At 66.2% G+C, this 53,839-nt stretch carries 60 protein-coding genes (1 of these 60 cut by a window edge); 27 read left to right on the forward strand and 33 right to left on the reverse strand.

Annotated elements, in window-relative coordinates:
• The 5 genes from DI606_RS07185 to DI606_RS07205 all read left to right on the forward strand — a co-directional run.
• Positions 1-607: energy transducer TonB (locus tag DI606_RS07185; RefSeq protein WP_293980954.1), on the forward strand; the 607-nt coding region annotated here is incomplete at its 5' end.
• A gap of 72 nt (positions 608-679) precedes the next feature.
• Positions 680-1,435, forward strand: a complete 756-nt coding sequence (locus DI606_RS07190; protein ID WP_293980956.1) for a MotA/TolQ/ExbB proton channel family protein — start codon at positions 680-682, stop codon at positions 1,433-1,435.
• Between the two features lie 128 nt (positions 1,436-1,563).
• A complete protein-coding gene (locus tag DI606_RS07195) occupies positions 1,564-2,052 on the forward strand; it encodes a biopolymer transporter ExbD (RefSeq protein ID WP_293980957.1) in 489 nt (162 codons plus the stop codon).
• 26 nt (positions 2,053-2,078) lie between these two features.
• Complete coding sequence (locus tag DI606_RS07200; protein WP_293980958.1) at positions 2,079-2,501, forward strand: biopolymer transporter ExbD; 423 nt, start codon at positions 2,079-2,081, stop codon at positions 2,499-2,501.
• A 247-nt stretch (positions 2,502-2,748) separates the two neighbouring features.
• A complete protein-coding gene (locus DI606_RS07205) occupies positions 2,749-3,078 on the forward strand; it encodes a PilZ domain-containing protein (RefSeq protein WP_293980959.1) in 330 nt (109 codons plus the stop codon).
• Between the two features lie 226 nt (positions 3,079-3,304).
• Here DI606_RS07205 and DI606_RS07210 read toward each other — a convergent pair whose 3' ends face one another.
• Positions 3,305-5,092: an ABC transporter transmembrane domain-containing protein gene (locus tag DI606_RS07210; RefSeq protein ID WP_293980961.1), complete on the reverse strand. Its 1,788-nt coding sequence runs from the start codon at positions 5,090-5,092 to the stop codon at positions 3,305-3,307.
• Between the two features lie 57 nt (positions 5,093-5,149).
• A complete protein-coding gene (locus tag DI606_RS07215; RefSeq protein WP_293980962.1) occupies positions 5,150-6,442 on the reverse strand; it encodes a class I SAM-dependent methyltransferase in 1,293 nt (430 codons plus the stop codon).
• Between the two features lie 89 nt (positions 6,443-6,531).
• On the opposite strand from DI606_RS07215, the gene dgcA reads away from it, so the two are divergent.
• A complete protein-coding gene (gene dgcA / locus DI606_RS07220; RefSeq protein WP_293980963.1) occupies positions 6,532-7,509 on the forward strand; it encodes an N-acetyl-D-Glu racemase DgcA in 978 nt (325 codons plus the stop codon).
• Between the two features lie 6 nt (positions 7,510-7,515).
• Here the strand turns inward: dgcA and DI606_RS07225 are convergent, their stop codons facing one another.
• From DI606_RS07225 to DI606_RS07235, 3 genes are all read right to left on the reverse strand, one after another.
• Positions 7,516-7,908 (reverse strand): hypothetical protein, encoded by a 393-nt coding sequence (locus DI606_RS07225; RefSeq protein WP_293980965.1) that lies wholly within the window; start codon positions 7,906-7,908, stop codon positions 7,516-7,518.
• 75 nt (positions 7,909-7,983) lie between these two features.
• Positions 7,984-9,153 (reverse strand): mechanosensitive ion channel domain-containing protein, encoded by a 1,170-nt coding sequence (locus tag DI606_RS07230; protein WP_293980967.1) that lies wholly within the window; start codon positions 9,151-9,153, stop codon positions 7,984-7,986.
• A gap of 22 nt (positions 9,154-9,175) precedes the next feature.
• Complete coding sequence (locus DI606_RS07235; protein ID WP_293980969.1) at positions 9,176-10,183, reverse strand: DNA topoisomerase IB; 1,008 nt, start codon at positions 10,181-10,183, stop codon at positions 9,176-9,178.
• Positions 10,184-10,287: 104 nt separating this feature from the next.
• On the opposite strand from DI606_RS07235, the gene DI606_RS07240 reads away from it, so the two are divergent.
• Entirely contained in the window at positions 10,288-10,842 is a 555-nt protein-coding gene (locus DI606_RS07240; RefSeq protein ID WP_293980971.1) for a type 1 glutamine amidotransferase domain-containing protein, read from the forward strand.
• Here DI606_RS07240 and DI606_RS07245 read toward each other — a convergent pair.
• The 3 genes from DI606_RS07245 to DI606_RS07255 are packed head-to-tail and all read right to left on the reverse strand — an operon-like array spanning position 10,802 to position 13,012.
• Entirely contained in the window at positions 10,802-11,518 is a 717-nt protein-coding gene (locus DI606_RS07245) for a hypothetical protein (protein WP_293980973.1), read from the reverse strand. The genes DI606_RS07240 and DI606_RS07245 overlap by 41 nt on opposite strands.
• Complete coding sequence (locus tag DI606_RS07250) at positions 11,515-12,879, reverse strand: DUF5935 domain-containing protein (RefSeq protein WP_293980975.1); 1,365 nt, start codon at positions 12,877-12,879, stop codon at positions 11,515-11,517. The genes DI606_RS07245 and DI606_RS07250 overlap by 4 nt, the downstream gene beginning before the upstream one ends.
• Positions 12,872-13,012: a hypothetical protein gene (locus tag DI606_RS07255; protein WP_293980977.1), complete on the reverse strand. Its 141-nt coding sequence runs from the start codon at positions 13,010-13,012 to the stop codon at positions 12,872-12,874. Before DI606_RS07255 ends, DI606_RS07250 begins: the two co-directional genes overlap by 8 nt.
• 91 nt (positions 13,013-13,103) lie before the next feature.
• Here DI606_RS07255 and DI606_RS07260 point away from each other — a divergent pair, with 91 nt between their 5' ends.
• Both DI606_RS07260 and DI606_RS07265 read left to right on the forward strand, forming a co-directional pair.
• Positions 13,104-14,330 (forward strand): TIGR04063 family PEP-CTERM/XrtA system glycosyltransferase, encoded by a 1,227-nt coding sequence (locus DI606_RS07260; RefSeq protein WP_293980978.1) that lies wholly within the window; start codon positions 13,104-13,106, stop codon positions 14,328-14,330.
• Positions 14,331-14,348: 18 nt separating this feature from the next.
• A complete protein-coding gene (locus DI606_RS07265) occupies positions 14,349-15,254 on the forward strand; it encodes a hypothetical protein (protein WP_293980980.1) in 906 nt (301 codons plus the stop codon).
• A gap of 8 nt (positions 15,255-15,262) precedes the next feature.
• On the opposite strand, the gene DI606_RS07270 is transcribed toward DI606_RS07265, so the two are convergent.
• Positions 15,263-15,634: a hypothetical protein gene (locus DI606_RS07270; protein WP_293980982.1), complete on the reverse strand. Its 372-nt coding sequence runs from the start codon at positions 15,632-15,634 to the stop codon at positions 15,263-15,265.
• Positions 15,631-15,816, reverse strand: coding sequence for a hypothetical protein (locus DI606_RS07275; RefSeq protein ID WP_293980984.1), 186 nt, complete (start codon positions 15,814-15,816; stop codon positions 15,631-15,633). Before DI606_RS07275 ends, DI606_RS07270 begins: the two co-directional genes overlap by 4 nt.
• 114 nt (positions 15,817-15,930) lie before the next feature.
• Here DI606_RS07275 and DI606_RS07280 point away from each other — a divergent pair, with 114 nt between their 5' ends.
• Together DI606_RS07280 and DI606_RS07285 are read left to right on the forward strand one after the other, a co-directional pair.
• Positions 15,931-16,602, forward strand: a complete 672-nt coding sequence (locus tag DI606_RS07280; protein ID WP_293980985.1) for a S24 family peptidase — start codon at positions 15,931-15,933, stop codon at positions 16,600-16,602.
• A gap of 46 nt (positions 16,603-16,648) precedes the next feature.
• Positions 16,649-17,566, forward strand: a complete 918-nt coding sequence (locus tag DI606_RS07285) for an XdhC family protein (protein WP_293980987.1) — start codon at positions 16,649-16,651, stop codon at positions 17,564-17,566.
• A 178-nt stretch (positions 17,567-17,744) separates the two neighbouring features.
• Here the strand turns inward: DI606_RS07285 and DI606_RS07290 are convergent, their stop codons facing one another.
• Both DI606_RS07290 and DI606_RS07295 read right to left on the reverse strand, forming a co-directional pair.
• A complete protein-coding gene (locus DI606_RS07290) occupies positions 17,745-17,930 on the reverse strand; it encodes a YbdD/YjiX family protein (protein ID WP_293980989.1) in 186 nt (61 codons plus the stop codon).
• Positions 17,927-19,978 carry a carbon starvation CstA family protein gene (locus DI606_RS07295; protein WP_293980991.1) on the reverse strand — a complete coding sequence of 684 codons (2,052 nt, stop codon included), beginning with the start codon at positions 19,976-19,978 and terminating at the stop codon, positions 17,927-17,929. Before DI606_RS07295 ends, DI606_RS07290 begins: the two co-directional genes overlap by 4 nt.
• 318 nt (positions 19,979-20,296) lie before the next feature.
• On the opposite strand from DI606_RS07295, the gene DI606_RS07300 reads away from it, so the two are divergent.
• Positions 20,297-20,848 carry a hypothetical protein gene (locus DI606_RS07300; RefSeq protein ID WP_293980992.1) on the forward strand — a complete coding sequence of 184 codons (552 nt, stop codon included), beginning with the start codon at positions 20,297-20,299 and terminating at the stop codon, positions 20,846-20,848.
• Between the two features lie 420 nt (positions 20,849-21,268).
• Here the strand turns inward: DI606_RS07300 and DI606_RS07305 are convergent, their stop codons facing one another.
• Positions 21,269-21,538 (reverse strand): 3TM-type holin, encoded by a 270-nt coding sequence (locus DI606_RS07305; RefSeq protein WP_293980994.1) that lies wholly within the window; start codon positions 21,536-21,538, stop codon positions 21,269-21,271.
• Position 21,539: 1 nt separating this feature from the next.
• Complete coding sequence (locus DI606_RS07310; protein WP_293980996.1) at positions 21,540-22,079, reverse strand: glycosyl hydrolase 108 family protein; 540 nt, start codon at positions 22,077-22,079, stop codon at positions 21,540-21,542.
• Between the two features lie 143 nt (positions 22,080-22,222).
• Between DI606_RS07310 and DI606_RS07315 the strand changes: the two genes are divergently transcribed.
• Both DI606_RS07315 and DI606_RS07320 read left to right on the forward strand, forming a co-directional pair.
• Entirely contained in the window at positions 22,223-22,528 is a 306-nt protein-coding gene (locus DI606_RS07315; RefSeq protein WP_293980998.1) for a polyhydroxyalkanoic acid system family protein, read from the forward strand.
• Positions 22,529-22,567: 39 nt separating this feature from the next.
• Positions 22,568-23,308 (forward strand): DUF72 domain-containing protein, encoded by a 741-nt coding sequence (locus tag DI606_RS07320; RefSeq protein ID WP_293981001.1) that lies wholly within the window; start codon positions 22,568-22,570, stop codon positions 23,306-23,308.
• 330 nt (positions 23,309-23,638) lie between these two features.
• On the opposite strand, the gene DI606_RS07325 is transcribed toward DI606_RS07320, so the two are convergent.
• A complete protein-coding gene (locus tag DI606_RS07325; protein ID WP_293981004.1) occupies positions 23,639-23,824 on the reverse strand; it encodes a PspC domain-containing protein in 186 nt (61 codons plus the stop codon).
• 37 nt (positions 23,825-23,861) lie between these two features.
• Positions 23,862-24,149, reverse strand: a complete 288-nt coding sequence (locus DI606_RS07330; protein WP_293981007.1) for a hypothetical protein — start codon at positions 24,147-24,149, stop codon at positions 23,862-23,864.
• Here DI606_RS07330 and DI606_RS07335 point away from each other — a divergent pair.
• Both DI606_RS07335 and DI606_RS07340 read left to right on the forward strand, forming a co-directional pair.
• A complete protein-coding gene (locus DI606_RS07335; RefSeq protein ID WP_293981010.1) occupies positions 24,148-24,549 on the forward strand; it encodes a gamma-glutamylcyclotransferase in 402 nt (133 codons plus the stop codon). The genes DI606_RS07330 and DI606_RS07335 overlap by 2 nt on opposite strands.
• 38 nt (positions 24,550-24,587) lie before the next feature.
• Positions 24,588-25,499, forward strand: a complete 912-nt coding sequence (locus tag DI606_RS07340) for a dienelactone hydrolase family protein (protein WP_293981013.1) — start codon at positions 24,588-24,590, stop codon at positions 25,497-25,499.
• A 45-nt stretch (positions 25,500-25,544) separates the two neighbouring features.
• Here the strand turns inward: DI606_RS07340 and DI606_RS07345 are convergent, their stop codons facing one another.
• Positions 25,545-26,084, reverse strand: coding sequence for a peroxiredoxin (locus DI606_RS07345; protein WP_293981016.1), 540 nt, complete (start codon positions 26,082-26,084; stop codon positions 25,545-25,547).
• A 35-nt stretch (positions 26,085-26,119) separates the two neighbouring features.
• On the opposite strand from DI606_RS07345, the gene DI606_RS07350 reads away from it, so the two are divergent.
• From DI606_RS07350 to DI606_RS07365, 4 genes are all read left to right on the forward strand, one after another.
• The gene (locus DI606_RS07350; RefSeq protein ID WP_293981019.1) at positions 26,120-26,701 is read left to right on the forward strand and encodes a hypothetical protein; all 582 of its coding nucleotides are present in this window, start codon (positions 26,120-26,122) and stop codon (positions 26,699-26,701) included.
• Between the two features lie 52 nt (positions 26,702-26,753).
• Positions 26,754-27,824: a DNA replication/repair protein RecF gene (gene recF / locus DI606_RS07355; RefSeq protein ID WP_293981020.1), complete on the forward strand. Its 1,071-nt coding sequence runs from the start codon at positions 26,754-26,756 to the stop codon at positions 27,822-27,824.
• Between the two features lie 110 nt (positions 27,825-27,934).
• Entirely contained in the window at positions 27,935-28,465 is a 531-nt protein-coding gene (locus DI606_RS07360; RefSeq protein ID WP_293981023.1) for a CHAP domain-containing protein, read from the forward strand.
• Between the two features lie 80 nt (positions 28,466-28,545).
• Entirely contained in the window at positions 28,546-29,259 is a 714-nt protein-coding gene (locus tag DI606_RS07365; protein WP_293981025.1) for a CHAP domain-containing protein, read from the forward strand.
• A gap of 35 nt (positions 29,260-29,294) precedes the next feature.
• Here DI606_RS07365 and DI606_RS07370 read toward each other — a convergent pair whose 3' ends face one another.
• The 7 genes from DI606_RS07370 to DI606_RS07400 all read right to left on the reverse strand — a co-directional run bounded on the left by DI606_RS07370 (position 29,295) and on the right by DI606_RS07400 (position 34,090).
• Complete coding sequence (locus DI606_RS07370) at positions 29,295-29,570, reverse strand: DUF3297 family protein (protein WP_293981027.1); 276 nt, start codon at positions 29,568-29,570, stop codon at positions 29,295-29,297.
• A gap of 56 nt (positions 29,571-29,626) precedes the next feature.
• Positions 29,627-30,457 carry a serine protease gene (locus DI606_RS07375; protein WP_293981029.1) on the reverse strand — a complete coding sequence of 277 codons (831 nt, stop codon included), beginning with the start codon at positions 30,455-30,457 and terminating at the stop codon, positions 29,627-29,629.
• A gap of 4 nt (positions 30,458-30,461) precedes the next feature.
• Entirely contained in the window at positions 30,462-30,884 is a 423-nt protein-coding gene (locus tag DI606_RS07380) for a DUF350 domain-containing protein (protein WP_293981032.1), read from the reverse strand.
• A gap of 65 nt (positions 30,885-30,949) precedes the next feature.
• Complete coding sequence (locus DI606_RS07385; protein ID WP_293981035.1) at positions 30,950-31,234, reverse strand: hypothetical protein; 285 nt, start codon at positions 31,232-31,234, stop codon at positions 30,950-30,952.
• A gap of 107 nt (positions 31,235-31,341) precedes the next feature.
• The gene (locus tag DI606_RS07390; protein WP_293981037.1) at positions 31,342-32,583 is read right to left on the reverse strand and encodes a cyclopropane-fatty-acyl-phospholipid synthase family protein; all 1,242 of its coding nucleotides are present in this window, start codon (positions 32,581-32,583) and stop codon (positions 31,342-31,344) included.
• 44 nt (positions 32,584-32,627) lie between these two features.
• Positions 32,628-33,374 (reverse strand): molybdopterin-binding protein, encoded by a 747-nt coding sequence (locus DI606_RS07395; protein WP_293981039.1) that lies wholly within the window; start codon positions 33,372-33,374, stop codon positions 32,628-32,630.
• Positions 33,371-34,090, reverse strand: a complete 720-nt coding sequence (locus DI606_RS07400) for a cytochrome b/b6 domain-containing protein (RefSeq protein ID WP_293981041.1) — start codon at positions 34,088-34,090, stop codon at positions 33,371-33,373. The genes DI606_RS07395 and DI606_RS07400 overlap by 4 nt, the downstream gene beginning before the upstream one ends.
• A gap of 303 nt (positions 34,091-34,393) precedes the next feature.
• Here DI606_RS07400 and DI606_RS07405 point away from each other — a divergent pair, with 303 nt between their 5' ends.
• A complete protein-coding gene (locus DI606_RS07405) occupies positions 34,394-34,906 on the forward strand; it encodes a porin family protein (protein WP_293981042.1) in 513 nt (170 codons plus the stop codon).
• A gap of 99 nt (positions 34,907-35,005) precedes the next feature.
• Here DI606_RS07405 and rlmN read toward each other — a convergent pair whose 3' ends face one another.
• Complete coding sequence (gene rlmN / locus DI606_RS07410) at positions 35,006-36,265, reverse strand: 23S rRNA (adenine(2503)-C(2))-methyltransferase RlmN (RefSeq protein ID WP_293981044.1); 1,260 nt, start codon at positions 36,263-36,265, stop codon at positions 35,006-35,008.
• A 49-nt stretch (positions 36,266-36,314) separates the two neighbouring features.
• A complete protein-coding gene (locus DI606_RS07415) occupies positions 36,315-36,803 on the reverse strand; it encodes a hypothetical protein (RefSeq protein ID WP_293981092.1) in 489 nt (162 codons plus the stop codon).
• Between the two features lie 183 nt (positions 36,804-36,986).
• Between DI606_RS07415 and dnaN the strand changes: the two genes are divergently transcribed.
• Positions 36,987-38,099, forward strand: a complete 1,113-nt coding sequence (gene dnaN, locus DI606_RS07420) for a DNA polymerase III subunit beta (protein ID WP_293981046.1) — start codon at positions 36,987-36,989, stop codon at positions 38,097-38,099.
• 61 nt (positions 38,100-38,160) lie between these two features.
• On the forward strand, positions 38,161-40,776 hold the full coding sequence (locus DI606_RS07425) for an EAL domain-containing protein (RefSeq protein ID WP_293981049.1): 2,616 nt from the start codon (positions 38,161-38,163) through the stop codon (positions 40,774-40,776).
• A gap of 20 nt (positions 40,777-40,796) precedes the next feature.
• Here DI606_RS07425 and DI606_RS07430 read toward each other — a convergent pair whose 3' ends face one another.
• Positions 40,797-43,610, reverse strand: a complete 2,814-nt coding sequence (locus DI606_RS07430) for a TonB-dependent receptor (protein ID WP_293981052.1) — start codon at positions 43,608-43,610, stop codon at positions 40,797-40,799.
• A gap of 162 nt (positions 43,611-43,772) precedes the next feature.
• Here DI606_RS07430 and pip point away from each other — a divergent pair, with 162 nt between their 5' ends.
• Positions 43,773-44,714, forward strand: a complete 942-nt coding sequence (gene pip / locus DI606_RS07435; RefSeq protein WP_293981094.1) for a prolyl aminopeptidase — start codon at positions 43,773-43,775, stop codon at positions 44,712-44,714.
• Here the strand turns inward: pip and DI606_RS07440 are convergent.
• The 3 genes from DI606_RS07440 to DI606_RS07450 are packed head-to-tail and all read right to left on the reverse strand — an operon-like array spanning position 44,711 to position 48,430.
• Positions 44,711-45,268 (reverse strand): histidine phosphatase family protein, encoded by a 558-nt coding sequence (locus tag DI606_RS07440; RefSeq protein ID WP_293981055.1) that lies wholly within the window; start codon positions 45,266-45,268, stop codon positions 44,711-44,713. The genes pip and DI606_RS07440 overlap by 4 nt on opposite strands.
• Before the next feature lie 11 nt (positions 45,269-45,279).
• Entirely contained in the window at positions 45,280-48,018 is a 2,739-nt protein-coding gene (locus DI606_RS07445; protein ID WP_293981058.1) for an ATP-dependent DNA helicase, read from the reverse strand.
• A 52-nt stretch (positions 48,019-48,070) separates the two neighbouring features.
• Entirely contained in the window at positions 48,071-48,430 is a 360-nt protein-coding gene (locus tag DI606_RS07450; protein ID WP_293981061.1) for a PilZ domain-containing protein, read from the reverse strand.
• 132 nt (positions 48,431-48,562) lie between these two features.
• Between DI606_RS07450 and DI606_RS07455 the strand changes: the two genes are divergently transcribed.
• The gene (locus DI606_RS07455) at positions 48,563-50,143 is read left to right on the forward strand and encodes a lysine--tRNA ligase (protein WP_293981064.1); all 1,581 of its coding nucleotides are present in this window, start codon (positions 48,563-48,565) and stop codon (positions 50,141-50,143) included.
• A 189-nt stretch (positions 50,144-50,332) separates the two neighbouring features.
• Here the strand turns inward: DI606_RS07455 and DI606_RS07460 are convergent, their stop codons facing one another.
• The 3 genes from DI606_RS07460 to DI606_RS07470 form a co-directional block, all read right to left on the reverse strand.
• Positions 50,333-50,803 carry an RcnB family protein gene (locus DI606_RS07460; RefSeq protein WP_293981067.1) on the reverse strand — a complete coding sequence of 157 codons (471 nt, stop codon included), beginning with the start codon at positions 50,801-50,803 and terminating at the stop codon, positions 50,333-50,335.
• 151 nt (positions 50,804-50,954) lie between these two features.
• Positions 50,955-51,629 (reverse strand): 2OG-Fe(II) oxygenase, encoded by a 675-nt coding sequence (locus DI606_RS07465; RefSeq protein WP_293981070.1) that lies wholly within the window; start codon positions 51,627-51,629, stop codon positions 50,955-50,957.
• A 99-nt stretch (positions 51,630-51,728) separates the two neighbouring features.
• Entirely contained in the window at positions 51,729-52,583 is an 855-nt protein-coding gene (locus DI606_RS07470; protein WP_293981073.1) for an RcnB family protein, read from the reverse strand.
• 296 nt (positions 52,584-52,879) lie between these two features.
• On the opposite strand from DI606_RS07470, the gene DI606_RS07475 reads away from it, so the two are divergent.
• Together DI606_RS07475 and DI606_RS07480 are read left to right on the forward strand one after the other, a co-directional pair.
• Positions 52,880-53,365, forward strand: coding sequence for a biliverdin-producing heme oxygenase (locus DI606_RS07475; protein WP_293981096.1), 486 nt, complete (start codon positions 52,880-52,882; stop codon positions 53,363-53,365).
• A protein-coding gene (locus tag DI606_RS07480) for an HWE histidine kinase domain-containing protein (protein WP_293981076.1) crosses the window boundary here: on the forward strand, positions 53,358-53,839 show its 5' portion. Its footprint extends 2,080 nt past the window's final position; only the first 482 of its 2,562 coding nucleotides appear in the window; the start codon lies at positions 53,358-53,360; the stop codon falls past the right edge of the window. Before DI606_RS07475 ends, DI606_RS07480 begins: the two co-directional genes overlap by 8 nt.

The following is a 53,839-nucleotide window of genomic DNA, read 5'->3' on the forward strand; positions in this document are numbered from 1 at the left end:
CGCCCTGATTCACGCTGTTCTCGGCTATGCCTTCGTCACCGGTCTTGGCATGAAATATGTCAAAAAGGCGGCGGAACAGCTGAACGTGATCGACGTGAAAGAGGAGCCGCCGCCACCCGACGAGGAGCCGCCGCCGCCGCCGCCAGACCAGCCGGTCGAGCCGCCGCCGGTCGTCGCGCCCCCGCCGATCGTCCAGACCCCGGCCCCAGCGCCGCCGATCCAGACGGTTCGGACCCCGCCGCCGGTATTCAACCCGGTTCCGGTCGCGGCACCGCCGCCCCCGCCGCCCGCTCCGCCGCCGCCGCCTCAGGCAGCGACGCGCGCCGCTCCGCGCGGTTCGCCGGGCAGCTGGGTCAGCGATGCCGACTATCCGAGCCGCGCGCAGCGCGAAGAACGCTCGGGCACGGCAGGGTTCCGCCTGGAAATCGGTGCCGACGGGCGTGTCACCAACTGCACCATCACCTCGTCGACCGGTCATCCCGACCTCGACGAAGCGACCTGCCGTCTCCTGCCGAAGCGTGCGCGCTTCAAGCCGGCGGTCGGGAGCGATGGGCAGCCGATGGCGGACACCTATAATGGCCGCATCACCTGGCGCCTGCCGGAATAATCAAAATCGGGAGGGCGCGCCGGACGGCCGGCCCCTCCCTCGCTGGATCTCATTGAGAGGGAAGTCTTGAACATGTTGATGTATCTCGCAGCTGCGGCTCCGAAGCCGGAAAACCCCTATGGTCTGATGGAAGCCCTGGAACAGGGCGGCGCCATCGCCTGGACCGTGTTCATCATCCTGTGCGCCATGTCGGTCGGCACCTTCTACATCCTGTTCACCAAGCTGATCGAACAGCAGAAGGTCATCAGCCAGGGCAAGAAGGTCCGCGCGACTTTCTGGCGCGCCGGTTCGCTGCGCGAAGCGTCGGCCAAGCTCGAAAAGAACTCGGCCTACAAGCAGATCGTCGACGACGGCATCAAGGCTCAGGAAGAGCATGGCAAGCTGAAGGATCCGGTCGAAGCGCATGACTGGCTGCACGGTTCGCTCGCCCGTTCGGAAGCCGCGATCAACTCGTCGCTCAACGGCGGCCTCGCGTTCCTCGCGACCGTGGGTTCGACCTCGCCGTTCATCGGTCTGTTCGGTACGGTTATCGGCATCTATCGCGCGCTCATCAAGATCGGCGCTGCCGGTCAGGCGTCGATCGACGCGGTTGCCGGCCCGGTCGGTGAAGCTCTCATCATGACCGCTCTGGGTCTGGCCGTCGCCGTTCCCGCGGTGCTCGCCTACAACTTCCTGCAGCGCCGCAACAAGTCGATCTCGGAACAGCTCAACGGTTTCACCGTCGATCTCCTGGCCTATCTGGTTTCGGACGGCGCCGTGAAGCCAACCGTCGCAGCCGCCCCGGTCACTTCGACCGCCAAGCCTGCCGCTGCACCGACCAAGGCCTGATCGGTCTTTTGAAGACGCCGGCGTAGGGCCGGGCGGCGGCTGCGACCGCCCGGCCCCTCCGCCGACCATGGCTCTCCGCCGCTCCTGTGTGACGGGGCGCCATCGACACCAAGGTTAGGATAGTATCAATGGCAATGAGTGTTGGCTCCGACGGCGGTGAAGACAAGCCGTTGTCCGACATCAACACGACGCCGCTCGTCGACGTCATGCTGGTGTTGCTCATCATCTTTCTCATCGCGGTCCCGGTCGTCGTCCAGACGGTCGACCTGCAGCTTCCCAAGGTAGCGTTCGAGCCGACCACGACGAAGCCGGAAAATGTGTCCCTTTCGGTCACCACCGGTTCCGATGGCAGCTGCGCGGTATTCTGGGGCATGACCCCGGTCAATTCGAGCGAACTGCTCGACCGTGCGGTCAAGAAGCTCGAAGCAGATATCAAGAAAGCGGGCGGCGTCGAGAATCTGACGCCGGAGGATCTGCCCGAAGTGCATATCCGCGGCGACATCAACACGCCCTATCGGTGCATCGGCGGTACCATCTATACGATGCAACGCGCCGGTTTCCCGAAGGTGGGCTTCATCTCCGAGCCGGAACCCGGTTCGGGCACCGTCCGCCTTTGATCCGGCGCGCATAAGGAGTATCCGCAATGGCTATGAGTGCCGGCCGCGATGACGGCGAACCGATGATGGAAATGAACACGACGCCGTTGATCGACGTCATGCTCGTTCTCCTCATCATGTTCATCATCACCATCCCGATCCAGACCCATGCGGTAAAGATCGACCTGCCGCAGAACGCGCCGCCCACGGACAGCGTGATCGACCCGGTCAAGAACAAGGTCGCGATCGACGCCGGTGGCATCATCACCTGGAACGGTTCGCCGATCGACCTGCTGACCCTGCGTCAGTATCTGCAGCAGTCGCTGCGCCTGCCGGTCGAGCCCGAGCTTCAGTTCCAGCCCAACGCCGCGACGCGCTACGTCGTCGTCGACGAGGTGCTTGCGGAGATCAAGCGTGCGGGCGTCACCAAGCTGGGTTTCGTTGGCAACGAACAATATGGCAACTTCTGATCACTGACGGCTCCGCTGCCCAACGCAGGACTTCCCGGATTGCGGGCATGAGGCGGGGCGGATCAGGCAGAAGCATGAAGAGGGTCGCTTTTTGCGGCCCTCTTTTTTTGCGTGTTCTCCAAACGCATACGGACCGGCTGCACAAGGCGGGCGGTTGGATGGGCCCCGCCGTCTTATCCCGATGGATGCGCGGATTTAACCTTTCGCTAACCCTGATGTGCGACGGTCACTCTTCTTGCGGCACCTGATGCAGGCTAAAGGCGTGGAACCTCAAACCGACGACCATCGAAATGCCCGAGCGTCGGAACGACGCGCGGTGCAGATTCCGGTCAAGGTCCGTCGCCCCGGCGAGACATGGCACAGCAGCCGCATCGCCGACCTATCGGTCAGCGGCTTTCGCCTCCAGAGCTTCATGAAGCTGCCCCAAGGCACGGACCTGTGGATCATGCTGCCGGGCTTCGAGGGGCGCCGCGCACGCGTGACGTGGAGCCATGCTCACGAATCCGGCTGCGCGTTCGAACGTCCCCTACACCCAGCGATCCTCGATCACATCGTGAAGCTCAATCAGCTGGTTTGATGGCGGCAGGGGGGTATCGCGATACCCCGGGGATGGCGGCAATGACGGCGGGTCGGGTTCCTGCTGCCCGACCATCGGTTTTTCCCGCGATCCCGGTTATGCCACAGGCGAGGCAGCGGCACGTTTCGCGGTGCGGAGTCTGCGGGGGCGGCAATGTCGCAGGCCGCAGATGGACGACGACCTAAACATTTGACGGCAAACGGGATGCGCCGGGTAGCGCGATGCCCTAACCCTGCGTCGCGTCCTGGAATTGGAGGCTGGCGAGGCGGGCGTAGAGGCCGCCTTGGGCGACAAGCGCGGCATGGTCGCCCTGTTCGACGATGCGGCCCCCATCCATGACGAGGATGCGGTCGGCGGCGCGGACGGTGGCGAGGCGGTGGGCGATCACGATGGTCGTGCGGTCGCGCATCAGACGGCCCAGCGCATCCTGCACCAACCGTTCGGATTCCGCGTCGAGGGCGGATGTCGCTTCGTCCAGCAGCAGGATCGGCGCATCGCGCAGCAGGGCGCGGGCGATGGCGATGCGCTGGCGTTGCCCGCCCGACAGACGCGCGCCGTTTTCGCCGAGGAAGGTGTCGAGCCCCTGCGGCAGCGCGCGGAGGAACGCTTCGGCATTGGCGGCGCGCGCGGCATCCCAAATCTGCTCGTCGCTCGCATCCCATCGGCCGTAGCGCAGATTGTCGCGGGCCGACGCGGCGAAAACCACGCTGTCCTGCGGCACCATCGCCATCGTCGCGCGGATGGCGGCGGGATCGGCCTGCGGGAGGGGCACGTCGTTCAGCAGCACGCGCCCGCTGTCGGGATCGTAGAAGCGCAGGGCGAGCTGGATCAGGGTCGATTTGCCCGCGCCCGAAGGGCCGACCACCGCGACCGTTTCGCCGGGGGCGACGGCAAAGGATATGCCGTGGAGCGCAGCCTGATCGGGGCGAGTGGGATAGTGGAAACATACGTCCTCGAACGCCAGTCGGGCGCTTCCGTCGGGGGCGTCGATCGCAAGGGGCATAGCGGGCGGGGCGATATCGGGCCGGGCCGACATGAGTTCGTCGAGGCGGCTCGCCGCACCGGCACCGCGCAGCAGGTCGCCCCAGCTTTCGGACAGCGATCCGAACGCGCCCGCGACCAGCCCGCCGGTGATGACGAAGGCGGCGATGCTGCCACCCGAGAGGCGCCCTGCCGCGACATCGAGCGCGCCCTGCCACATGACCGCCGTGATCGATCCGAAGACGAGCGCGATGACCACGCCGGTCATCACCGCGCGCAGGCGGATACGCGCCCGCGCGGTGCTAAACCCCGCATCGACCGTCGCATCGAACCGTGCGGATTCGCGGGCCTCCTGGCCGAACGCCTGGACAATCTTCATCGCGCCCAACACTTCGGACGTGACGCTGCCAACATCGGCGAGACGGTCCTGGCTGGTGCGCGACAAGCCTCTGACGCGGCGACCGAGCCCGATCAGCACGATGAGGATGACCGGGATGCCGAGCAGCAGCATCGCAGCGAGCTTGGGCGCGAGGACGAAGAGATAGGCGAGGCCGCCGACCCCGGTGACGAGGTTGCGCAGCGCGACGGACACGGTCGAGCCCACGACCTGTTCGACAACGGCCGTGTCGGCGGTCATGCGCGAGGCGATTTCGGATGGGCGGTTCTCCTCGAAGAAGCGAGGTGCCTGACGCAGCAGATTGGCCTGCGTCGCGCTGCGAATGTCGGCGACGACGCGTTCGCCCAGCCAGGAGACGAAGTAGAAACGCAACGCACTGGCGATCGCGAGCACGATGACGATCATCAGCAGATATTCGAACCAGCGGCTGATGTCGCCGCCGCCCATGAAACCGCGGTCGATGACAAGGCGAAAGCCGCTGGGGATACCGAGCGTGGCGGCGGACGACACGATCAGCGCGGCGAGCGCGGCGGCAATGCGTCCGGGATAGGCGCGCGCGAACCGCCACAGCATGGCGAGGCTGCCGAGCGCGGGGCGCGGCGTCGCGGGGGGCGGGGTGGTCGGATCGTCCTGCATGACGCGGCGCTTAGCAGGGCGGGGACGCACCCTCAATGCCGCCGGGGCGGCAAGGGATCATGCGTCGGGCGCGACCGCGTTGGCCCAGCGCATCACCTGCCCCGCATCGCCATGACCTGTGAGGGCGTAGGCCATGTCGCCCCGTTCCCAATAGGCGATGGTTTCGCCCGCGCGGCGCGCCATCAGCGGCTGCGTTTCCGCCGCAGTTTCGGCGCGGTCGGCGAAAAGCGAGAGGCGGTCGCCCTGCGGCGTCACGACGCTCATCGCGACGGCGGGGCTGCCCGACGAGGGGACGAGTTGCACGTCGGTGACGCGCCAGCCCGCAGGCAGGGTGGGGAGCAGAATGCCCGCCGACCGTGCGATTTCCTCCCGGTCCAGCCGGGTGCTTTCGACCTGCGAAGGCATCGCCTGCCGCAGCAATCCCGCGCGGCGGGAGGCGGCGGCTTCATCGAGGAAGCTGCTGGCCTGCGCCGCCTGCGGAAATTCGCCCAGTTCGCCGCGCGCGATCCACCCGGTGGCGACAAGCGCAGCAATGGCGGCGGCGCGGCCCATGTGCCGCCACACCCGGCCATCGTGATTGTCGTTGGCGACCGGCAGGCGCGTGTCGCGCGCGCGACCGACCAGCGTGCCCTTCGTCCCGTCCTTGACTAGGCGGAAGTCGATGTGCGGCCAGCGCTGTCGCCAGCGCCGCGCGACGAGGCGCTCGCCGGGGCGGGCGGCGTCATCGAGCAGCACGACGGCACCGGGCGACAGGCGCGCGAACAGGCTGTCCGCCGCTCCGCGCACCAGCGGATGGACGCTCCATGGCGGGCCGTCGATGATAAGGAGGTCGATGCGGTCGGGAAGATGGTCGACCGCATACCAGCGCCCCGGCCAGTCGGCGCTTTCGTGCGTCAGCGGGGCGTGGCGGATGTCGACGTCGAGCGCGTGGTCGGCGAGCCACTGGCGCGTCGCGTCGACGAAGCCGCCATGCTGGTCGAAGCTGTGCAGCCGTCCCCCGCCATGGAGTTGCAGCGCGCGCGCCGCCACCAGCGAGGACGCGCCCGCACCCAGTTCCACCACATGGGCGGGCCGCAGCCGGGCGATTTCGCGGACGATATGACGCAGGAACCCGACATCGGCCTTCCAGCTGCCCAGATGCGGCAGGGCGTCGTGGGCGAGGCCGAGTTCGTCGAGCAGGGCGCGCTTGTCGGCGGGCCGCCCGCCCGACAAGCTGGCGAGCAGCCAGGGCCAGCCGATCGCGCCGAAGCCGATCCGCCATGCCATGTCGGACATGCGGCGGCGCAGGTGAGTGCGGGCGGCGTCATCCTCTTCCAATGGGAGGAAACGGGTCAGCTCGCGCGATGTCACGGGGAAGGATGCTCCTGCTGGCGGATGGGATCGGACCCGTGCATATGGCAATGGACCGTGCCGTCAATCGAATAGGACAGGGAAGGCCGATGATCCGTCTCATTTCAGCGACCGTGGAACGCTGGCCTGTGAAGGGCGCTTTCGTCATCAGCCGGGGGGCCAAGCGCCATGTCGACGTGGTGGTGTGCACCGTGGGCGACGGGGTGCGCGAAGGGCGCGGCGAGGGCACCGCGATCTATTATGAGGGCGAAACCGCCGAAGGATGCGTCGAGGCGATCCGTGCCTATCGCGGGCCGATGGAACGCGAGGCGCTGCTGACGCAGATGCCGCGCGGGGCGGCGCGCAACGCGCTCGATTGCGCGCTGTGGGATTTGGAGGCGAAGCGGGCGGGCGCGCCTGTGTGGCAGCTCGCCGGGCTGGACCGGCCAGTGCCTCTGCCGACCGCCTTCACCATCAGCCTGGGCGATCCGGCCACCATGGAGGCGGATGCGCGGGCGGCGGCGGGGCGTGGTTTTCACCTGCTCAAATGCAAGCTGACGGGCGAGGGCGACCGCGCGCGGATCGCGGCGGTGCGCGAAGGTGCGCCGGACGTGCGGCTGATCGTCGATGCCAATGAAAGCTGGCACGAGCGGGATATCGCGGCGGAGGCGGCGGCGCTAGCTGCGCTGGGCGTCGAGATGGTCGAGCAGCCGGTGATCCACGGATGCGAAACGCGCCTGTCCGGCGTTGCGTCGCCGGTTCCGCTATGCGCGGACGAAAGTTGCCACACGCGCGCCGACCTCGACCGGCTGGCCGACTTCGATGCGGTGAACGTCAAGCTCGACAAGGCGGGCGGGCTTACGGAGGCGTTGGCATTGTGCCGGGACGCGCGGGCGCGGGGATTCCGCGTCATGGTGGGATGTATGCTGGGCACTTCGCTCGGCATCGCGCCCGCAGCGCTGGTGGCGCAGGGGGCGGACTGGATCGATCTCGACGGCGCGCTGCTACTGGCGGAGGACCGGGCTGGCGGGCTGGTAGTGGAGGACGGAATGTTGCTGCCCGGAGCGCCGTGGGGCGGGGGGCGGTAGGCGAAATCAGTAGGCGAGCGTCAGTCCTGCGGAATAATAGCCGGGGCCGGCATTGGCCTTGGCCCGCAGCAACGGGAGCAGGGGCAGCGCGACGGTCGCATAGGGGCGCGTTTTGTCGCCGCTGAAACGCACGCCCGCGCCGACTGTGGCGGAAAGCGGGATGGTGTAGGCCGCCTCGACCCGGCCATATAGTTTCGCGTCGCCATCGGCGAGGAAGACGCCCGCGCCCGGCGTCAGGCTGAAACCCGCCAGTCCGAGGCGATAGCCCGCGCCGATTTCCGTGCCCCAATGACCGTCCGCGCGCCCATAATTGACCTCCGCGCCCAGCCCTTCGGCATGGGCGACGGCGGGGGAAAGGGCGCAGAACGCGGCGGCAAGGGCGAGGGATAGGCGGCTCATATGTCGAGCGCTAAAGCGCTGGACGCGATGTGCAATCCCTGCTGGGACGAAGGGACTCGCGCTTGCGGCGAGCCGTCATTCCGGTGCGGGAACGGTTCGCACCGGCATGACTTCGGCATAGGGCATGATCATTCGCCCGTCCGGCGCGGCCGTGAAGGTGGTCTGCGTAGGATAGGCGAATTCGATCCCACGATCGTTGAAATGGCGCAGGATGCCCAGTCCGATGCGATGGCGAACCAAGTAGATTTCGTCCCAACTGGGGAGATAGACATCGAATTCCACCTCGAAGTCGAGGCTGGACGCGCCGAAGCCGATGAAACCCGAGCGCACGAACACGCCGCCGGCCTCGGTTATGACTGCCTTGAGGATGTCGGGGATCTGTTCTGCCGTTTCGGGCGGGGTTTGGTAGATGACGCCGATGGCGAATTTGACGCGGCGGTGGTCGAGCGTCTGGAAGCTGGTGATTTCCTTCTGGAGCAGGTTGGCGTTGGATATGACCTTGCGCTCGCCCGTGACCGCACGCAACCGGGTCGATTTAAGGCCGATCCGCTCCACCGTCGCGGTCGTCTGATCGTAGTTGATCGTCTCGCCCCGGCGGAACGGCTTGTCGAAGATGATCGACAGCGCGGCGAACAGGTCGGAGAAGATGCCCTGCGCAGCGAGACCGATCGCGATGCCGCCGATGCCGAGGCCCGCGACGAGGCCGGTAACGTTGACGCCCAGATTGTCGAGCACGACGATGGTCGCAATGGCGAACAAGGCGAAGGTGACGAGCACGCGAATGAGGCCCATCGCATTGGCGAGCGTTTCGCCGCCGCCATCCTCCGCGAGCGTCTTTCGTTCGATGAGGCCGAGAATGATCTCCCGCCCCCAGATCGCGCCCTGGAACACGGTCGCGATGGTGAAGAAGAAGGCGACGGTGCGGAACAGGCTTTCGGGCGCGTCGGCATAGCCCACCACCAGCCGCGCGGCGACCATGATGCGGAAGAAATGTCCCGTCTTCGCCGCTGCCCGGCCGATGACGTTGGCGTAGCTCAAGGGATCGCCACGCGTGCCGCGCCAACGCTTGCCTGCGCTCTTGAGCGCGGAAAGAGCGAGGTAGATGAGGATGCCTGCGCCGAACGCGATCAGGATCGAGAGATAATGAACCTGGAACCACGTGACGGTGGAATGCCACATCTCGCCCAGATCGGGAGCGGGAAGGTCGAGATCGATGGGGGGCGTATCTGTCTTCTTGGCTGGCATGATATCCTGTCGGTCCGGTGGATCACGCCGCCTTGAGAAGCGGAGCGCAATCGGCAATGTCGTCGAGGAACGCGATCAGGCCGCGTTCCTCGCGCGAGAGATAGCGCGTCCGGCGCGGCAAGCGAAGCCCTGCGCGCCATTCATCCTGTCCTTCGCGGCAAAGCGCGATGAGAGCGGGGTGAACATAGCTTTTGCGGCTGATCGCGGGCGTGTTGCCGAGCGCGCGGGCGACCGGGTCCAGCAGTTCTTTCAGCGAGACATGGCCCGCCGCCAATGTTTCGAAGGCAATGGTGGTGGCGCCGAAGGTGCGGAAATGCTTGGCCGTGAAAGGGCCGCCCATGGCGTCCGCCAGATAGGCGTTCACGTCGTTGGAGGTAATGGGACGGGCATCGCCGTCCTCGTCCAGATATTGGAAGAGATGCTGGCCGGGCAGATCCTGCACCTGCCGCACGAAGCGGAGAAGGCGGGCATCGGTGATTCGCTGTTCCTGCTCCTTGCCCGACTTGGCGCGGAAGCGTAGCGTCAGCGACTTGCCGTTGAGGTCGACATGGCGACGGCGCAGCGTGGTCGCGCCGAAGCTTTTGTTGGTGGTGGCATAATGTTCGTTGCCGACGCGCAGCTTTGCCAGATCGAGCAGGCGCACGACCGCAGCGACGGTGCGGTCCTTGCGCAGTCCGCGCCTGGACAGATCGGCTTCGAGGCGGGCGCGCAATTTGGGCAGGGCGCGACCGAATTCGGGGCAGCCGGCATATTTCTCCGCCTCGCGCGCGGCGCGGAAATCGGGGTGGTAGCGATATTGGCGGCGGCCCCGGTCGTCGTAGCCCACTGCCTGGATATGGCCCCAGGGTGACGGGCAGAACCAGCAGTCGCGATAGGCGGGCGGCAGGGCGATGCGGTTCAACCGGTCGATTTCGTCCCGGTCGGCGATCCGATCGCCGCCCGCGTCATAATAGGCCCAGCCGCGTTTCAGGGCGCGGCGCGTGATGCCGGGTGTGCTGTGATCGGCGTGGGTGACGCTCTCTTGGGGCATGTTCGTCCTTCTCATGCCCGAAAACCCGCCGTTCATCGCTTCGTTCCGCAACCCTTGGGGCGGCGGGCCGTTGAGCGTGCTCCCGCATAACCAGGAGACCCCCCATGCCGTCCATCCAAGAAAGCCGCATCCTGATCGTCGCGACCGACGGGTTCGAGCAGTCGGAACTGTTCGATCCGCGCCAGACCCTGATCGAGGCGGGTGCCAAGGTAACGCTCGCCTCGCCCGGCACCGATCCCATCCAGGGCATGAAGCATGACGAGAAGGGCGACACGATAACGCCCGACATCACGCTCGATCAGGTGAAGATCGAGGAATATGACGGGCTGCTGCTACCCGGCGGCGTCGCCAACCCCGATACGCTGCGCACCAACGACAAGGCGGTGGAGATCGTCCGCAACTTCACCCTGTCGGGCAAGCCCGTGGCCGCGATCTGCCACGGTCCTTGGTTGCTTGTGGAAGCCGATGTTGTCGACGGCAAGACCGTCACGTCCTGGCCGTCGGTGCGCACCGACCTTGCTAACGCGGGCGCGAGCGTGGTCGACAAGGAAGTCGTGGTCGACGGCAACCTCATCACCAGCCGCAATCCCGACGATATCCCTGCCTTCACCGAGGCCTTCAAGACAGCCGTTGAGCAAGTCGCCACGGCGGACGCCTGAAGACCAAGCTGTCGCCGCCGTCCGGTCGCCGCCATGGCACCGGGCGGCGGCGCAGCGTCGACAGATGCGCCAGCGCGAGGAGCACGCCGACGACGCAGAGCGGCGCAAGGCGCGGCAGAAGCGCAGGCGCCAGTGCCAGGGCGATACCGGTGAGCGCCAGCGCCGCGAGCGTGGCCGACAGGGCGCTCGCCTCTCCATCGGGGCCGCGCAGCCAGAAGAGGCAGGCGGCCACCCCGGTCACGAAGGCGAGGGCGTAAAGGGCCGTTTCGAGCGATATGATCGCGCAGGATGCGATGAGCAGAATCAGGACGAGCGCGATCCTTGGGCGCGACAGGCGCGCCATCGCATGGGTGCAGATCGAGTAGAGCAGCAGTTCCGCCATCGTGGCCGCAAGCAGGATCGATCCCGCGCGCGTACCCTGGCCGCCAGCCAGTGCCGCGAGCGCAGCCATGGCCCATGGAAGAACGTGCCGGGGCGCCATGCGAATATGGCTGATCCACGACGATGCGCCCCGCAGCGTGAAGCGCCGGTCGGCGAGGCGAAGGTGGAAACCCCCGGCCATGAATAGTGCCATGGTCGCCATGCGCGCCATGGCAGGCGTGAGCAACGGTGCCGCAAGCAGCAGGACGAGCGCCAACCCGTGCGCGATGCGAAGGAGGAGGGGCTGACGACTCATGCGGGCAGCCTCTGCCGTGCGACCAGCGCAGCCTGAAGATCGCGCCGGGCCGCGTCCTTGGCGCGGCGGGTGACATAAGTGTCCAGCCCGATCTGGAGCGCCAGCATCATGAAGACGAACGGCTGGTAGGCGATGCCCACGAACAGCGATCCGACCATGTAGACCACATGCCCCTGCTGAAGCGCGAGGGCGAAGGGCGCGATCCACGCATCCTGCGGGCCGTCGCGCGTGCGGTATCGGCGGCGGATCGCTTCGGTACGAATGAAGCAGATCCCATGCAGGAGCGCCCAGATCGCGAAGCCGAAATAGCCCTGTTCGCCCAGCATTTCGAAATAGGCGCTGTGATAGGCGCGCCCACGGTCGGTGACGAGGCGGCTTTCCACGCGCGTGCCAGCGCCGTCGCTCACGGTTTCCTGCGTGTGGTAGGTAAAGCTGTTGGCGAGATAATTGTCGAAGCCGCCGCCGCCCGGATGCGTCTTCACATAATCGAGCGTCCACATCCACACCGCCACGCGGGTGGAGGCGCTTTCGTCGCCCTGGTGATTTTCGATCGTCTTCATCCGGTCGGTGAAGCTGGCCGGGAGGAACGGGATGGCGGCGATGCCCGCGAAGGCGATGAGGGGGGCGTAGACGAATTTCCGCTTCGAATGCATCAGCATCATGCCCGCAAGCAGGATGAGGCAGACAAGGCCGGTGCGCGCTTCGGTGCCGATCGGCATCAACATGCAGGCGAGGCACAGGCACCAGGCGAAGAGCTTCACCCGCCAGTCGGGCGGGAATATGGTGCCGTGACGCGTGAACCAGAGGATGAGCGGGATGAGCGAGATGGCGACGCACGAAATGATGCTGCCTTCGTAAAGGCCGCTATTGTTTTCCACCATGAGGTTCAGCACGCCGTAGCCGCCGCCCGACAGCGCGGTCTTCATGCCGCCGTTGATGATGATCGTGCTGGCGCACAGGATCATGAACAGCGCAAGCGCCTCGATCCGCAACCGGGTGCGCAGGACGAGAGGGAGGAACACGCCCGCGACGATCGCCTTCCACACCCAGTTCCATTTTGAGAGCGCCTCGACCGGGAAATCGGCGGTCATTGTGGTGTAGCCGCACCAGGCGACGAGCAGTAGCATGAGGCCCTTCCGCACGGAAAAGCGGCAATTTTTCTTATCGTCCACCGCCAGCCATGCGCCGACCATCAGCGCGAAGGCGATGGCGGAAATGGGGATGGCGTTCAGCAGGAAATAGGACAAACGTTGGGGCGAGACGATGTCGATATAAGCGTAGAGCGCGACCAGCAGGAACGGGCGCTTCAACCCCATGAGGCCGAAGAGGCCAAGGAAAGCGAGGAAGAAAAGGTCACGCATCGGTGGGAACCTCTCCCCGCCCGTCCGAGTCGCCAGGCGCGGGGTCGCGGTCGAGATCGGCGCGCGACAGCAGCCGCCAGGCGGCAAGCAGGATCGCCCCGTGGCTCACCAGCAGGGAAAGCATGTCGATCATGGGAGGGGGGAATGTCCGGTCTGCACGGTCCTTTCCCTAACGAGACAGAGTTTATGGGCCGTTAAACCTTTTGCGGCAGACCATGCGGGCTATGACTCGCATTCTCCATGTGCTGGACCACAGCCTGCCGCTGCACAGCGGCTACACCTTTCGGACGAGGGCGATCCTGCGTGCGCAGGCCGCACGAGGATGGGAGGTGCGCGGCATCACCGGACATCGCCATAGCGCGCAGGGGCCGCTGGTGGAGGAGGTCGACGGCCTGATCTTTCACCGCACGCCCGGCGTCGCGGCGGCGGGCAATCCGCTGATTCGGGAATGGCGCGACATCGCCGCCCATGCCGACGCCATCGACGCGCTGGTCAGGAAATGGCGACCCGACGTGATCCACGCGCATTCGCCCGTGCTCAACGCCATGGCGGCGCAGAAGGTGGCGAAACGCCACGGCCTGCCGATGATCTACGAAATCCGCGCCTTTTGGGAAGATGCGGCGGTCGGCAACGGCACGAGCGTAGAGGGCAGTCCGCGTTACTGGCTGACACGGCAACTCGAAACCCACGCCGTGCGACAGGCGGACGCGGTCGCCGTGATCTGCGAGGGGCTTCGCGGCGACCTGATCGCGCGCGGCATCGACGCGGGCAGGATCATCGTGTCGCCCAACGGGGTCGACATGGAGCAGTTCGGAACGCCGGTGGCCCGCGATCCGGCTCTGACCGCGAAGCTGGGGCTGGAGGATGCCGACGTGGTCGGCTTCATCGGCAGCTTCTACGATTATGAAGGGCTCGACGACCTGATCGCCGCGATGCCGCGACTCGTGCGCGCCCGGCCCAGCGCGAAGCTGCTGCTGGTGGGTGGCGGGCCGCGCGAGGCGGCGCTGCGCGATCAGGCGACGGCATCGCCCTTCGCCGACCGCATCCGCTTTGTCGGGCGCGTGCCGCATGATGCGGTCGAACATTATTATGCACAGATCGACGTGCTGGCCTATCCTCGAAAGGCGATGCGCCTCACCGATCTGGTGACGCCGCTCAAGCCGCTGGAAGCCATGGCGCAGGGGCGGCTGGTCGCAGCGTCGAGCGTCGGCGGCCATCGCGAACTGATCGAGGATGGCGTCACCGGCACGCTGTTTCCGCCCGACGATCCCGCCGGGATCGCACAGGCGCTGGCCGGGCTTTTCGCGCAGCGCCAACGCTGGGACGAACGGCGCGCGGTCGCCCGCGCTTTTGTCGAGGCGGAGCGCAACTGGGCCGCCAACATTCTGCGTTACGAACCGGTTTACGAACGCCTGCTCACCCGCCCCGCCGACGCGCGGGCGGCGGCTTGAAGGGGGGCGGGGGGCATCATGCGGCACGCGCGCATGGCCGGGACGATGGCGGTGCTGGGGGCCGCCGCGGCCGCGCTGGCGGTGCTGTGGCTGCCTGTCGGTTTGATCGAGACGGTCGTGGCGTCGAGCGGCCTCAGCGAAGCGGTGCCCGCTGCGGCGCCGCCGCTGGGACGGACCGCGCGGCTCGTGCTGGCGGCCTTCGCCGGGCTGATGACCGCAGGAATCATGGGTTTGGCGGCGCGCGCACCGGACGGCGCGCGCGAGGATAGTGAAGAGCAGGCGCGCGACGATCGCGCGCGAGGAGCAAAGAGCATGGGTTTTGCCTTTTCCAGACTGACCGCGCTGGCCAGGGGCCGCGCCGCCCCTGTCGACGTGTCGCCCGCCCCGGCGCTACGCCGGGCCGACGCGCATCCCGACGCGCCGCCGCGCCCGCCGATCTTTGCGAGCAAGGATTTCGACGGGCTCGACATCTTCAACCGCACGCCGCGCAGCGAGCTTCCTGCGATCGCAGAGGCACCGGCGCCGTTCGCAGCGCCCGCCGAACCGACCTTCCTGCGCGCCGCCGCGCCGGTCTTCGCGCAGGAAGAAGCGATGACCGACCATGTGTGGGATGAGGAACCCGAGCCGCTGTGGGACGAGCCGGTCGATTTCGCGCCCGGCCCGGCTGGCGTGCAGCCGCCGATGGCCCCGCTGCCCCTGCGCGGGTCCACACAGGGCCTTTCGATCGGCGAACTGACCGAACGGCTGGAGCGCGGCCTGGCACTGCGCACCCGCGCGACCGTGCCACCCGTGGCGCGCGGCGGCGTGATTGCCGACATGCCGGTCGCGCAAGCGGTGCCGGTGCGCGATCATGTCGCTCGCGATACCGACGCGGCGCTGCGCGAGGCGTTGGGCACGCTGCGGTCGATGGCGGGTCGCCGCTAGGCCCGCGATCACCAGTCCGCGATGGTGAGCGCGGACAGTTCCACCCACGGGGAATCCGCGTCCTGCCCGCTCGCGTCGACCTGGATGTCGGCGACGAAGTGGCCGGGGAGGCGAAATTCGACCGAATCGAGGCCGTCGGGAAAGGCGTCCGCCCGCTCGGCCGCACGTTCACCGCGAAAGCGGATGCGGATAACGTGACGGCGGCCTTCGAACAGGGCGCTGGCCCACGGACGACTCGTCGCACGCTCGATTTCGGAGGCGCGGCCCGCCCGCACGATCAGATACGCCAGCAGGCGGGGCAGCGGATCGGGCTTACGTGCGCCGTTCGCTTTGTTTCGGACCAGATTCGCTGCACGCGATTGCGGAAGAACCCTTGTCATTGGCCGTGGCTCCTGCGATAAGTGTTCATGAAATGTTCTATGCTCCGCGATACCCGTGCGCCCGGTTCGCGCCCCAGCCGCAGGTCGAAGACCAGCCGCGGATCGCGCGCGCAATCGCGACCGAACCGCGTCGGTGGCATGCGGAATTCCTGCAAAAACTTCTCTATCTTTATCAGCAACATCGACTGTCCGTCCCCCAGTACCGCGACTCATGCCCCGCGATTCGATAGGCATATTCCTATCTCTAACCCAATCTCCTACTTGTCTAGGAAAATTCCTATCATTATGGACCGAATATGGATGAATCTCAGCATGCCCGCATCGCGCTCGATCGGCTGATCGCCGAGCGGGGGGACAATTATGCCGATCTTTCCCGCCTGATCGGACGCAATCCCGCCTATATCCAACAGTTCATCAAGCGAGGGACCCCCCGCAAGCTGGACGAGGACGACCGCCGCGTGCTGGCGCGCTATTTCGGCGTGGCCGAGGAAATGCTGGGCGCGGCGACGCGCGATCCCGCGCGACCCGCGATCCGGCCCAAGGGGCTGCCGACGGTCGTGGCGGTGCCCCGGCTGGCGTTGGGCGCGTCTGCGGGGGTGGGGTCGCTCGACGATGACGAGCGCGCGGCGGGCGCGCTGGCGTTCGACGCAGGCTGGCTGCGCCATATGGGCGTGCGACCCCAGCGCGTGTCGATCATTCGCGTCGACGGCGAATCGATGGCACCGACGCTCAACGATGGGGACGACATCATGGTGGATCATGACGACGCCGCCGACCGGCTTCGCGACGGCATCTATGTGCTGCGACTCGACGGCGTGCTGATGGTGAAGCGGGTGGCGATGGGACCGCTGCGCGGGCGGTTCAGCGTGCTGAGCGACAACGCCCATTATCCCGATTGGGCGGATATCGACCCGGCGCTGGTGGATATCGTCGGTCGCGTGGTCTGGACCGGGCGGCGGTTGCACTAGGGCGCGGGGATGCGCATCTGTGTCGCCGCACAGGGAGACATGACCGATGAACGACAATGGCGCGGTAATCGCAAAGGCGATGGAATGGCAGGGCGCGCCGATGGCGCTGGCGACGGTGGTATCGACCTGGGGATCGGCCCCGCGCCCGCGCGGCAGCCATATGATCGTCCATGCCGATGGCCGGTTCGAGGGCAGCATATCGGGCGGCTGCGTGGAAAACGACGTTCTGCAACGCGCGGGCGAGGTGATCGCCGGGCGGGGCGCACACGTCCAGACCTATGGCGTGGCCGATGGCGACGCGTGGGAAGCAGGGTTGCCGTGCGGCGGAGAGATCGCGGTGTTGGTGCAGCCGGTGGACGCAAGCGGTTTCGATCCCGCGCTTTTTGCCCGCATCGCGCAGGATCAGGCGCGCGGGCGTGCCTTGACGCTGGCAACCGATCTCAACATCGGCGTAACGCGCGAGCGGGCGGGGGAGGGGGACTTCCTCAACCGCTACGATCCGCCCCGGCGGCTGCTGATCGTGGGAGCGGTACAGATCGCGCAGAGCCTGGTGCCGCTGGCGCAGGCAATCGGCGTGACGCCGGTGGTGATCGACCCGCGCGGTCGGTTTCTGACGCAGGAGCGGTTTCCCGGCGTCGAACTGGACGACCGCTGGCCGGACGAGGCGGTGGCGGCACGCTGCCCGGGCGAATCGACGGCGGTGGTGACTTTGAGCCACGACATCAAAATCGACGATCCCGCATTGGCCGAGGCGTTGCGCGGGACGACGGGCTATATCGCGGCGCTGGGATCGCGCAGGAGCCATGCGGCGCGGCTGGAGCGCTTGGGCGCGATGGGCTTTTCGACCGAGGAGATGAGGCGGATCGACGGCCCGGCGGGGCTCGACATCAAGGCGGTCGGCGCTGCCGAGATCGCCTTGTCGATCGCGGCGGGCATGATCGCGGGCTTCAATGCTGTTGGATAAGGGCTGCGGGGCGGTGCCCCCCGCCGCAAGGGAGGGGCGGGGGGCATATCCTTCACGCTGTCGGGCACCAAGGACAAGGCGCGCCTAGCAGAGCGATGCGAAACAGCAATACCTAAAATGGGGTAAATGCCAATTATTCGGGCGTAAAATTTCTACTTTTTGTAATTTTATTGCAACATCAGCAGCATCGACCGCCGCTTTTCCCGCCATAGCGCGCCTGCTGGCGATCGCGAAAGAAGGTTGTACGGTCCATCGGCACGCGATCGGGATGATGCGCTGCCATGTGGCGCAAATAGGCATCGTAGTCGGGCATGCCAACCATCAATCGCGCCGTCGCGCGCAGGCGGTGGAACAGGCCGCTCACGCCGTCGCCCCGGCGGCCTGAGCCCCGATCTCGCGTGTCATGGGTGCGCCTTCGCGTCGGGCCGCAAGGCAGGTACGGACGGTGAAGCCGAGCAGCGACAGGACGACGAGGAGGAAGATCGCGACCAGCGCGGCATCGACCCGGTCGTTGAAGATAATGGCATTCATTTCCGCCACGGATTTGGCGGGCGCGAGCAGTTCGCCCGCCCTCGCTGCGTTCGAAAACCGGTCGGCATGGGCGAGGAAGCCGACCTTGGGATCGGTGGAAAAAAGCTTCAGCCACCCGGCGGACAGGGTGCAGATCAGCAGCCAGGCCGCTGGCACCGTCGTCACGAAGGCGAAGCGGTCGCGCTTCATGCGGAAGAGGACGGCGGTGCCCAGCATCAGCGCGATGGCGGCCAGCATCTGGTTGGAGATGCCGAACACCGGCCAGAGCGTGTTCACCCCGCCCAGCGGATCGGTCACCCCCTGGTACAGGAAGAAACCCCACGCCGTCACAGTCAGGCCGGTGGCAACGAATCCCGGCCATTGCCGTGTGCTGTCCTTGAAGCTCGGCACGGCGAGGGCAATCAAGTCCTGCAACATGAAGCGTCCGGCGCGCGTCCCCGCATCGACGGCGGTGAGGATGAAGAGCGCCTCGAACAGGATCGCGAAATGATACCAGAAGGCCTTCATCGCGGGGCCGCCGGCGACGTGACTGAAAATTTCGGCCATCGCCACCGCCAGCGTGGGCGCGCCGCCCGCACGGGAGATGATCGTATGCTCGCCCACATCCCGGGCGGTCTGTGCGATGAGATCGGGTGAGATCGGAAAGCCCATCGCGGTGACCGCTGCTGCCGCGCTGGCGGGGTCTGTGCCGATCAGCGCGGCGGGGCTGTTCATCGTGAAATAGATGCCGGGGTCGAGGATCGAAGCGCCGACCAGCGCCATGATCGCCACGAACGCTTCCATCAGCATCGCGCCATAGCCGATCATCGGTGCGTCCGCTTCGCTGGCGATCAGCTTGGGCGTGGTGCCGCTGGCAATGAGGGCGTGGAAGCCCGACACCGCTCCGCACGCGATGGTGATGAAGAGGAAGGGGAAAAGGCCGCCCGACCAGACCGGGCCGTCGCCGCCGACGAACTGGGTCACAGCGTGCATCTTCAAGGGCGGGGCCATGATGACAATGCCGATGGCAAGTGCGGCAATCGCTCCGATCTTGAGAAAGGTCGAGAGATAGTCGCGCGGCGCAAGCAACAGCCAGACCGGCAGGACGGACGCGACCGCGCCGTAGCCGATCAATATCCAGCATAACTGCACCGGGGTGAAGGTAAAGGCAGGACCCCAGACGGGCGAGTCCGCGATCGCCTGCCCATAGACGATGGCGGCGATCAGCCCAACGAGGCCCAGCACCGATACTTCGCCGATCCGCCCCGGCCTGATCCAGCGCGTATAGGCTCCCATCGCCATGGCGAGCGGCACTGTGGCGGCGACGGTGAACATGCCCCACGGGCTTTCCGCCAGCGCCTTGACCACGATCAGCGCCAGCACGGCGAGGATGATGACCATGATCATGAAAGCGCCGAACAGCGCGATGGTGCCTGCCGCCTGGCCCATTTCCATGCGGATGAGTTCGCCCAGCGACTTGCCGTCGCGGCGCATGGAGATGAACAGGACCATGAAATCCTGCACTGCGCCCGCCAGCACCACGCCCGCGATGATCCAGAGCGTGCCGGGAAGATAACCCATCTGCGCGGCGAGCACCGGTCCCACCAGGGGGCCTGCGCCCGCGATTGCCGCGAAATGATGCCCGAACAGAACGCTTCGGTCGGTCGCGACATAGTCTAGCCCGTCTGCGCGCCGGATTGCAGGGGTGGGTCGCGCGGGGTCGAGACGCATGACGTGGCGTGCGATGAACAGGGCGTAATAGCGATAGGCAACGAGGAAGCAGCTGACCGCGGCGACCACGATCCAAAGCGCGTTGACCGTTTCGCCGCGAGAGACCGCCACGACGCTCAGCGCAACGGCCCCCAGGATGGCGGTCAGGATCCAGGGAATGTGCCGGGTCACGCGGGAGCCTCGCTCTAACAGGGTGGGGATGGGCCGCACCCTAGGCATCCGTCCTCGGAAGGCAAGCGGCGGATCGCCCGGCCTCTCGTTCCTCATGCGCATTGCGTGTCGGGGGCGTCGCGCCCTGTCGGTGCGGTCGGTCGTTTTGACAATGACCGTCTCGCGGTCCATGGCCATGCCGGTCGCGGCGCTTCGGCAAGGAGAAGCGCTGCGGGGCGGGTCGCCGGATGGCGGTGCGCCATATCGATGTCGGAACAATTGGGCTGCCCCCATGCGCCACTGCATCGGCGCGGCGGCCGACAGGCAAGGGAGCGCGCGATGGCGGGTCGGCGAAGCATGGACTGGAAGGCGCGCGGCGCGCTCATGATGGCGCTGGTGCCGCTCGCTTCCTGCGTGGGACCGGGTGCGGAGCGGCCCGCGCCGCGGCCCGTCGCTCACACCGCGCACCAACCCCAGCGTCCCGCGCCTGCGCCGGTGCGGCCTGTCGCGCCGGTCGAGTGGCAGGATCGCCCTGTCATGCCAGGCGAGTGGAGCTATCGCGCGCAGCCGGGCGGATCGGAAGCGGCATTCGGCATCGGTGGACGCATCAGCTTGCGCTGCGACCGGGCGACGCGACGCGTGGCCTTGGGCGGAATCGGCGCGGTGACGGGCGGCGTTACGGTGCGTACCAGCTATGGTGCGGCGTCCTGGCCTGCGGTGGCGGGCGAAGCGCCCGGTCAATGGGTCGCAGTGCGCGCGGCATCCGACCCGGTGCTGGACCAGATCGCCTACAGCCGGGGTAAGATCGCAGTCGAAGTGCCCGGCCAGCCGACCTTGATCGCGCCTGCCTGGGCCGAACTTGCCCGCGTCGTCGAGGATTGCCGGGGATAATTTGCCGTCTGCCAAACGGGGACGGGCAAGTATGATTCCAAAAAAGAAAATTACAAGGCTTGATCGCACCGCGCGTCTGATTCAAACTCCCTCCTGTGGCCGAACAAAGGCGCAGAGCCGGCGACGGCCACGCGGGCTTCAACATAGCGAAAGGAGGTGATCCGATGTCTCATGGTTCAGCAATGGGGTCGGTCAAGTCCATTCGGGGAATGCGCCGCTGAGCGACGCAACAGCGTCGGCCCCCTTCATGCAGATTGAGCGACCTGCGCGCCATTATACAGGCCGTCGCTCGACGCATGGCGGGTTAGCGCGATTATCATTCCCTCTGGGCGGCACTTCCGGCCGCTGACCATGTCAATGATGGGCCGTCGGAGCGCGCGATCGTGCGTGCGTCCGGCGGCCCCTCTCATTTTTTTTGGGCTATCGCTCGATACCCTTGGCCTTGCCCCATGCGCGGGCGGCGGTATAGCCGAGATAGCCGGTGCCGAAGAGCGCATAAAGCGGTTCGGGCAGTGCATTGAGATAGGCGCGCATGCCGTCGGTGATCGCGGCGGCGAGGGCGGGCCGTATGCCGGCGATAAGGCCCATCGGGATCGACCAGAGCAGCAGCGCATACATGAGATACAGGAAGGCCGGGCGCGCGCGGGCGGCCCAGATATCGGCGGGCCCGTCTTCGAGGGGGAAGGTCATGCTAACCGATCCGGTTCGCGAGCCAGCCGTAGAGGAAGGCTTCGTTGGCGGGCCGCTGTTCGGCGAGATGGATATAGCGTTCGCCCTGCAGCGATTCGAGAGCTTTTAGCAGCACCTTGTCGCCCGCCGGTCCGCGCAGCATGCGGAAGGCGCGCAGTGCACCGAGCGTGCGCGCGCCGATGACACGATCCACCTTCAGGTCGGGATAATCCTTCTGGTTTCGGTTGAGCGCATTCAAGGCCCGTTGCAGGAAGCCGATGGCGGCGGCGGCGCCCATGTTGACAGCAGTGTCGAAAAGTTCCGCGGCGATTATCCAACTGCTTTCCGCCACGAAGCCAAGGCCCGGCTGGTCCCAATAGAGCCTGCGGTAGATGGCGGCGGCGATCCTGCGCGGCAGGGTGCGCATGTCGCCATAATAGCTATTCTCGCGCGCCACGGCCAAGGTGATGCCCATGTTGGTCGGACCGCCGCGATCGGCGGGATGGTGGATGTAGCCGCCTTCGCGCGCGATCACCTCGTCTATCAGGTCTTCGATGTTCATGCCGTGCCTTTCGAATAGGGAGACGCAATAATTATCCGATATGGTTCGCTGTAGGACAGCGGAATAATCCTTTGCCGTGTCGCTTCCTTCGTCGCATCTCAGTCGTTAGGGGGAATGGGAACAGCACAGGAAGGTTTTGCGCCATGGACATCGACATTCCCCATTCGCTCGGCCGCGACGAGGCGAAGCGCCGGGTCGAGGCAGGCCTGCCGAAACTGGAGAAGCATATTCCAAGTGGCGGCACCGTCAGCGCGATGTGGCCAGAACCCTACAGGCTGGACATGCGTATCGACGTGATGGGCCAGTCCATTCCGACGACCTTGTGGGTCGAGGACGCGCATATCCGGGCCTCGGTATCGGTGCCGATGATGCTCAAGATGATGTCCGGCCCGATTTCCGACTTCATTCGGGGCAGCGCGCAGAAGATGTTGGCGGCACCCGCTGCCTGAGGGGCAGGCGGCCGCACGCTGCGGAGAAGGAAAACGGGCATGGCAGGGCAGATCAGAGTGGGTATCGGCGGGTGGGTGTACGAACCGTGGCGCGGTATCTTCTACCCCCAAGGGCTGCGGCAGAAGGATGAGCTGGCCTATGTCGGGCAGCAGCTGACCGCCACCGAGATCAACGCCACCTATTATAGCAGCCAGAAGCCCGCGACCTTCGCAGGATGGGCGAAGGCTGTGCCGGACGGGTTCCGCTTCGCGGTCAAGGCGTCGCGTTATTGCACCAATCGAAAGCTGCTGGCGGAGGCGGGCGAGTCCGTCGCGAAATTTACCGGGCAGGGGATCGCGGAACTGGGCGACCGGCTGGGACCGATCCTGTGGCAGTTCATGCCGACGAAGCGGTTCGACCCTGACGACTTCGGCGCTTTCCTGACGCTATTGCCCGGCAGTGTCGATGGCGTGCCGCTGCGCCACGCGCTTGAAGTGCGACACGAAAGTTTCGTCGACCCCGCCTTCGTCCGGATGGTAAGGGAGGCCGGTGCGGCAATCGTCTATGCCGACCATGACGACTATCCCGCTATCGAGGGCGACGATGTCGGCTTTTCCTATATGCGGCTGATGCGCACGCAGTCGGACGAGCCGACCGGTTATCCGCCCGAGGCCATTGCCAGTTGGGCGAGGCGGGCCGCGCGGCTCGCGGAGGCAGGCGATAGCTACGCCTTTTTCATCGGCGGAGCCAAGGAGCGCAACCCGGCGGCCGCCCGGGCGACGATCGTGGCATTGGAGTGACACTCTGTTGCATTTGATGCAATTGGAAAGCCGGTCTTTGCGATTGTTACAATGATATGACGGGCGTAGGGCGTGCCTGCCGCTCAGGTCGAGCGGTCTTTTCATAAATATGGAGTCTATCATGCGTCAGATGTTTCAGGGCGCGGTTCTTGCCGCCGCCGTCGGCACGCAGTTGCTGACCTTTTATTCGGTGCTCTATGCCTGATCGTGGATCGCCCACGATCTCGATCCTGTCTAAGCGGGATGCAAAAAGGCCGCTCCTGGTTTGACCGGGGCGGCCTTTTTACTTTCCCCTATCTTTTGCCAGGGTTCGTTAGACTGTCTGGGCCATCACCCCTCGGCCAGCCATCCGGCGAGCAGATAGGCCACAACTCCGACCGGACCCAGCGCGCAGAGCGTGAGCAGGACGACCGCAACACGGATCAACGTCACATCGATGTGCGTGCGGTTGGCAAGGCCTGAACACACGCCCATGATCTTGCCATGGCGACGGTCGAGGGTGAAACTGTTGTTCATGGGAATCGGACCTTTTGGCTGGAGGGGAGAGGGGCGATCAGGCGACCGGAACGACGGGGACCGCGGCGCCGACGAACAGGCCGGCAAAGATAACGGCGCCCAGAAGGGCGAAGGCGGCGTTGTGGATCTTGACGATGGACATGATGGATACTCCCTGATGTGCGGGCCGGATCGTCGGCCCTTGATGCAAAAGACGTTGCAGAAGGCGTGCCAGTTTTGATTTCACCCGGAAAATCGCGGCCTTTCGACGCTTGGTATCCATACGAAGGTGTAATTTTTCCGCGTCCTTGGGCAAATCTCCTGAGTTTTGGGAAAAATCCCGCATGACGATGCTGTTGTTTGTCTACGGCACGTTGCGACCGGGTTCTGGCTGGCCGATGGCGCGGCGGTTGGCTGCCGAAGCACGATATTTGGGGCCCGCGCGGGCGTCGGGCAGGCTCTATGCTGTCGCAAATTATCCCGGCTTCCTGCCCGGCGAGGAAGGCGAGGTGATCGGCGACCTCTTCGCGTTGCGCGACACGGCCACGCTCGACTGGCTGGATACCTATGAAGAGTGCACGGCGCGCCATCCGCTGCCGCACGAATATCGCCGCGATACGCTATGGGTGGCGGGAAGCGAAGGGGCGTGCCGGGCATGGACCTATCTCTATGCGCTTCCGGTTGGGGGGCTCATCCCGATCGAGGGCGGCGACTTCCTCGCTTGCGCGCGGCCCGGTGGTGACTAGTCTGCGCGCAGGGGATGCGTTGGAACAGGAGTGCCGCGATGACGAACGACCGCGACGAAACGCCGCTATCGACCGAGCGACTGCCCGAGGATGAGAACTGGGTTGGCAGCACGGGCCTGGTGCGCCGCCACGTGCTGACCGGAGGTGCGTTCGCGGCCGGATTCGCGGTCGCAGCCCGCCCGATCGCGAGCAGTGCGGTCCAGACGCCGGGCGAGGGGCTAAAGGAAGAAACGGTGTCGATCCAGGCGAGCGATGGCTTTGCCATGCCTGCCTTCGTCGCTCGCCCGGCATCGGGCAAGCCCGCACCGGTGATCGTTGTCGTGCATGAGGTTTTCGGCGTGCACGAATGGATCCGCGACATCTGCCGCCGCTTCGCGCGCGCAGGCTACTATGCGGTCGCGCCCGACCTGTTCGCCCGCCATGGCGACGCAACGAAGATCGCAGACATCAAGCGACTGGTCGGTACCATCGTTTCCAAAGCGCCCGACGCGCAAGTGCTGGGCGATATCGATACGACCTATGCCTGGGCCGGGAGCCATGGCGGTGACGGGAAGCGGCGCGGCATCACGGGATTTTGCTGGGGCGGGCGCATCGTGTGGCTCTATGCCGCGCACGGTGCGGCGCTGAAGGCCGGGGTCGCTTTTTACGGGCGGCTGGTCAGCGAGAAGACGGCACTCCAGCCGTTGAGCGCAATCGAGGAAGTGGCGAAACTCAAGGCACCGGTGCTGGGCCAATATGGCGCGCTCGACAAGGGCATTCCGCTCGCCGATGTGGAGGCGATGCGCGCCGCGCTCCAGAAGGCGGGTAAATCGCCGCCGGATGCGATCACGGTGTATGACGGGGCGGACCATGGCTTCATGGCGGATTACCGCCCGAGCTATAAGGAAGCGGCATCGAAACAGGCGTGGGCCGCAACGCTCGGCTGGTTCGACCGATATGTGAAGGGATGATGCAGATCGTGCCCGCTCGCCCGATGCGGGCGAGCGGGCAGACGGTCATTTGTTCTTCATCGCCTCGACGGCGGCAAGGGTGCTCTTTACATGACCGGAATAGTTCATCTCGCTGTGGACGAAGGCCACCCGGCCCGACGGCGCGATGACGTAGGAGGTGCGGTCGGTCATACCGGGGCGCATCTTCAGCGCGACGTCATAGCTCGATACGATGTTGGGCCCGGCGGACGCGACCGCGAACTTGCCTGCGCATTCCTTGGTCGAAAACGCGACGAGATCGTCGACGGGGTCGCCCGACATGCCGATGACGGTCGCGCCCGCTGCCTTGAACTTGTCGATATTCTCGGCGAACTCGCGCGCTTCGGCGGAGCAGCCGGGGGTGAAGGCCTTGGGGAAGAAGTAAAGGACGACCGGGCCGCGCTTGAGCTGATGAGACAAAGTGAGCGTGAAGGTCTTGCCCGCCTGTGCGCCGCGCGTGGTGAAATCGGGGGCCTTCGCGCCGACGGCAAGCGCGGCCATCGCGCCGGTGGAGCCGAGCAGCGTAGCAGCGACGGCAAGGGGAAGGGACAGGCGCTTGATCGACATCGGGCGTCTCCATGGGGAAGGAACAGGGGGCTGTGATGATCCTTAAAGCAGCGCCGCGCAAGCGGTCAGAAACGCAGGCGGCGCGACGCAGGACGGAACCTGGCGCGAAGCGCGGGGGTTGGCCGGGGATGAAGCCTCTGCTCCCCCTTTGCGCGCTCATGGCACTGGCCGCTTGCAACCGGGTCTCGGACGAGGGCGGCAACCAGCCCGATGTGGTGGCGAACATCGTCGAGAACGCCGTGCCGGAAGCCGGCGAGGCAGACGCGCCTGCCAATGCCGTCGAACAGGCGGCGAACAGGGGCGAGGCCGAAGCGCCCTCGCCCGAAGGGGCTGTTCCGCAGGCATTGCGGGGGAATTGGACCGGCGTGTCGGATCGTTGCGGCGATCGGGCCGCGGCGTTGGAACTGGCCATCGGACCCGATAGCCTGATCTTCCACGAAAGCGTCGGCACGGTGGAAGCGGTGGCCACGGGCGCGGATGGCGCGATCCGTGTAACGGCGGCGTTTACCGGCGAGGGCGAAAGCTGGACCCGGACGTTGACGCTAAGGCTTTCCGCCGACGGCAGGACGCTCACCATCGTCAACGACGGGGCCGCCACGACGCGCAAGCGCTGTTGAGCCGGGGCCGGTTCCGCTTTCGCCCGGCGGCGCGCGCCGCTACAGCCGCGCGATGATCGGCCGCCTTACCCTCAGCGATTTTCGCAACCATGCGGATGCGCTGATCGTCCCGGACGAGGCATTCGTGCTGCTGACCGGCGACAATGGCGCGGGCAAGACCAATATTCTGGAAGCGGTTTCGCTGCTGGCGCCGGGGCGGGGGCTGCGCGGGGCGGCGCTGTCAGCCATGACGCGGCAGGAGGGGCCGGGCGGTTTCGGCATCGCTGCGGATGTGGACGGGGTGGTACTGGGCACCGGTGTGATGGCGTCCGCGCCCGAGCGGCGGCAGGTGCGGATCGGGGGCGTCGCCTCATCCGCCAACGCGCTTGCCGATCATTTGTCGATCGTGTGGCTGACGCCCGCGATGGATCGGCTGTTTCTCGACAGTCCGGGCGGGCGGCGGCGATTCCTCGACCGGCTGACGCTGGCGCTGCATCCCGGCCATGCGGTGCACAGCGCCCGCTACGAGGCCGCGATGCGCGCGCGCAATCGCCTGATCGGCGACCTTCGAACCGCAGACCCGCTCTGGCTGGACGCGCTGGAGGCGCAAATGGCGGACCATGGCGCGGCGCTGAGCGAGGCGCGCGCCGACCTCGTCACCCGGCTGAACGCGCAGCTGGTGCGTCAGCCCGACGCGCCCTTCGCCCGACCGTTCCTGGCCCTTGCGGGCGAGGCGGAGAACGACGAGCCGATGCGCGCGCGGCTGGCGCGCGAGCGGCGGCGCGATGCGGCTGCGGGGCGGACGCTCACCGGCCCCCATCGCCATGACCTGTCGGTGATCCATGTGGCGAAGGATCAGCCCGCGGCGCTCTGTTCGACCGGCGAGCAGAAAGCGCTGCTGTTGTCGATCCTGCTTGCCCATGCGGCGCTCGTCGCGGCCGAGCGGGGACAGCCGCCTGTCCTGCTGCTCGACGAAGTGGCGGCGCACCTCGACCCGTCGCGTCGGGCGGCGCTGTTCGACCGATTGCGCCTCAGCGGCGGGCAAGTATGGATGACCGGTACGGAACCCAGCCTTTTCAGCGAATTGGCTCGCGCGACGCGGTTGACGGTGACGGCAGGACAAATTTTCCGTTCCGCAACATAACGCAGCGGCGAAACGATTCGTCGCCTGCCGCTTGTTCATCTGCCAGCCATCTGTCCTAACGCCGCCATCGGGGTTGAAAATCCAAGTTCAAGTCGGGGTATCGCTTTCCTATGTCAGCCGGTTTTCGCGCGTTTTTCGCGGCGTCCATGCTTGTGCTTTCGACATGGGCATCGGTCCCCGCACTCGCCGGAACGCTCCAGTGCGTACCGTTCGCCCGCGAGCAATCCGGCATCGACCTGCACGGCAATGCAAACACTTGGTGGGGGCAGGCGCAGGGCCGGTACGACCGGGGTCATGAGCCGCAAGTCGGCGCCGTCCTGTCCTTTGCGTCAAGCCGTTCCATGCCGGTGGGGCATGTCGCGATGGTGAGTAAGGTCGTCAATGCCCGCGAAGTGCTGCTGACGCACGCCAACTGGTCCTACCGCGGCGGCGTGGAGCGCAATGTGCGCGCGATCGACGTGTCGCCCAATAACGACTGGACCGATGTGCGTGTATGGTACGCCCCGATCGGAGACCTTGGCCTGCGGTCGAACCGCGCCAATGGGTTCATCTACGCTCATGCACCCAAGCCGGTCGAGGCAGCGCCCGTGCTGATCGCCGCCGCCGATACGAGCGGCCCTGCTATCCACGCCGCTTTCTGAGCGTTTAACCATTCGCCAAGGTTCCCGCGCCTAAGGTCGTCCTCGGTGGGGCGATTCTTCAGGGTTCGCGGGATCGCATAATGATAGGAAAATTACGCGCGGTGGCGGCGGGAGCGCTGCTGTCGGGCTTGATGATGACGCCTGCGTTGGCCACAGTGCTGCAATGCGTGCCCTATGCGCGCGCGGTGTCGGGTGTCGAGATACGCGGCGACGCGCTGACTTGGTGGCAACAGGCGGACGGTCTTTACCGGCGCGGCCATACGCCCCGGAAGGGTGCGGTGCTGGCGTTCAAGCCTTACGGTCCGATGGTGCTGGGTCATGTTGCGGTGGTGAGCAAGGTGCTCGACGATCGCCATGTGCTGATCCGCCACGCCAACTGGTCGGTGCCCGGCGCGATCGAAGAGGATGTCTTGGCGCTCGATGTTTCGGATGAGGGCGATTGGAGCGCAGTCCGCGTGTGGCATAGCCCGACCGCGCAGATGGGCGCACGGGTGAACCCGACCTTCGGCTTCATCTACCCCGCCAAGGCCAGGTTGCACGATTTCACGCCCGACGCCGCGCTGGGCGATTATGTTCGTCTGGCGAAAGCGGGGGACGACGCCTGGAAATCGGCGCCCGCCATTCTGCGCGACGATGTACGCGTCACGATGGAAAAGACCGCAAGGTCCAAGCGCAAGTCGCAGCCGAGGCTGGAAGCCGATCCGTCGGTGGTCAACTTCGCCGACGCTGCACCGACGCAACGTTCGCTGTCCGCGATCATCGCGGACGTGAAGCGGGAATCGGCGATGAACTGAAAAAAAAGGGGCGCGGTGCAGCGCCCCTTCCCGTTCTATTCGGTGTCGACGGGCTTTTCCTCGGCACCTTCGGCCGGGTTTTCATACCAGGCTTCGACCTCGCCGGTCAGCTTGATCGTCAGAGGATTGCCCTTGCGGTCGCGTGTCTTGCCAGCGGCGACGCGAATCCAGCCTTCCGATATGCAATATTCCTCCACATCCTTGCGTTCCCGCCCCTTGAAGCGGATGCCGATGCCGCGCTGAAGCACGTCCATGTCGAAATGGGGGCTTTTGGGGTTCGTCGAAAGATGATCGGGGGGCGTGTCGCTCATGAAGCCATTCCTGCAAAAAGTCGTGCGCCGCGCCTAGCGTCCGCCCGGTGCCGGCGTCAACCGCCGCGCCGTTCGTCGACATCGCAAAAGATGCGCCGGATCGCGCCGGTGGAGAGCCAGCCCTCGAACCGGCTTTGCGCATCGGCAAGGCCGGTGAAAGGGTAGGCCACCGGGCGGTCGTCCACCGCCCTCGACGCGGCGGTCAGGCGGGCGATGGCATCGGGCGCGGTGGTGAGGATGCGCCCGCGCCGGTCGGTGGACGCGCTGTTGACGCCGACGACATACCCGTCCTCCGCAAGGACCGGGCCGCCGCTGATGCCCGACAGGGTGCCGTCGCCTTCGGGGAGGCGGCCCTGTTCGGCCCAGGCGAGGACCGGTTCGGTGACATCGCTGCGCCCGCGGCGCGCCTGCGCCGTCCCGATGAGTTCGGATACGACCAGCGTCGGCTCGCCTTCCGGAAAGCCCATGTGGAAGCCAGGCGTTCCGGGGAGCGGCACACGGCGGGACAGGGGCAACGCCTGCGGGCTGGCGAGCGTGTCTGGTAGCAGAGCCGCATCGGCCTCCCGGCTTTCGATGAGGCGGGAGACGGGGCGGGCGAAACGGCCCTGCTCCAGGCCGACGCGACTGCATCCATGCGTCACATGCTCCGCCGTCAGCCACACGCCGTCCCGGTCCACAGCGAAAGCCGTACCCATCGAGTCGGACGGAGCGTCGCGATCCGCGATGACGAACTGTTCGTCGCCCCATTGCGGCATCGGGCGGCGCGGCGAGCGTGGATCGTAATGCTCGACCTGAAGCGGGGGGATCGCCGCGTCCTGCCCGAACCACGCAACAAGCAGCAGGCCTGCAAGCGCGAAAGGAAGGCAGCCGCATCCGCCGCGCGCCATCGGCTCAGCCCGATATGGCGGCGGCGGTGAGGCAGGCGATCGCCACCTTCATCATCGCCAGGAAAATGGCCGCCGACCGTTCATCCGCCTCGATCCGCGCCGACAGGGTGCCAAGCACGAAGTCGACCATCCGGAACGCGATGAGTTGCAGCAGCAGCGTGACGCTGCCCCAGATCACGATGTCCCAGACGTTGATCGATCCGGCAAGGCAGAAGGCGAGCGGAACCGCCAACCCGACTGCCGCACCGCCCAGTGAGATCGCCGCAGCTTCGTTGCCGCCCCGGATCAGCGTGAACTCGTCATGCGGGGTGATCCAGAGATAGATGGCGAGCGCCGCCAGCCACACCAGCGTCGCGCTGGCCAGATGCAGAAGAAGGACGGGGAGGCCCGACAGCAGGCTGTGGACGACAGGCATGGGATCGGTCATGGGGCGTCCAATGCCGGGACCCGCCCGATAGTTCAATCGGGCGGGTTGATTTCAATCAATATGGGTCAGCGGCAGATGCGAACGCGCATGTCGCGATGCCGGTAGCGGTCGTAGCGCCACTCGGTCCAGCAGCGCTGCCGGTAGGCATAGCGGGGTCCGCGCCAACCCCGGTCGTGCCGCCAGTGCCGCCGGTCGTCCCAGCGGCGATGATCGCGCCGCCCGTCCCATCGTGCCTCGCGCCCGTCGCGCCAGCCGCTACCGTGATATTGCGCCTGCGCCGGGACCGCAGCCGCGCCGAGCCCTGTGACGGCCAAGGCCAGAGCCGCTGCGCCTTTCCAGAAAATAGCCATGTCTTCTCTCCTCTAGGCCCGCCCGAGCGGAGCGGAGCATGGAGGGAAGAATGGCGCGACCCGGCTTAACCGTCTGGGAACGCAGCCGTCAGCGCGCGTTCAGCCAGTCAGCGTCCGCGCAGGGCCTCCTCGCCGTCGCGCATATAGTCGCGGGTGAGGGGAAGGGCCCGGCGGTCGCGGACATATTGCACCTGATAATTGACCATGCTGCCATGTTCGAACACCGTCGCCGCTCCGGCGAGATAGAAGGTCCAGAGGCGGAAGAAGCGTTCGTCGTACAAGGCGACGATCTCCGCCTTGTGCGCCATCGTTCGCTTGTACCATTCGCGGATGGTGAGGCCGTAATGGACTCGCAGCACTTCCACGTCGGTCACCATGAGACGCGTGCCTTCACTGCCCTGGATCATTTCGGACAGGGCGGGGATGTAGCCGCCGGGGAAGATATATTTCTGGGTGAAGGCGTCGGTGATGCCCGGCCCGTCCACCCGCCCAATGGTGTGGATCAGCATCACGCCGTCAGGGGTGAGCAATTCGCGGCATTTATTGTAGAAGGTGCGATAATGCGCGGTGCCGACATGTTCGAACATGCCGACCGAAACGATGCGGTCGAACGGCCCGTTCATATCGCGATAGTCGATCAGTTCGAAGCGGACATGGTCGGCGACACCTGCATCGGCGGCCCGTTGCCGCGCGACCTTGAGCTGTTCCTCCGAAAGCGTGATGCCGGTTACGTCGACGCCGCAGGTGCGGTGGAGATAGAGCGCCATGCCGCCCCAGCCGCAGCCGATGTCCAGCACTTTCATGCCGGGTTTCAGATGCAGCTTGGCGGCGATATGCGCCTTCTTATCCTCCTGCGCCTGTTCGAGACTGATGCCCGCTTCGTTGTCGGCGTCGGGATAATAAGCGCAGCTATATTGCCGGTCGCGGTCGAGGAAGAGAGCGTAAAGCGCGCCCGACAGGTCGTAATGATGGGCGACATTCGCCTTCGACCGGCCTTTGTGATTGAGGCGCCAGAATTTCTGGCGCGCGCTCTTGAGGCCGCGGGTCAGGACGCTCCTCGCATCGATCGAGCGGCCTTCCTCCCATGGATTGTTGGCGCGGATCATGGACACGAACTCCATGATGCCGCCGCCCTCTATCCCGATGCGCCCGTCGATCCAGGCTTCGGCCATGCCGAGGCGCGGGTCCCTGACGATATCGAAAGGCACGCGCCTGTCCTTGAAGCGAAGGGCGAGGTCAGGGAAATCGGGGTGGGGTTGGCCCACCGTCGTACTGGACCCGTCTGCGTAAAAAACCCGAACCTGGCCGCGTGTCACCAGGCGCTTCAGCACGCGTTCAAACAACTTCATTCGCTTCCTTTGTCATGGGTGCGGACGTGGGTCAAATAACAGGATCAGATGCCGGCATACCAGTCGTAGCCTGCATGATCCTCCCAATATCCACCCTTGCCGCCGGCGACCCCGTCCAGCGACCGGACCGCTTCGATCCGCATCAGATATTTGGCCTGCTTGTAGCCCAGCTGCCGCTCCACCCGCAGGCGCAGCGGCGCGCCGTTGGCGACCGAGAGCGGACGGTCGTTGAGCGCGAAGGCGAGGATCGTCTGGGGGTGGAAGGCGTCGACAAGGTCGATGCTTTCATAATAAGCGCTGCCATTGCCCATCGTGTCGGCGCAGTGGAAGACGATATAGCGCGCATCCGACCGCAGGCCGGCGCCGTCGAGGATCGTCTTCAACGGCACGCCGCGCCATAGCCCGATCGCGCTCCACCCCTCGACGCAGTCGTGCCGGGTGATCTGTTCGCGGTGGGGCAGCGCGCGCAACTGAGACAGCGAAAGCGACAGCTGACGCGTCACCCGCCCGTCGATCCGCAGGCGCCAATCTGCAAAGTCGCTCCGCCAAAGCGCCTTATATTCCTGCGTATTGGGATTGGCGGTGCCGTTGGCGCGGAAGATGGGGGAGATCTGATCCGGGCGGAATTCGGGGGCGAGGGCGTCCCGCGCCATAAGGCCGCGCTGCGCCCATTTGTGAAAATTCTCGGCGGAAAAGAGTGCCTTGCGGAAGCTTTCGTCCCGCGCGAGGCGGTCGCAGCTGCCAAGAGTGGCGGCGGCCCCGAGCAGGAGCGTGCGGCGAGACAGGATCATGGGCGGTCCGCCCCCAAAACGCCGCCGCGCCCGGCGATCATCGCGCGCATCTGGCCGACCGGGCCGGACAGCAGTACCATGACGATGTGGACGAGGAAGAAGGCGACCAGCGCGAAGGCGGCGATGAAGTGGATCGAGCGCGCCGATTGTCGCCCGCCGAACAGGTCGATGAGCCAGGGCATCGCCGCGTTCATCCCCGGCGACATGGTAAGGCCGGTCGCGATGACGAGCGGTAGGGCAAGGAAGATGACACCGATATAGCTCGCCTTCTGGAGCACGCCGTACCGGTGCGCGGCCTCCCCGCGCGGGAAGCGCAGGCGCGCATGATCGACGATGTCCCGCCAGACGTTGCGGGGCGCGACATCGGCCCGAGTGAGGACGAGGTCGCGCTGGATATGGCGATTGCCCAGGCTCCACAGCATGTAGGCGAGCAGCGCGAAGGCGAAGATCGGGGCGGCAGCGAGATGCCAGTGGCGCGAGAGCGCGAGGCTGTAATGGGCTGGCAGTGTGATCCAGCCTGGGAAGCGATCCAGTTCCAGCCAGGCACGTTCGAAATTCGCCCCATATTGCCCCCAATAGAGGCGGGGATGGGCATTGAAGATGCCGAGGCCGCTGGTGAAGAGGGTGTAGAGCAACAACGCGTTGAACCAGTGCCAGAGACGCGTCGACAGGCGGTGCCGGACCGGAGGGTGGGAGTGGGGAAGGGCGCGCTGCATGACCGCGATCCTACCGGATTTCGCCGTCCGATCCAGCTTCAAGCGCGATGGGAAGCGATGTCACAGTTTTGCAACACAGGGGCATAAACTTTGGGAAAGTTAACCAGTGCCCCTTTGCAACTCATTTTTACGACCCTAGATGACCGCCTGTGATCGGGACGCAGATCACTAAACTTGAAAGGGCGTAAAGCCTGCAAGGTTAAAACAAAGACGGCACGGCTTTTGTCGGAGATCGACTTTGCGTCGAACCTGAACGACTGATGAATATTTCATCTTGGTCGTTCACATCATATCGAGGACTTTATGAAGACTGTGATTTTCGCAGCGATTGCTGCTGCCACCGCCATTTCCGCTCCTGCCGTCGCCCAGGATGCAGCGCCCTTCACCGGGCCGCGCGCGGGCGTGACGCTGGGCTGGGACAAGGCGCAGGGCGAAGAGGGCTTCGCCTATGGCGTGACTGCGGGCTACGATCTGGCGCTTGCGCCGCGCATCACCGTGGGTCCGGAAGTATCGCTGAGCGATTCCACCATCGACGGCGCGGGCCTCGACGCCAGCCGCGAGCTCGCAGCGTCGCTCCGCGCGGGCTATGTCGTGACGCCGCAGGTGCTGGCGTTCGCCAAGGTGGGCTATACCAGCGCCCGCATCGAAGGCGTCAGCGGCGGCCATACCTCGCTGGAAGGCGTGCGCTATGGCGGCGGTCTGGAATATGCGGTGACGCCCAACACCTATATTTCGGCGGAATATCAGCGCAGCGAATATGAAGACGATTTCGGCGGTCGCGACGCGGCGATCGTCGGCGTGGGCTTCCGCTTCTGATCCCTTCGCGGATTTAGGAAAAAAGAAAGGGCGGTCCATTGCGACCGCCCTTTTTCGCAGGGATGAAAGGGACGACAGGGCCGATCCTGCCGTCCGCGATTATCCCAGCGCCGCCTGCTTTTCCTCCGCGAGGCGGCGCAGGTCGGCCTTGCTCTTCTTCTCGCTCGCAGATTTGAGCTGCCCGCATGCCGCCATGATGTCGCGCCCGCGGGGGGTGCGCACGGGGGCCGAAATGCCGCCTTCGAACACGATGTCGGAAAAGCGCCTGATCCGTTCGGGCGTCGAACATTTATAGTCGGTGCCCGGCCATGGATTGAAGGGGATGAGGTTGACCTTCGCGGGCAATTGATAGTGGCGCAGCAGGCGGACGAGCTCGCGCGCATCCTCGTCGCTGTCGTTCTTGTCCTTGATCATCACATATTCGAACGTGATGCGTCGCGCGTTGTTGGCTCCGGGATAGGCGGCGCAGGCGGCCAGCAATTCCTCGATCCCGAACTTGCGATTGAGCGGCACCAGCTCGTCGCGCACATCCTTGCGCACGCCGTGCAGCGATACGGCAAGGTTGACGCCGATCTCTTCGCCCGCGCGCGCCATCATCGGAATGACGCCCGACGTGGACAGCGTGATGCGCCGTTTCGACAGGGCAAGGCCATCGCCGTCCATCACGACTTTGAGCGCATCGCGCACATGGTCGAAATTGTAGAGCGGCTCCCCCATGCCCATCATGACGATGTTGGTCAGCATCCGCCCATCGGCGCTGTATTGCGGCGTGTCGTCGGCTTCGTCGTCATTGGCCGACGCCATGTTGCCGCGCGGCCATTCGCCCAGCGCGTCGCGGGCCAGCATCACCTGCCCCACAATCTCACCGGGGGTGAGGTTGCGCACGAGGCGCATCGTGCCGGTGTGGCAGAAGCTGCAGTTGAGGGTACATCCGACCTGGCTGGAAACGCAGAGCGTGCCCCGATCCGCGTCGGGGATGAACACCATCTCGTAATCCTGCCCGTCGTCGGAACGGAGCAGCCATTTGCGGGTGCCGTCGCTCGACACCTGCGCCTCCACCACCTGGGGGCGGCCCACGACGAAACGCTCCGCCATCCAGCCGCGCATGGGCTTTGCCAGATCGGTCATCGCCTCGAAATCGGTGACGCCGCGATGATAGAGCCAGTGGAAGACCTGCTTGGAGCGCAGCTTTGCCGCCTTGATGTCCAGCCCGGCTTCCTCGAACAGCGCTTTGATCTGCGGGCGCGACAGGCCCATCAGGTCCATGCGGCCATCGTCGCGCGGGGTGACGGCGCGCGGCACGGGCACAGGGTCGATAGCGCCGGGGATCGGCATCAGGGGACTGGCGGATGTTTGCATGGCCGCGCTCATAGCCGATTTTTGGGGCGAATGTAAGGCGTGCGGGCGTTCAGCGCAGCCGCGCGCACCCCAGGGCGGCGGCGTCGATCGCGGTGGCCGCGCCCCGGAGGGCGTAGGAATCGGCAAAACCGCGCCCGTCCGCGCCGACCGACGCGACGCTCATCCCCGTGGCAGACCGGATGGCGGCGATCACCTGCGCGTCGGCGCGGGCATCGGCGGCCCAGGCGTCCATCTGCCCCGCCACCAGCGTGAAGCGGCGTTCCCCGACCTTGAGCAGCACCGGCGCGTCGGGGCGGCGCGGGCGGCTGAGGCGGAAATGGATTTGCCCGCGTATCTTTTGCCGGGGCCAGGTGCCGACCGCCGCGAAGCCGTGCGCGCTGCGGCCCGGGGGCAGCACGGGCTGGGCAATGGCGTAGCAGCGCGGGCCGGCGGGATCGCGAAATGCGCCCCAACGCTCGAAAATGCCGAGCGAATCGCGCGCCCGTGCGGGCTGGGCCGCGAGCAGCAAGGGCAGGAGGAGGGCGGCGGCGCAGCGCATCCCGGTGGCAAAGCGCATGCGTTACGCTTTTGCAACCCTTGGTCTGCCAGGAGGGCTCACCGCAAAAGCCGACAGCGCCCGCTTGCAGGGGGCGCAACAGCGGTTATGAAGAAGCATCCATCATTGTCGCCGGGATTCGACCGGATCGCGGCCATGCACAAAAGAAACGGACAGAACAGGGACATGAAGGCCACCATCGAACGCGCAACGCTCCTCAAGAGCCTGAGCCACGTCCAGTCGGTGGTCGAACGGCGGAACACCATCCCCATCCTGTCGAACGTGCTGATCGAAGCATCGGCAGACGGTGCGATCCGCCTGATGGCGACCGATCTCGACCTTCAGGTCGTGGAAAGCGTGGCGGCGCAGGTCGAACAGCCCGGCGCGACCACCATTTCCGCCCACACCCTTTTCGACATCGCGCGCAAGCTGCCCGAAGGCAGCCAGGTGTCGTTGCAGGCGGCGGAAGGCAAGATGCTGATCCAGGCGGGGCGCGCGCGCTTCAACCTGTCGACGCTGCCGCGTGACGATTTCCCGGTGATCGCCGAAGGCGACCTCCCCACGCGCTTCGAGCTGCCGGCCGAAACGCTCAAGCAGATCATCGACAAGACGCGCTTTGCGATCTCGACCGAAGAGACGCGCTATTATCTGAACGGCATCTACTTCCATGTGTCGGAAGAGGCCGAGCCGGTGCTGAAGGCTGCGGCCACCGACGGCCATCGCCTCGCTCGCGTGACGGTGGCGCGGCCCGACGGCGCGGAAGGGATGCCGGGCATCATCGTGCCGCGCAAGTGCATCGGCGAACTGCGCAAGCTGCTCGACGAAGTGGACGGATCGGTGCAGGTCAGCCTGTCTGCAAGCAAGATCCGCTTCGATCTGGGCAGCGCGGTGCTCACCAGCAAGCTGATCGACGGCACCTTCCCAGACTATAGCCGGGTCATCCCGACCGCGAACGACAAGCTGCTCAAGATCGATCCGCGCAGCTTCGAGGACGGCGTCGACCGCGTCGCCACCATCGCCACGGAAAAGACCCGCGCGGTCAAGATGACGCTCGACAAGGATCGCATCACCCTGTCGGTCACCAGCCCCGAAAACGGCACGGCAGCGGAGGAAGTGCCCGGTGCTTTCCAGGGCGAGGGTTTCGATATCGGCTTCAACGCGCGCTACCTGCTCGACATTTTGGGCCAGATCGACAGCGACCTCGTCGAACTGCATCTGGCCGATGCCGCGGCGCCCACGCTGATCCGCGAAAATGACGAGAGTCCCGCGCTTTATGTGCTGATGCCGATGCGCGTCTGAACATGCGGGTCGTTCCCGCAAGGTAAGGCAATAGCAAGGAGTTGGCGCTACCTCTCGCGCCATGGCCTTCCCGCGTACGACACGTTCCGATACACCCCTGAGACCGGTCACCGTGATGGTGGCGCTGGGACTTGCGGAGAGCGGGACCGAAGTGTCGGCGTCCTGGATTTCCGGCGCTTTTCTGCACATCGCACGGCTATGGCCGCTGATGCTGCTCGCCAAATTGTGCGTTGTGCTGCTGCTCGGCCTGACGCCGCTGTCGGGCGGCCCGGCCTTCCACGCGGTGCTGGCCGTGATGGTGGTCGTCGACGTGGCGCTGATGGCGGTTCCGCGCGCCGCCCGCTTCCGCGCGCTGCGCCCGCATGTCCAGAACTGGCTGATGCTGCCGACGCTGTTCCTGTCGGGCCTGAGCTTCAGCATCTGGCTGAGCCAGCCCAGCCCGATGGCGCATAGCGGCCTGTTCCTGGCGGCGGTGCCGGAACTGACCGTCGCGTTGCTGGCCGTCTGCATCTTTGGCGACCGCAGGCTGCTGGGCATCAGCTATTTCCTGGGGGCTTTGCTGGTGTCGGTCGTGCGTAGCGCCAGCCTGGGGCAGATCGCGGCTCTCCTGTGCTGCACGATCATCATGCTGGTCGCGACTTTGCGGCAGGCGGTCGTGGATCGGGCCGCCGCGATCGAGCGGCACCGGCAGGATTTGCGCGCCCAGCGGTCCGACCGTCTGTTGCAGGAACATGAGCGGACGGGGCGCGGCTGGTTCTGGGAAACCGATCGGTCGGGCTGCCTCACCTATATCTCCGAAACACTCGCCCGCACGCTGGACCTGACGGCCGACGCGCTGATCGGCCGGGCGATCACCGATATCGTCCGCCCGGGCGACCGCAAGCAGGGCGACGGGGAGCGCACGATGGGCTTTCACCTGTCGGCGCGCACGGGCTTTGCCGACATTCCCGTTCTGGCCGCGATGGTGAAGGGCGAGGAACGGTGGTGGTCGATATCGGGCCAGCCGGTGTTCAACGAATATGGCCAGTTCCACGGGTTCCGCGGATCGGGCACCGACCTTACCGAGATGCGGCGCAGCCAGGCGGAGGTGACGCGGCTCGCCCAGTTCGATTCGCTGACCGGCCTTGCCAACCGCATCCAGATGCTCCGGTCGCTGGAGCAGGCGGTCGCCGAACGCCATGGGAAACCGGGCGCATGCACGCTGATGATGCTGGACCTCGACCGGTTCAAGAGCGTCAACGATACGCTGGGACATCCCGCAGGCGACGCGCTGTTGCGGCAGGTGAGCCAGCGCTTGCAGCGGGTGGTGGGCGAAAAGGGGCTCGTCGGACGGCAGGGTGGCGACGAGTTCAAGATCCTTCTGCCGGGCAGGCACGATCGCACCGCCGCTGCTCATCTGGCGCAGGCGATCATCAGCGCGGTGTCGGAACCCTACCGCATCGAAGGCACGGTGGTCGTCATCGGTGTATCGGTCGGCATATCGAGTTGCCCGCACGACGGCGTGACCGCCGACGCATTGATCCGCAACGCGGACCTGGCTCTCTACGCCGCGAAGGGCGACGGGCGTGGCGTGCATCGTTTCTATTCGTCCGAGATGCATGCCGATGCGGAAGACCGGCGGCAGCTGGAGCAGGATCTGCGCCGCGCGCTGGTCGAGGACGGGCTGCATGTCGCCTACCAGCCGGTCGTATCGTCGACCACGGAGCGGATCACGGGTTATGAAGCGCTGCTGCGCTGGACGCATCCGGTGCGAGGCGCGATTTCGCCGACGGTTTTCGTTCCCATTGCCGAGGATACGGGCCTCATCGCCCAGATCGGCGACTGGGTGCTGCGCACCGCTTGCCGCGACGCGGCGCAATGGCCCGACGGCATCCGCGTCGCCGTTAACGTCTCGCCCACGCAGTTCGCCAATCCGGCCTTTCCTTCTACCGTCATCAGCGCGCTTGCCGCGGCACAGTTGGCGCCAGAGCGGCTGGAGCTGGAAATCACCGAAAGCGTGTTCCTAAACGACGATGACGGCACCGATACGATGTTCGCCCGGTTGAAATCCATCGGCGTGCGGCTGGCGCTCGACGATTTCGGCACCGGTTATTCTTCGCTCGGCTACTTGAAGAAAGCGCCGTTCGACAAGATCAAGATCGACCAGAGCTTCGTGCGCGGGGCGGCGATGAAGGGGAGCCGCAACAGTGCGATCATCAAGGCCATCGTTAGCCTTGCCGAAGCGCTGGGCATGGACACCACAGCCGAAGGCGCGGAAACGCAGGATGAGCTGGACCTTATCCGCCAGCTGGGTTGCAGCCATATCCAGGGCTATATCTACGGTCGCCCGATGATGGCTTTGGACGTTCTTGCGGCACAGGAACATGCAGGCGTGGTCGCTTCGCCCAATGGGTTCAAGTCGAGCCGCCCCGATCGTAAAAAGATGCTTCGCACGGTGTCGATCCACCATGAAGGCCATGTCTATAGCGGGCGCATCCGCAACATTTCGGCCTCCGGCGCCCTGATCGAGGGATTGTGGAACGTGCCGGATGCCACGCTACTCGCGATCGAGATCGGCGAAGGCCAGTTCGTCAACGCGACGGCGCGCTGGTCGAAGGACGGACGAACCGGGGTCGAGTTCGCCGCGCCCATCGACCTTGCCATGTTGCGCAGCGCGCAGCGCGCAATGGCGGGCTGACCTCCCGCTGGATCGTTGCGCTAGCGCCGTGCGCCCGCGAAGTTCGGGAAAAAGAGCTTGCGGAAGCTGATCGATATCGTGCGACCTTCCGGATCGAGATAACCCGGCTGATAGCGCAGCGGAGTAAGGCCGGTCGCATCGGTCACCGTGCGCCGCTGGTTGAACAGGTTGTCGATGCCTATCGATATCCGCGCGCCGCGCAGAAACGGCACCTGCTTCATCAGCGCGGGCATTTGCGTGAAGTTGGCGAACAGGCGCAGGTTGGCGGTAGCGAGGCTGCCGAAGTCGAGCCGCGACGCGCCGCCCAGCGCACCGTCGACATGGGTGCCGCTTTCCCAGTCGACGCCGAGCCGCGCGCCCAGACCGTTGTTGGTGTAGCCGATGCGCGCCTGAAGCTCGTGACGGGGTTGGCCGCCCGACGATCCGGTCGCGTCGCCGTCCAGCAGGTTGAGCGGTGCGACGCCCGGCGCGATCAGGATCGATTCGGTGAAATGCCAGGTGTGGTAGAGGCTGAAGCTGAGGCGTCCGCCACCGCCGCCGCCGCGCCCGCCGCCAAAGCCGCCCGGACCGCCGAAGCCGCCCGGACCGCCGAAGCCGCCGCCCGGTCGCCCACCGCCCGATCCATCCGGTCCGCGCGGCCCCGGGCCGGCGGCATTTCCGCCGCCCGGTGGAGGCGGGGGCGGCGTTGCGCCGTCCGGCGTCCCGCCTTGCGGCCGCCCGCGGGAGAAGGCGGCGCGGATATCGTCCAGCTCCTTGGGCCGGTCTTCGGGCTTTGCGCCTGCGGCGCGCCAGGCTTCGACGACTTTCTGGATATGCGATTTCAACGGAATCGACAGGTCGAAGCCCCAGCGTAGCTGTTCGCTCTGCGCGCGCAGGAAATTGAGCGGGCGCGCGTCGATCTGAAGCAGGGTGCCGTCCGCGTCGCGCAGAAAACGTTGCGGGAATGCCGCCTCCAGCGCCGGGGTGGGGGTGGGGAAGGCGGCGATGGGGTTGCGCGTGCGGCTGTTGAGATAAGTGGCGGTGAGCGTGAGATTGGGCTTTTCGAACGGCTTGATCGTGGCACTGAGGCGAAACTGGTCGCGCACGCTTTCCGACAGGGCCGCGTTGCCACCCGACAGTTGCGTGACGAAGGCGCTTTGCCCGGTGCGATAGTCGAAGACGGTGACGCCGGGCGTGGCGATCAGCGGATCGGTGATCTGCGATCCGGTGGGGGCGGCGCGGTCCTGATTTGCCGACGCCAGAATCTGGATGGCCCCGACCGGCTGCCAGCGCAGGCCATAGCCCAGCGTCGAAAGCGTGCCAAAGTCCGAATAATGCTGCGCCGCTGCATTCAGGTTGACGCCGATATCGCCCACCGCGCCCAGCACGCCCCTCGACCGGCTGGTGAGCGGCAGGTCGACGCTGATCTGGCCGCTGCCGATCTCCCGGCTATAGTCGTTGCCGCTTTCGATCCCGCCGCGCACCGAACGGCTTTCAAAGCCGTTGGCCGATGCGCCGACCCGGATCGAAGTCGTAACTTTGCCCGCAGGCAGGGTGAAGGGCGATCCGCTGACGAGGAAATCGCCCTGCAAAGCCTGGCTTTTCGCACGGGCGGTGTCGGCGAGGCGCGTTCCCAGCAGCGCCGGGGGCAAGTCGCCATAGGGATTGAGCGCCGCGTCACCGGCGTCGAGCGCCGCCTGCACGCCCCCCGATGCGAAACCGCGATCGGTGCGGGTGCGGGTGATCGACAGGTCGCCATTGCCGGTGAAGGACCACATCCACCCTCGACCGAACTGGCCGTTCAGCGTCAGCCCGACATGCCCGGTCGTGCCCCGGATGCCCTGGCCGAGCGCACCGCCCTGTTCCAGATAGCGATAGAGCGTTACCGGCGCGGCGAAGGGGGAGAAGGGATTGCCGGCGGGCAGGGTCAGGGCGGTGGTCGGCAGGCCCTGAAGCGAATCGCTGTCGGACAATTCGATGCGTCCGTTGATCGTCGCCGATACGCCGCCCAGCGCGCGTGCCAGCGTGGCGTTGGCCGAGATATTCTCGGTCGCGGGGCTGAGCGTGCGATAGTCTGTGATGTCGCTGACCGCCGCCGCGTTCGCACCGGGCAGGAAGCTGGCAAGCGTGGGCATGGCGCTTGTGGCGCCGGCGGGGACGGCGGCGATAGTGACAGGTTGCCCTGCAAGAGCGGACAAGGCGGGATCGATGGCCGCCCCGCGCATGGTGGAGGCGATGTTGCCGCCCAGCGCGAAGGGGCGGGCGGGCGCGGTGGGGACGATCCCACGTTCGCTTTCTAGAAGGTTCGCGGCGCGGCTATATTCGAGGTTGAGGGTGAAGCGGTTGTCGCCCCGGATGCGCAGGATTCCGCCCTGCGCCTGTCCGCTTTCGCGCCCGCCCTGTGTCGTGGTGCCGCCTTCCAACTCGGCGGTTTCAGCACGGAAACGCTGGCGCAGTACGACGTTCAGCACCTTTTGCGTGGGCGCGTAGCCGTATGAGAGCGCCACCTGTTCGGGCAGGATGTCGATGCGCGCGACCGCTTCGGACGGGATGTCGCGGATTTCGGCGAAGCTGGATATGCGCTTGCCGTTGAGGAGGATGATCGGCGTGCCGTTGGTCTGGGGCGAAAGCTCGCTGACGATATCGGCGATGGAGGTGACGCCGAGCGCGCGGATGTCGGCGGAGGAGAGTTGCTGTTCGGGTTGCACGTCGCCGATCACCGCGCCGCGCTGCGGCTGTCCGGTTACGACGATCTCGTCTTCCTCCACCGGCTGGGGCGCGGCCGCGGGGCTACGGGGCTGCTCCTGCGCCATAAGGGCGCGGGGCGCGACGCCCAGGAGGAAAGGCAGCATCATTATGGTCGCGGATCGGCGCAAGGAAACCCCCCAAAGGTCTTGAACATACCCCTCTCCCTTAACCGCGACTTGTCGCAGGATGTTGGCAGGGCGGACAGCGATTTGTCGCAATCTGTATCAACGGGGCTGAACCGCGCGGCGAAGGGATGCTACAAGTCGGGAATGCGCACGCTTTATCCCCCGATCGACCCTTATGCCAGCGGCCATCTCGACGTTGGCGACGGCCACAGCATCTATTGGGAGCGCGTCGGCACGCCGGGCGCGAAGCCCGCCGTTTTTCTGCATGGCGGACCGGGGGGCGGCATTTCGCCCGATCATCGGCGTCTGTTCGATCCGGCGCGGTATGACGTGCTGCTGTTCGACCAGAGGGCATGCGGTCGATCGACCCCGCATGCGAGCCTGGAGGCGAACACCACCTGGCATCTGGTCGCCGACATCGAACGGCTGCGGGCGATGGCGGGCGTGGACGCATGGCTGGTGTTCGGCGGCAGCTGGGGATCGACGCTGGCGCTTGCCTATGCGCAGGCGCATGTCGAGAGGGTCACCGAACTGGTGCTGCGCGGCATCTTCACCATCCGCAAGAGCGAAATCGACTGGTATTATCAGGAGGGCGCGAGCCGCATCTATCCCGACAAATGGGAACGGTTCGTCGCGCCCATTCCGCCGGGAGAGCGTGGCGATCTGGTCGCGGCGTATCGCCATATCCTGACCGGTGCGGATCGCGCGGCGCAGGTCGCGGCGGCGCGGGCGTGGAGCGTGTGGGAGGGGGAGACGGTGCGCCTGCTGCCCGACCCGGCGCTTTCCGCAAGCCATGATGCGGACGATTTCGCACTGGCCTTCGCGCGGATCGAGAATCATTATTTCACGCATGGTGGCTGGATGGAGGATGGGCAGTTGCTGCGGGAAGCGGGGCGACTGGCACGGGTGCCGGGCGTCATCGTGCAGGGCCGTTACGACATGGCCTGCCCCGCCGAAACCGCATGGGCGCTCCATCGCGCCTGGCCGCAGGCGCGGTTCGAGATGATCGAGGGGGCAGGCCATGCCTTCAACGAGCCGGGCATATTGGACGCGCTGATCCGGGCGACGGACGCGTTTGCCGCCTAGCGGGCCTCAGATCGGCGGGTTTCGGGGCCGAGCGCGGGGTCGAGGTCGCGCGGACGGGTGAAGCTGACGAGCGTCGCGCCATTCTCGCTCGCCTCCGCCCACCGGTCGATGGCAAGATCGAGTACGACAAGGCTTGCGGTCGGAAACTTGACTTCCACATCCTCGCGCAGCTTGTTGTCGGCGTTTTCGGGCACGAGGTCGAGGATCAGGTCCTCGAACCCTGGATTATGCCCGGCCATCAGGACGCTTTGCGCGCTGTCGGGCAGATCCCGCACCACGTCCATCAGCGTCGAGGAGGATGCAAGATAGATGCGCCGGTCCCAATGGGGTTCGAGCGCTTCGCCCAGGCTCGCGAGAAAGGTATCGAGCGTCTGCACTACGCGCACGGCAGGCGACGCGACGAGCCTGTCGAAATGCATCCCCCTGCGCGCGGCGTGATCGCCCATCAGGCGGGCCGCTTTTTCGCCGCGCCGGTTCAAAGGGCGGTCGAAGTCCCGCGCGACGGGATCGTCCCAGTCCGACTTTGCGTGGCGCAACAGGGTCAGGCGCTTCAACTCACTCTCCGTTACGGCAGGCCGGATTCGCTTCCCTGATGCCCCAAAGCGGACGGTGCGCCAAGCGATTGATCGCGCAGCGGACCGCTGACCGCGATGATCGCCTCGTCCAGCGTCAGGCGGCGGACCGGCGTTCCGGGCGGAAAGGCGGTGAGCAGGCGGCTGGGCATCGCGGCGGACAGGATGACGAACTGGCCCCGGTCCTCGGCGCGGCGGATGAGGCGGCCGAACGCCTGAGCGAGCCGCGCCCGGATGAGGCGGTCGTCATAGGCATTGCCCCCACCCGCGAGTCGCCGCGCCGCGTGCAGCACGGTGGGCTTCGACCACGGCACGCCTTCCATCACCACGAGGCGAAGGGAATGGCCGGGCACGTCCACCCCGTCGCGCAGCGCATCGGTGCCGAGCAGCGAGGCGCGCGGATCGTCGCGAAAGATATCGACGAGCGTGCCGGTATCCATCGGATCGACATGTTGGGCGTAGAGCGGCAATCCGGCGCGCGCCAGCCGGTCGGCGATGCGGGCATGGACGGCGCGCAGTCGCCGGATGGCGGTGAACAGGCCGAGCGTTCCGCCGCCCGCCGCTTCGATGAGCCGGGCATAGGCGCCCGACAGAGCGGCGATGTCGCCCCGCTTGATGTCGGTCACGATCAACACTTCGGCGCGGTCGGGATAGTCGAAGGGGCTTGCCGCTTCGAACCGCTCCGCGCCGTGGGGCAGGTGGACAGCGCCGCTGCGCGCGGCGGCATTGTCCCATTCGCCCCCGCCTTTCAGCGTCGCGGATGTGACGATCACGCCCTGCGCCGGCTTCAGCACCGTTTCGGCGAGCGGACGCGTGGGGTCGAGCCAGTGACGATGGATGCCGATGTCATACTCACGTCCCTCGACCCGGTCGACGGTCATCCAGTCGACGAAATCGGGATCCGCCGGACCGCCGATCCGGGCGAGGAGCGCCAGCCACGCGGCGATCAGGTCGCGCCGCCAGCCCAGCGAGGCGACCGCCCCTTCGATCCGGGCGCGGGCCGGGCCGTCGAGCCAGTCGGGCGCATCCTCGATCACCGCTTCCAGCCTGCGGGCGAGGCGGACGAGCGGTTTGATGAGCGCGTCGAGTGCGAGCGCGGCGTCGTGCGCGGCCTCCACCAGTGCGCCGTCGGGTTCGGCGAGTTCGGTTTCGAGGCCATAGCCAGCGTCCGCCTCCCCGCTATCGGCGGCGCGGGCGTAGACGGTGCCGCGCACGGCGCAAAGCAGCGCTTCCAGCGGACCGAAGGGTTCGCCCGCTACCACACGTTTCAGCCAATCGTCGGCGGGCAGCGCCTGCGCGGCATCAATGGCGGCGCGGATCGCCTGACCGCCTTCCTCGTCATAGCTCGCCATGTCGGAAAGCCGCGCACCCAGACCCCGTCGGCGGCCGCGCGATCCGTTTTCCGGTCCCATGATCCAGCGGCGCAGCTCAATCGCCTCCTGCCCGGACAGTGCCACGGAAAAGGTCGAATCGGCCGCATCGAACAGGTGATGCCCTTCGTCGAAGATGATGCGCTGGGGCCGCTGCCCGGTTTCCCGCCCGCGGGCTGCGTTGATCATGACCAGGGCGTGATTGGCGATGACGATATCGGCGTCCGCGCTCGCCCGCGCCGACCGCTCGATGAAGCATTTGCGATAGTGGGGGCAGCCGGCATAGATGCATTCGCCGCGCCGGTCCGTGAGCGCGGTCGACCCGTTGCGGCGGAAAAGCGTCGGCAGCCAGCCGGGCAGGTCGCCGCCCACCATGTCGCCATCCTTGCTGAACGCCGCCCAGCGCGCCACCAGTTGCGCCAGGATCGCGGCCCGCCCGGTAAAGCCGCCTTGCAGCGCGTCTTCCAGGTTCAGCAGGCAGAGATAATTTTCCCGCCCCTTGCGTACGACGACCCGCCGCGCGGCGAGAGCGGGATCGGGAAAGAGGCGGAGCGATTCGCGGTCGAGCTGGCGTTGCAGCGCCTTGGTATAGGTGGAAACCCAGACGGTGCCCTGCGCCTCCCCCGCCCATAGCGAAGCGGGCGCGAGATAGCCCAGCGTCTTGCCGATACCGGTGCCCGCTTCGGCAAGCAGCATGTTGGGTTGGTCGCGATGGCTGCGCGGGCGGAAGGCGGTGGACGCGGCGGCGGCATAGGCGCGCTGCCCCGGGCGCGGTTCGGCCCGCGCGCCGGTCAGCGCGTCGAGCCGGGCGAGCACATCGTCTTCGTTCAGGCTGACGGTGCGGGGGGCGGGGCGGGGCTGCCCCTCCTCCCATTCGGGGAGCTTGGAAAACAACCAGCGTTCCGCCTCGCGCGGGCGGGCGATGCGCGGCGCGACCAGCGGCGACCATGACCACCGCAGGCGATGGAGCGAATGGGCGGCGGTCCATGCGCCCTCACGCTCGGCCCAGTCGGGGGTCTCCAGCCGGTCGAGCATCGCGGTGGCAGCCTGCTGAAGCAGCGCGGGAATATCCGATTCGGCGGCGGGCACAGGCAGGCCCAGCGCCTGTGCCAGCCCCTTGGGCGTGGGCACCAGAAAGCGGGCGGGGTGCAGGAAGGCCCAAAGTTCGAGCAGGTCGAGGCCATTGAGTTCGGGATATCCCAGGCGTTGCCCGGTGAGCGGCGCGTTCAGCAACAGCACCGGGGTTTCGGCGGCGCGGGCAATCGCCTGCCCCTTCGCTAGCCCCTGGGTATGGCCGCCTTCGCGCAACCAGATGCCGCCATGGCTGGCGTGAAGGGCGGGCAGGGCAGATGGATCGATCACATCGCCGATCTAGGCGAGGCGGAACAAAAGGAAAACCGCAAAAGGCGACAGGTCAATTGATCCGGCGGCCAAATCCACCCATGGGCGGGGATGTCAACGGGCGAGGCTGCATAGGCTGTGCCGTGCGGCTTGGCGCGCGCGCGGCTTCCAGATGGTCGAACAGGGGGCCGTCGCTCAGCAGGAACGGGAAGCGGATGCCCATGCGGTCCTGTTCCGACCATTGCACGGTGCCGAACACAGTGTAGCCATCGACGTCGATCTGGCATTGCGAGCGCGGCGGCAGCGAGCAGCCGACGATCTGCGCGCCGCCCTCCGTCAGGTCGACGATCGTGCCTTCCAGGCTGTCCAGCACCGTCGTCACCACGACGGGGATGTCTACGGCGACCCGCTCGCGGCTCCGCTTGACTTGCATATCGCCTCCTATCGCGAGCGATTATCAAAGACCAAAGTTAAGAATGTTTAAATTCGGAGCCGAAACTAACGCGCTTTCAAGGCTGCGAACACCGTTTTCTTTATCGGCGCAAAAAGCTACGGGGATGGCGCTATGACATTATCCGATATGCTCCGCACCGCTGCTACCGCGTCCAAGGCCTGGCCCTACGAGGAAGCGCGCAAGCTTTTGAAGCGCTATCCCAACGGCGCGCCGGACAAGGGGCATATCCTGTTCGAAACGGGCTATGGCCCGTCGGGCCTGCCGCATATCGGCACGTTCAACGAAGTGCTGCGCACGACGATGGTGCGCAACGCCTATCACGCGCTGTCGGACATCCCGACGCGGCTGGTGGCGTTCAGCGACGACATGGACGGGCTGCGCAAGGTGCCCGATAACGTCCCCAACCAGGCGATGCTGGCGCAGCATCTGGGCAAGCCGCTGACCCAGGTGCCCGATCCGTTCGGGAAGTTCGAGAGTTTCGCCCATCACAACAATGCGATGCTGCGCGAATTCCTCGACCGGTTCGGGTTCGAATATGAATTCGTGTCGGCCACCGAACGCTATCGGGCGGGGGCGTTCGACGACGCGCTGCGGCAGGTGCTGCGGCGCTATCAGGCGATCATGGACATCATGCTGCCCACGCTGCGCAAGGAACGGCAGGCGACCTATTCCCCTATTCTGCCGATCAGTTCCAGGAGCGGCATCGTCCTTCAGGTGCCGGTGGAGGTGATCGACGCGCAGGCGGGGATCGTGCGGTTCGAGGATGACGGGGACATCGTCGAGCAGTCGATCCTGTCGGGTGGCGCAAAGCTGCAATGGAAGGTCGACTGGGCGATGCGATGGTATGCGCTGGGCGTCGATTATGAAATGGCGGGCAAGGATCTCATCGATTCCGTCACCCAGTCGTCCAAAATCTGCAAGGCGCTGGGCGGGCGTCCGCCCGAAGGGTTCAACTACGAAATGTTCCTCGACGAGAAGGGCGAGAAGATTTCGAAGTCCAAGGGCAACGGCCTCAGCCTCGAACAATGGCTGACCTACGGTCCGCAGGAGAGCCTCGCCTTCTACGCCTATCGCGAGCCCAAGAAGGCGAAGCAACTGCACATGGGCGTCATCCCGCGCGCGGTGGACGAATATTGGCAGTTCCGCGCCAATTACCCTCGCCAGGCGATCGAGCAGCAGCTGGGCAACCCGGTGCATCACATCCACGACGGCCACCTGCCGCAGGGTGAGTTGCCGGTGACGTTCGGGCTGCTCCTGAATCTGGTCGGCGTGATGGGCGACGCCAGCCGCGATCAGGTGTGGAGCTATCTTCAGAATTATGTGCCGGGCGCGAGCGCCGAAACCTACCCCGAACTCGACGCGCTGATCGGTCACGCGCTCGCCTATCATCGCGATTTCGTCGCGCCGACGCTCAAGCGCCGCGCGCCCGAGGCGAACGAGGCGGCGGCGCTCCGGCAGCTGGACACGGAACTGGCGGCATTGCCGCAGGATGCGTCGGCGGAGGATATCCAGAATATCGTCTACGCCATCGGCAAGGACGAAGCGTTCGGCTTTGCCGAATTGCGGGACTGGTTCAAGGCGCTCTACCAGACCCTGCTCGGCGCCGATCAGGGACCGCGCATGGGGAGTTTCATCGCGCTCTACGGTGTCGAGAACAGCCGGAAGCTGATCGCGCAGGCGCTGGCGTCCTGACGTGATGCGGGAGGAACCATTCGCCAGGTGGAACGTTCGCGAATCGGTCCACCCCCCCTTTCGGACTGGTGGCGCGCTGTAGAGCGTGCGTCATCGGCCGCGCCCGCCCGGAAACGGGCGGCGCGGCCAAGGCGGGGATAGCAAAACGGCCCGGTGCGTCACCGCTCCGGGCCGTTTTCTTTGGGAAATTTACCAGAAAAAGCCACGATTGACTTCGAGAACGCGACCGTTGCGGACGTTCACCAGCAGCACGTCGTTATAGTGGCGGACCCAGCGCAGGTCGCGGCCCGGCGCGCGCAGGCGATAGCGATAGGGGTCGCTGATATAATAGCGCGGCGCATAATAATTGGGGCGAAGCGTCGCGCCGACGTTCCACTGATTGTAGCGGAACGGCGCGTTCCAGCGACCGGCGCGATAGACGTCGCGATGGTCGCGGCGATAGTCGCGCCAGTCGTCGCGCGCTTCGCGACGGGCCTCGCGCACGTCCTGCCGGGCTTCGCGCACGTCGCGGCGGTCACCATAGCGCTCCGCCTGGCGCAAGTCGCGCTGCTCCTCGCGCAGGCGCTGCTCGCTGCGGCGGGCTTCGCCATAGGACTGGGCGGAAGCGACACTGGGGACCGCTGTGGCGGCCAGCAGGCCGACGACGATCATTTTACGCATGCTAGGCATATCTGTTCTCCCATTCTGTGCGACGCCGATGGAGACATCTGCGTCAACGAAGACCGATATGCCGCATCCAGACTGAACGTTCCGGGAATGGCACCGTCAGCCTCCAGTCATTTATGTCGCAAAGTGTAACCGGATGGGACGGTCAGCCCCAGGGGCGCTCGCGAAACCATTTGGTGACGACATATTTGGTGCCGCGCTCCACCGGTCGGGCGGCGTGCAGGCTGAAGCGGTTGGGCGCGCCGTCGCGGGCCATGTTGTTCCATAGCAGGATCATGCCCTCGACCGGGGGGATCATGAATTCGCACTGGGGGAAATGCGTTTCGCCCCCCGCCTCGACCGGGGAGAGGTAGATCATCGCGGTCCATGTGCGCTGACCGCCGGTGCGGCGCATCGCCTGCCAGTAATCCGCATGGGCGGGGAAATAGTCGCAATGGACGCGATATTCCTGACCTTGGGTATAGCGTTGTCCCTGAAGCGTTTCGCCATGGCTGGCGGGCAGGCCGGTGAGCGCGCAGATGCGATGGGTAACTGCCTCCACCAGCGGGTTCCATGGCGACAGGTTGCCGCTGTGGCTGGTGCGATAATCGGCATTGGCGCTGCCGGAAAACAGCGTCGAGGGGCGGGCGCTGGCGTCGATCAGCGTGCGCATTTCCGCGCATTCCTCCGCCGACAGGAAATTCTGCCGCCCGTAGATTTCAAGGTCCGGCGCATCGATGCGGCTGACCATGGGGTTGCGGTCGAGCTTGCGGCGCACGCTGTCGCCGAAAGCCGCGCGCGCGGGCGAGGCGATGCCGCCATCGTCGATCGGTTCCGTCATGATGCGCCTCCTGCCACAAGGGGGGCGTGCATGAAAAGGCCCCGGCGCGTCACCGCACCGGGGCCAGTGGTTCCTGAAGGCCAGTTCAGGAAGCGGCAATCACCAGAAGAAATTGTGGATCGCGTCGACCACATAGCCGTCGCGCACGTCGACGAGCAGCGCATCGTCATAATAGCGTATCCAGCGCAATGTGCCGTAGGCGGGCGGCAGGCGGTAGCTGTAGGGATCGTCGAGCCAGTAGCTGTTCCCGTACAGCATGCTGTTGAGATAGATGCCTATCGAGAAACGCTGATAGCCATAGCCCCAGCCGCTCGGCGCATAATAGCGGCCGATGCGGTAGCGGTCGCCGTAGCGGGCGCGATAGCCCTGCCAGTCATAGCGACGATCCTGACGCCAGCCATTGTCCCAACGGCGCTGGTCGCTCCACCGCGCGCGGTCGTCGAGGCGATGGCTCCAATCGCGGTCGCGCCCGTTCCACCCGCCGTTATTCCAAGCGCCATTGTTCCAGTTGCCGCCATTCCAGCCGCGCCGGTTGTCGCGCCAGTCGTTGCGGCGCTCCCCACGCCAGTCGCGGCGGTCGTCCCGTCGATCGTTTCGCCAGTCCGGCTGCGGCGGGCGCTGCGCGCCGGTCCAGTCGCGGGGCGGAGCGATCGGACGGTCGCGAAGGCCGTTGTCGAAGGGGCGGGGGCCGCCGCGCTGCCAGCCCGCGGGCCCAGGTTGCCCGGCGGGGCGTTCGGTCCGCTCGGGATTGCGGCCCTGCCAGTTCGCGCCGGGATCGGGCCGATGCAAGCCCTGGCCGACGGCGTCGCCGCGCGGCCCCCTTTCGAATCGTGGACCCCGCTCGCCGCCACCGGGGCGTTCGCCGCGTGGCTGTTCGTGCTGCGCAAGGGCGGGTGTGATGCCGCCCAGAACGGAGGCGGTCATCATTCCCGCCAAGATCATCTTCCTCAGCATCGTCTTTCATCCTCGGCCGGGGGCACGCTGCCACCGATAGAAGCCTTTTATAAGCCCCGCCATGTCGAGACGCTGAACCCGTTCGTCAGCGATGCGAAAGAAATGGAGCGTCCCATTTACTTTGGACAACGAACGCGACACAAGCCAACTCTATGTCGCATCATCGTTCGCCATGGGCTTTTCCGCCAGGAAAGCTGATGCAGATCAAGGATTTTTGCGGTAGCTGCTTGTAGGAACGATGTGTGAACGCTGCCTCTACTGTCGGCCATGTCCGTATGGCCCTGCGCGATGCCACGATGGCAGACCATCGCAGGGTCGATACCATCTACGCTGATTTCTCGCTCGATACGCGCGAAGCCTATCGTGCCTTCCTGACGGCCCATGCCCGTGTGCTGGCACCGCTGGAAGCCGCTGTCGCGCCCGCGCAACCGCGTCAGCCGCTGTTGGCGCAGGACCTGGCTGCGCTGGGAGCCGCGCTTCCCGCGCCCCTGCCGCAACCCGATGCGCGCAGCGACGGGGCGTTGTGGGGCATCCGCTATGCGCTGGAGGGATCGCGCCTGGGCGGGGCGATGCTGGCGCGGCAAGTGGGGGACGGATTGCCGCGTGCCTATCTGTCCGCCGCCCACGACAAAGGCGAATGGGTAGCCTTCCAGCGCGCGCTCGACAGCGCGGCGACGGAAGGCGGCGAAGGCTGGCTGGAGGACGCCGTGCAGGGCGCTCGGGCCGCCTTCGCCCTGTTCGCGCAAGCCGGCGAGGCGGAACGGACGGCCATCCGTGCCTGAACGCAACGGCGCGCCCCCGACCGAGCCGGTCGACCTCACCCACTGCGACCGCGAGCCCATCCACGTGCTGGGCATGGTGCAGCCCTTCGGTTTCCTGGTGGCGCTGACCGCCGACTGGCTCGTCGCGCGGGTATCGGCGAACAGCGCCGAATTCATAGGCCTTTCACCCGACGATATGCTGGGCCAGCCGATCGTGGGGATGCTGTCCCCCGAGGCGATCCATACGCTGCGCAACCGCATCACCCTGTTGCGTGGCCCCGATTCGGTGGAGCGGATCTTTTCGCTCGCGCTGATCGAGGGCGGCGCGGTGTTCGACGTGGCGGTGCATTTTGCGGGGCCTCTGGTGGTGATCGAGGCGGAGCCCGCCAGCCATGACGAGATGGAGGCGAGCAGCACCGTGCGATCCATGGTCGCGCGGCTGGGGCAAGTCGAAGGCATCTCCGCCTTCCTGCGCGACGGTGCGCGGCAGGTGCG

It is taken from the genome of Sphingobium sp., assembly GCF_003248505.1.
GTDB lineage: Bacteria > Pseudomonadota > Alphaproteobacteria > Sphingomonadales > Sphingomonadaceae > Sphingobium.

What these genes read in the sequence shown, in the direction of transcription:
- DI606_RS07190 (WP_293980956.1), top strand. Translation starts at nt 680, where the DNA reads ATGTTGATGTATCTCGCAGCTGCGGCTCCGAAGCCGGAAAACCCCTAT.
- DI606_RS07195 (WP_293980957.1), top strand. Translation starts at nt 1,564, where the DNA reads ATGGCAATGAGTGTTGGCTCCGACGGCGGTGAAGACAAGCCGTTGTCC.
- DI606_RS07200 (WP_293980958.1), top strand. Translation starts at nt 2,079, where the DNA reads ATGGCTATGAGTGCCGGCCGCGATGACGGCGAACCGATGATGGAAATG.
- DI606_RS07205 (WP_293980959.1), top strand. Translation starts at nt 2,749, where the DNA reads ATGCAGGCTAAAGGCGTGGAACCTCAAACCGACGACCATCGAAATGCC.
- DI606_RS07210 (WP_293980961.1), bottom strand. Translation starts at nt 5,092, where the DNA reads ATGCAGGACGATCCGACCACCCCGCCCCCCGCGACGCCGCGCCCCGCG.
- dgcA (WP_293980963.1), top strand. Translation starts at nt 6,532, where the DNA reads ATGATCCGTCTCATTTCAGCGACCGTGGAACGCTGGCCTGTGAAGGGC.
- DI606_RS07225 (WP_293980965.1), bottom strand. Translation starts at nt 7,908, where the DNA reads ATGAGCCGCCTATCCCTCGCCCTTGCCGCCGCGTTCTGCGCCCTTTCC.
- DI606_RS07230 (WP_293980967.1), bottom strand. Translation starts at nt 9,153, where the DNA reads ATGCCAGCCAAGAAGACAGATACGCCCCCCATCGATCTCGACCTTCCC.
- DI606_RS07235 (WP_293980969.1), bottom strand. Translation starts at nt 10,183, where the DNA reads ATGCCCCAAGAGAGCGTCACCCACGCCGATCACAGCACACCCGGCATC.
- DI606_RS07240 (WP_293980971.1), top strand. Translation starts at nt 10,288, where the DNA reads ATGCCGTCCATCCAAGAAAGCCGCATCCTGATCGTCGCGACCGACGGG.
- DI606_RS07245 (WP_293980973.1), bottom strand. Translation starts at nt 11,518, where the DNA reads ATGAGTCGTCAGCCCCTCCTCCTTCGCATCGCGCACGGGTTGGCGCTC.
- DI606_RS07250 (WP_293980975.1), bottom strand. Translation starts at nt 12,879, where the DNA reads ATGCGTGACCTTTTCTTCCTCGCTTTCCTTGGCCTCTTCGGCCTCATG.
- DI606_RS07255 (WP_293980977.1), bottom strand. Translation starts at nt 13,012, where the DNA reads ATGATCGACATGCTTTCCCTGCTGGTGAGCCACGGGGCGATCCTGCTT.
- DI606_RS07260 (WP_293980978.1), top strand. Translation starts at nt 13,104, where the DNA reads ATGACTCGCATTCTCCATGTGCTGGACCACAGCCTGCCGCTGCACAGC.
- DI606_RS07265 (WP_293980980.1), top strand. Translation starts at nt 14,349, where the DNA reads ATGCGGCACGCGCGCATGGCCGGGACGATGGCGGTGCTGGGGGCCGCC.
- DI606_RS07270 (WP_293980982.1), bottom strand. Translation starts at nt 15,634, where the DNA reads ATGACAAGGGTTCTTCCGCAATCGCGTGCAGCGAATCTGGTCCGAAAC.
- DI606_RS07275 (WP_293980984.1), bottom strand. Translation starts at nt 15,816, where the DNA reads ATGTTGCTGATAAAGATAGAGAAGTTTTTGCAGGAATTCCGCATGCCA.
- DI606_RS07280 (WP_293980985.1), top strand. Translation starts at nt 15,931, where the DNA reads ATGGATGAATCTCAGCATGCCCGCATCGCGCTCGATCGGCTGATCGCC.
- DI606_RS07285 (WP_293980987.1), top strand. Translation starts at nt 16,649, where the DNA reads ATGAACGACAATGGCGCGGTAATCGCAAAGGCGATGGAATGGCAGGGC.
- DI606_RS07300 (WP_293980992.1), top strand. Translation starts at nt 20,297, where the DNA reads ATGGCGGGTCGGCGAAGCATGGACTGGAAGGCGCGCGGCGCGCTCATG.
- DI606_RS07305 (WP_293980994.1), bottom strand. Translation starts at nt 21,538, where the DNA reads ATGACCTTCCCCCTCGAAGACGGGCCCGCCGATATCTGGGCCGCCCGC.
- DI606_RS07310 (WP_293980996.1), bottom strand. Translation starts at nt 22,079, where the DNA reads ATGAACATCGAAGACCTGATAGACGAGGTGATCGCGCGCGAAGGCGGC.
- DI606_RS07315 (WP_293980998.1), top strand. Translation starts at nt 22,223, where the DNA reads ATGGACATCGACATTCCCCATTCGCTCGGCCGCGACGAGGCGAAGCGC.
- DI606_RS07320 (WP_293981001.1), top strand. Translation starts at nt 22,568, where the DNA reads ATGGCAGGGCAGATCAGAGTGGGTATCGGCGGGTGGGTGTACGAACCG.
- DI606_RS07325 (WP_293981004.1), bottom strand. Translation starts at nt 23,824, where the DNA reads ATGAACAACAGTTTCACCCTCGACCGTCGCCATGGCAAGATCATGGGC.
- DI606_RS07335 (WP_293981010.1), top strand. Translation starts at nt 24,148, where the DNA reads ATGACGATGCTGTTGTTTGTCTACGGCACGTTGCGACCGGGTTCTGGC.
- DI606_RS07330 (WP_293981007.1), bottom strand. Translation starts at nt 24,149, where the DNA reads ATGCGGGATTTTTCCCAAAACTCAGGAGATTTGCCCAAGGACGCGGAA.
- DI606_RS07340 (WP_293981013.1), top strand. Translation starts at nt 24,588, where the DNA reads ATGACGAACGACCGCGACGAAACGCCGCTATCGACCGAGCGACTGCCC.
- DI606_RS07345 (WP_293981016.1), bottom strand. Translation starts at nt 26,084, where the DNA reads ATGTCGATCAAGCGCCTGTCCCTTCCCCTTGCCGTCGCTGCTACGCTG.
- DI606_RS07350 (WP_293981019.1), top strand. Translation starts at nt 26,120, where the DNA reads ATGATCCTTAAAGCAGCGCCGCGCAAGCGGTCAGAAACGCAGGCGGCG.
- recF (WP_293981020.1), top strand. Translation starts at nt 26,754, where the DNA reads ATGATCGGCCGCCTTACCCTCAGCGATTTTCGCAACCATGCGGATGCG.
- DI606_RS07360 (WP_293981023.1), top strand. Translation starts at nt 27,935, where the DNA reads ATGTCAGCCGGTTTTCGCGCGTTTTTCGCGGCGTCCATGCTTGTGCTT.
- DI606_RS07365 (WP_293981025.1), top strand. Translation starts at nt 28,546, where the DNA reads ATGATAGGAAAATTACGCGCGGTGGCGGCGGGAGCGCTGCTGTCGGGC.
- DI606_RS07370 (WP_293981027.1), bottom strand. Translation starts at nt 29,570, where the DNA reads ATGAGCGACACGCCCCCCGATCATCTTTCGACGAACCCCAAAAGCCCC.
- DI606_RS07375 (WP_293981029.1), bottom strand. Translation starts at nt 30,457, where the DNA reads ATGGCGCGCGGCGGATGCGGCTGCCTTCCTTTCGCGCTTGCAGGCCTG.
- DI606_RS07380 (WP_293981032.1), bottom strand. Translation starts at nt 30,884, where the DNA reads ATGACCGATCCCATGCCTGTCGTCCACAGCCTGCTGTCGGGCCTCCCC.
- DI606_RS07385 (WP_293981035.1), bottom strand. Translation starts at nt 31,234, where the DNA reads ATGGCTATTTTCTGGAAAGGCGCAGCGGCTCTGGCCTTGGCCGTCACA.
- DI606_RS07390 (WP_293981037.1), bottom strand. Translation starts at nt 32,583, where the DNA reads ATGAAGTTGTTTGAACGCGTGCTGAAGCGCCTGGTGACACGCGGCCAG.
- DI606_RS07395 (WP_293981039.1), bottom strand. Translation starts at nt 33,374, where the DNA reads ATGATCCTGTCTCGCCGCACGCTCCTGCTCGGGGCCGCCGCCACTCTT.
- DI606_RS07400 (WP_293981041.1), bottom strand. Translation starts at nt 34,090, where the DNA reads ATGCAGCGCGCCCTTCCCCACTCCCACCCTCCGGTCCGGCACCGCCTG.
- DI606_RS07405 (WP_293981042.1), top strand. Translation starts at nt 34,394, where the DNA reads ATGAAGACTGTGATTTTCGCAGCGATTGCTGCTGCCACCGCCATTTCC.
- rlmN (WP_293981044.1), bottom strand. Translation starts at nt 36,265, where the DNA reads ATGCAAACATCCGCCAGTCCCCTGATGCCGATCCCCGGCGCTATCGAC.
- DI606_RS07415 (WP_293981092.1), bottom strand. Translation starts at nt 36,803, where the DNA reads ATGCGCTGCGCCGCCGCCCTCCTCCTGCCCTTGCTGCTCGCGGCCCAG.
- dnaN (WP_293981046.1), top strand. Translation starts at nt 36,987, where the DNA reads ATGAAGGCCACCATCGAACGCGCAACGCTCCTCAAGAGCCTGAGCCAC.
- DI606_RS07425 (WP_293981049.1), top strand. Translation starts at nt 38,161, where the DNA reads ATGGCCTTCCCGCGTACGACACGTTCCGATACACCCCTGAGACCGGTC.
- DI606_RS07430 (WP_293981052.1), bottom strand. Translation starts at nt 43,610, where the DNA reads ATGATGCTGCCTTTCCTCCTGGGCGTCGCGCCCCGCGCCCTTATGGCG.
- pip (WP_293981094.1), top strand. Translation starts at nt 43,773, where the DNA reads ATGCGCACGCTTTATCCCCCGATCGACCCTTATGCCAGCGGCCATCTC.
- DI606_RS07450 (WP_293981061.1), bottom strand. Translation starts at nt 48,430, where the DNA reads ATGCAAGTCAAGCGGAGCCGCGAGCGGGTCGCCGTAGACATCCCCGTC.
- DI606_RS07455 (WP_293981064.1), top strand. Translation starts at nt 48,563, where the DNA reads ATGACATTATCCGATATGCTCCGCACCGCTGCTACCGCGTCCAAGGCC.
- DI606_RS07460 (WP_293981067.1), bottom strand. Translation starts at nt 50,803, where the DNA reads ATGCGTAAAATGATCGTCGTCGGCCTGCTGGCCGCCACAGCGGTCCCC.
- DI606_RS07465 (WP_293981070.1), bottom strand. Translation starts at nt 51,629, where the DNA reads ATGACGGAACCGATCGACGATGGCGGCATCGCCTCGCCCGCGCGCGCG.
- DI606_RS07470 (WP_293981073.1), bottom strand. Translation starts at nt 52,583, where the DNA reads ATGCTGAGGAAGATGATCTTGGCGGGAATGATGACCGCCTCCGTTCTG.
- DI606_RS07475 (WP_293981096.1), top strand. Translation starts at nt 52,880, where the DNA reads ATGGCAGACCATCGCAGGGTCGATACCATCTACGCTGATTTCTCGCTC.